This is a genomic window from Sphingobacterium sp. GQ94, assembly GCF_059758715.1.
Window position 1 is genome coordinate 1 of the sequence record NZ_JCAXEC010000016.1, and the last position, 57,671, is coordinate 57,671.

General features: G+C 35.2%; 50 protein-coding genes and 1 riboswitch (1 of these 51 running past the window's edge). Of the genes, 22 read left to right on the top strand and 28 right to left on the bottom strand.

From position 1 onward, the window contains the following. The first annotated feature begins 96 nt into the window (after nucleotides 1–96). The 3 genes from AC6CHH_RS13455 to AC6CHH_RS13465 all read left to right on the top strand — a co-directional run bounded on the left by AC6CHH_RS13455 (nucleotide 97) and on the right by AC6CHH_RS13465 (nucleotide 2,589). Nucleotides 97–927 carry an AraC family transcriptional regulator gene (locus AC6CHH_RS13455; protein WP_498283713.1) on the top strand — a complete coding sequence of 277 codons (831 nt, stop codon included), beginning with the start codon at nucleotides 97–99 and terminating at the stop codon, nucleotides 925–927. 94 nt (nucleotides 928–1,021) lie between these two features. Next, nucleotides 1,022–1,909 carry a 4,5-DOPA-extradiol-dioxygenase gene (ygiD, locus tag AC6CHH_RS13460; protein WP_498283715.1) on the top strand — a complete coding sequence of 296 codons (888 nt, stop codon included), beginning with the start codon at nucleotides 1,022–1,024 and terminating at the stop codon, nucleotides 1,907–1,909. A 242-nt stretch (nucleotides 1,910–2,151) separates the two neighbouring features. Further along, a complete protein-coding gene (locus tag AC6CHH_RS13465; protein WP_498283717.1) occupies nucleotides 2,152–2,589 on the top strand; it encodes a nuclear transport factor 2 family protein in 438 nt (145 codons plus the stop codon). 68 nt (nucleotides 2,590–2,657) lie between these two features. Here the strand turns inward: AC6CHH_RS13465 and AC6CHH_RS13470 are convergent, their stop codons facing one another. From AC6CHH_RS13470 to AC6CHH_RS13495, 6 genes are read right to left on the bottom strand one after another with little or no spacing between them, the layout of a single operon-like run. After that, nucleotides 2,658–3,911 carry a hypothetical protein gene (locus tag AC6CHH_RS13470; RefSeq protein WP_498283719.1) on the bottom strand — a complete coding sequence of 418 codons (1,254 nt, stop codon included), beginning with the start codon at nucleotides 3,909–3,911 and terminating at the stop codon, nucleotides 2,658–2,660. After that, complete coding sequence (locus AC6CHH_RS13475) at nucleotides 3,908–4,519, bottom strand: RNA polymerase sigma factor (protein ID WP_498283721.1); 612 nt, start codon at nucleotides 4,517–4,519, stop codon at nucleotides 3,908–3,910. The genes AC6CHH_RS13470 and AC6CHH_RS13475 overlap by 4 nt, the downstream gene beginning before the upstream one ends. A 59-nt stretch (nucleotides 4,520–4,578) precedes the next feature. Next, a complete protein-coding gene (locus AC6CHH_RS13480; RefSeq protein WP_498283723.1) occupies nucleotides 4,579–5,541 on the bottom strand; it encodes a DUF5777 family beta-barrel protein in 963 nt (320 codons plus the stop codon). A gap of 7 nt (nucleotides 5,542–5,548) precedes the next feature. Further along, entirely contained in the window at nucleotides 5,549–6,094 is a 546-nt protein-coding gene (locus tag AC6CHH_RS13485; protein ID WP_498283725.1) for a YceI family protein, read from the bottom strand. Nucleotides 6,095–6,111: 17 nt separating this feature from the next. Continuing rightward, nucleotides 6,112–6,486 (bottom strand): hypothetical protein, encoded by a 375-nt coding sequence (locus tag AC6CHH_RS13490; RefSeq protein WP_498283727.1) that lies wholly within the window; start codon nucleotides 6,484–6,486, stop codon nucleotides 6,112–6,114. A gap of 2 nt (nucleotides 6,487–6,488) precedes the next feature. Further along, complete coding sequence (locus tag AC6CHH_RS13495) at nucleotides 6,489–6,986, bottom strand: CHRD domain-containing protein (RefSeq protein ID WP_498283729.1); 498 nt, start codon at nucleotides 6,984–6,986, stop codon at nucleotides 6,489–6,491. A 154-nt stretch (nucleotides 6,987–7,140) separates the two neighbouring features. Between AC6CHH_RS13495 and AC6CHH_RS13500 the strand changes: the two genes are divergently transcribed. After that, nucleotides 7,141–8,100: a glycoside hydrolase family 43 protein gene (locus AC6CHH_RS13500; RefSeq protein ID WP_498283731.1), complete on the top strand. Its 960-nt coding sequence runs from the start codon at nucleotides 7,141–7,143 to the stop codon at nucleotides 8,098–8,100. Nucleotides 8,101–8,216: 116 nt separating this feature from the next. Here AC6CHH_RS13500 and AC6CHH_RS13505 read toward each other — a convergent pair whose 3' ends face one another. The 5 genes from AC6CHH_RS13505 to AC6CHH_RS13525 all read right to left on the bottom strand — a co-directional run bounded on the left by AC6CHH_RS13505 (nucleotide 8,217) and on the right by AC6CHH_RS13525 (nucleotide 15,242). After that, nucleotides 8,217–9,260 (bottom strand): 2Fe-2S iron-sulfur cluster-binding protein, encoded by a 1,044-nt coding sequence (locus AC6CHH_RS13505; protein WP_498283733.1) that lies wholly within the window; start codon nucleotides 9,258–9,260, stop codon nucleotides 8,217–8,219. A gap of 244 nt (nucleotides 9,261–9,504) precedes the next feature. Further along, nucleotides 9,505–12,546, bottom strand: coding sequence for a translation initiation factor IF-2 (infB, locus tag AC6CHH_RS13510; protein ID WP_498283735.1), 3,042 nt, complete (start codon nucleotides 12,544–12,546; stop codon nucleotides 9,505–9,507). A gap of 99 nt (nucleotides 12,547–12,645) precedes the next feature. After that, nucleotides 12,646–13,884, bottom strand: coding sequence for a transcription termination factor NusA (nusA, locus tag AC6CHH_RS13515; protein WP_498283737.1), 1,239 nt, complete (start codon nucleotides 13,882–13,884; stop codon nucleotides 12,646–12,648). Between the two features lie 2 nt (nucleotides 13,885–13,886). Next, nucleotides 13,887–14,351: a ribosome assembly cofactor RimP gene (gene rimP, locus AC6CHH_RS13520; RefSeq protein WP_498283739.1), complete on the bottom strand. Its 465-nt coding sequence runs from the start codon at nucleotides 14,349–14,351 to the stop codon at nucleotides 13,887–13,889. 117 nt (nucleotides 14,352–14,468) lie between these two features. Beyond that, nucleotides 14,469–15,242 carry an XRE family transcriptional regulator gene (locus AC6CHH_RS13525; protein ID WP_498283741.1) on the bottom strand — a complete coding sequence of 258 codons (774 nt, stop codon included), beginning with the start codon at nucleotides 15,240–15,242 and terminating at the stop codon, nucleotides 14,469–14,471. A 107-nt stretch (nucleotides 15,243–15,349) separates the two neighbouring features. Between AC6CHH_RS13525 and AC6CHH_RS13530 the strand changes: the two genes are divergently transcribed. After that, nucleotides 15,350–15,670, top strand: a complete 321-nt coding sequence (locus AC6CHH_RS13530; RefSeq protein WP_498283743.1) for a GIY-YIG nuclease family protein — start codon at nucleotides 15,350–15,352, stop codon at nucleotides 15,668–15,670. 62 nt (nucleotides 15,671–15,732) lie between these two features. Here AC6CHH_RS13530 and AC6CHH_RS13535 read toward each other — a convergent pair whose 3' ends face one another. Together AC6CHH_RS13535 and AC6CHH_RS13540 are read right to left on the bottom strand one after the other, a co-directional pair. Continuing rightward, the gene (locus AC6CHH_RS13535) at nucleotides 15,733–18,855 is read right to left on the bottom strand and encodes a peptidase MA family metallohydrolase (protein WP_498283745.1); all 3,123 of its coding nucleotides are present in this window, start codon (nucleotides 18,853–18,855) and stop codon (nucleotides 15,733–15,735) included. A 195-nt stretch (nucleotides 18,856–19,050) separates the two neighbouring features. Next, nucleotides 19,051–21,354: a penicillin-binding protein 1A gene (locus AC6CHH_RS13540; protein WP_498283747.1), complete on the bottom strand. Its 2,304-nt coding sequence runs from the start codon at nucleotides 21,352–21,354 to the stop codon at nucleotides 19,051–19,053. 254 nt (nucleotides 21,355–21,608) lie between these two features. On the opposite strand from AC6CHH_RS13540, the gene rpoN reads away from it, so the two are divergent. Next, on the top strand, nucleotides 21,609–23,072 hold the full coding sequence (gene rpoN / locus AC6CHH_RS13545; RefSeq protein ID WP_498283749.1) for an RNA polymerase factor sigma-54: 1,464 nt from the start codon (nucleotides 21,609–21,611) through the stop codon (nucleotides 23,070–23,072). Nucleotides 23,073–23,105: 33 nt separating this feature from the next. Then, a riboswitch (SAM-I-IV-variant riboswitch) is annotated at nucleotides 23,106–23,201 on the top strand. Between the two features lie 60 nt (nucleotides 23,202–23,261). Beyond that, a complete protein-coding gene (locus AC6CHH_RS13550) occupies nucleotides 23,262–23,522 on the top strand; it encodes a 5-oxoprolinase (protein ID WP_498283751.1) in 261 nt (86 codons plus the stop codon). A gap of 3 nt (nucleotides 23,523–23,525) precedes the next feature. Here the strand turns inward: AC6CHH_RS13550 and AC6CHH_RS13555 are convergent, their stop codons facing one another. Beyond that, on the bottom strand, nucleotides 23,526–24,638 hold the full coding sequence (locus AC6CHH_RS13555; RefSeq protein WP_498283753.1) for a DUF2891 domain-containing protein: 1,113 nt from the start codon (nucleotides 24,636–24,638) through the stop codon (nucleotides 23,526–23,528). An 84-nt stretch (nucleotides 24,639–24,722) separates the two neighbouring features. Here AC6CHH_RS13555 and AC6CHH_RS13560 point away from each other — a divergent pair, with 84 nt between their 5' ends. From AC6CHH_RS13560 to AC6CHH_RS13585, 6 genes are all read left to right on the top strand, one after another. After that, nucleotides 24,723–25,400, top strand: coding sequence for a DUF937 domain-containing protein (locus AC6CHH_RS13560; protein ID WP_498283755.1), 678 nt, complete (start codon nucleotides 24,723–24,725; stop codon nucleotides 25,398–25,400). A 218-nt stretch (nucleotides 25,401–25,618) separates the two neighbouring features. Beyond that, nucleotides 25,619–26,653 (top strand): threonine aldolase family protein, encoded by a 1,035-nt coding sequence (locus AC6CHH_RS13565; protein WP_498283757.1) that lies wholly within the window; start codon nucleotides 25,619–25,621, stop codon nucleotides 26,651–26,653. Between the two features lie 59 nt (nucleotides 26,654–26,712). After that, complete coding sequence (gene idi / locus AC6CHH_RS13570) at nucleotides 26,713–27,231, top strand: isopentenyl-diphosphate Delta-isomerase (protein WP_498283759.1); 519 nt, start codon at nucleotides 26,713–26,715, stop codon at nucleotides 27,229–27,231. Nucleotides 27,232–27,422: 191 nt separating this feature from the next. After that, nucleotides 27,423–27,965, top strand: a complete 543-nt coding sequence (locus tag AC6CHH_RS13575) for an AAA family ATPase (RefSeq protein ID WP_498283761.1) — start codon at nucleotides 27,423–27,425, stop codon at nucleotides 27,963–27,965. Between the two features lie 193 nt (nucleotides 27,966–28,158). Continuing rightward, nucleotides 28,159–29,502, top strand: a complete 1,344-nt coding sequence (locus AC6CHH_RS13580; protein ID WP_498283763.1) for a DUF3472 domain-containing protein — start codon at nucleotides 28,159–28,161, stop codon at nucleotides 29,500–29,502. 120 nt (nucleotides 29,503–29,622) lie between these two features. Beyond that, nucleotides 29,623–30,012 carry a (deoxy)nucleoside triphosphate pyrophosphohydrolase gene (locus AC6CHH_RS13585; RefSeq protein WP_498283765.1) on the top strand — a complete coding sequence of 130 codons (390 nt, stop codon included), beginning with the start codon at nucleotides 29,623–29,625 and terminating at the stop codon, nucleotides 30,010–30,012. A gap of 31 nt (nucleotides 30,013–30,043) precedes the next feature. Here the strand turns inward: AC6CHH_RS13585 and AC6CHH_RS13590 are convergent, their stop codons facing one another. From AC6CHH_RS13590 to AC6CHH_RS13605, 4 genes are all read right to left on the bottom strand, one after another. Beyond that, the gene (locus AC6CHH_RS13590) at nucleotides 30,044–31,057 is read right to left on the bottom strand and encodes a nucleoside hydrolase (protein WP_498283767.1); all 1,014 of its coding nucleotides are present in this window, start codon (nucleotides 31,055–31,057) and stop codon (nucleotides 30,044–30,046) included. Nucleotides 31,058–31,195: 138 nt separating this feature from the next. Continuing rightward, entirely contained in the window at nucleotides 31,196–32,428 is a 1,233-nt protein-coding gene (locus tag AC6CHH_RS13595) for a Glu/Leu/Phe/Val dehydrogenase dimerization domain-containing protein (RefSeq protein ID WP_498283769.1), read from the bottom strand. Nucleotides 32,429–32,454: 26 nt separating this feature from the next. Further along, the gene (gene hppD / locus AC6CHH_RS13600) at nucleotides 32,455–33,582 is read right to left on the bottom strand and encodes a 4-hydroxyphenylpyruvate dioxygenase (protein WP_498283771.1); all 1,128 of its coding nucleotides are present in this window, start codon (nucleotides 33,580–33,582) and stop codon (nucleotides 32,455–32,457) included. A 13-nt stretch (nucleotides 33,583–33,595) separates the two neighbouring features. After that, nucleotides 33,596–34,759: a homogentisate 1,2-dioxygenase gene (locus tag AC6CHH_RS13605; protein WP_498283773.1), complete on the bottom strand. Its 1,164-nt coding sequence runs from the start codon at nucleotides 34,757–34,759 to the stop codon at nucleotides 33,596–33,598. Between the two features lie 463 nt (nucleotides 34,760–35,222). On the opposite strand from AC6CHH_RS13605, the gene AC6CHH_RS13610 reads away from it, so the two are divergent. The 3 genes from AC6CHH_RS13610 (at nucleotide 35,223) to AC6CHH_RS13620 (ending at nucleotide 39,031) form a co-directional block, all read left to right on the top strand. Next, nucleotides 35,223–36,200, top strand: a complete 978-nt coding sequence (locus AC6CHH_RS13610; RefSeq protein ID WP_498283775.1) for a fumarylacetoacetate hydrolase family protein — start codon at nucleotides 35,223–35,225, stop codon at nucleotides 36,198–36,200. A gap of 11 nt (nucleotides 36,201–36,211) precedes the next feature. Beyond that, nucleotides 36,212–37,108: a flavin reductase family protein gene (locus AC6CHH_RS13615; protein ID WP_498283777.1), complete on the top strand. Its 897-nt coding sequence runs from the start codon at nucleotides 36,212–36,214 to the stop codon at nucleotides 37,106–37,108. Nucleotides 37,109–37,258: 150 nt separating this feature from the next. Continuing rightward, on the top strand, nucleotides 37,259–39,031 hold the full coding sequence (locus AC6CHH_RS13620) for an AMP-dependent synthetase/ligase (RefSeq protein ID WP_498283779.1): 1,773 nt from the start codon (nucleotides 37,259–37,261) through the stop codon (nucleotides 39,029–39,031). 437 nt (nucleotides 39,032–39,468) lie between these two features. Here AC6CHH_RS13620 and AC6CHH_RS13625 read toward each other — a convergent pair whose 3' ends face one another. The 7 genes from AC6CHH_RS13625 to pdxH all read right to left on the bottom strand — a co-directional run bounded on the left by AC6CHH_RS13625 (nucleotide 39,469) and on the right by pdxH (nucleotide 45,250). After that, a complete protein-coding gene (locus AC6CHH_RS13625; RefSeq protein ID WP_498283781.1) occupies nucleotides 39,469–39,918 on the bottom strand; it encodes a hypothetical protein in 450 nt (149 codons plus the stop codon). Nucleotides 39,919–39,924: 6 nt separating this feature from the next. Next, nucleotides 39,925–40,353 (bottom strand): hypothetical protein, encoded by a 429-nt coding sequence (locus tag AC6CHH_RS13630; protein ID WP_498283783.1) that lies wholly within the window; start codon nucleotides 40,351–40,353, stop codon nucleotides 39,925–39,927. Nucleotides 40,354–40,385: 32 nt separating this feature from the next. Next, nucleotides 40,386–41,021, bottom strand: coding sequence for a S24 family peptidase (locus tag AC6CHH_RS13635; RefSeq protein ID WP_498283785.1), 636 nt, complete (start codon nucleotides 41,019–41,021; stop codon nucleotides 40,386–40,388). A 369-nt stretch (nucleotides 41,022–41,390) separates the two neighbouring features. After that, entirely contained in the window at nucleotides 41,391–42,662 is a 1,272-nt protein-coding gene (locus tag AC6CHH_RS13640) for a phage integrase SAM-like domain-containing protein (RefSeq protein WP_498283787.1), read from the bottom strand. A 241-nt stretch (nucleotides 42,663–42,903) separates the two neighbouring features. Beyond that, nucleotides 42,904–44,097, bottom strand: a complete 1,194-nt coding sequence (locus tag AC6CHH_RS13645; RefSeq protein ID WP_498283789.1) for an NADH-quinone oxidoreductase subunit D — start codon at nucleotides 44,095–44,097, stop codon at nucleotides 42,904–42,906. 4 nt (nucleotides 44,098–44,101) lie between these two features. Continuing rightward, nucleotides 44,102–44,593 (bottom strand): NADH-quinone oxidoreductase subunit C, encoded by a 492-nt coding sequence (locus AC6CHH_RS13650; RefSeq protein ID WP_498283791.1) that lies wholly within the window; start codon nucleotides 44,591–44,593, stop codon nucleotides 44,102–44,104. Nucleotides 44,594–44,596: 3 nt separating this feature from the next. Next, nucleotides 44,597–45,250, bottom strand: coding sequence for a pyridoxamine 5'-phosphate oxidase (pdxH, locus tag AC6CHH_RS13655; protein WP_498283793.1), 654 nt, complete (start codon nucleotides 45,248–45,250; stop codon nucleotides 44,597–44,599). Nucleotides 45,251–45,384: 134 nt separating this feature from the next. Between pdxH and AC6CHH_RS13660 the strand changes: the two genes are divergently transcribed. The 5 genes from AC6CHH_RS13660 to AC6CHH_RS13680 all read left to right on the top strand — a co-directional run bounded on the left by AC6CHH_RS13660 (nucleotide 45,385) and on the right by AC6CHH_RS13680 (nucleotide 50,532). Next, on the top strand, nucleotides 45,385–45,951 hold the full coding sequence (locus AC6CHH_RS13660; protein WP_498283795.1) for a YqgE/AlgH family protein: 567 nt from the start codon (nucleotides 45,385–45,387) through the stop codon (nucleotides 45,949–45,951). Between the two features lie 49 nt (nucleotides 45,952–46,000). Then, nucleotides 46,001–47,263: a PQQ-dependent sugar dehydrogenase gene (locus AC6CHH_RS13665; RefSeq protein ID WP_498283797.1), complete on the top strand. Its 1,263-nt coding sequence runs from the start codon at nucleotides 46,001–46,003 to the stop codon at nucleotides 47,261–47,263. Nucleotides 47,264–47,676: 413 nt separating this feature from the next. Next, nucleotides 47,677–48,333 carry a 5'-nucleotidase C-terminal domain-containing protein gene (locus AC6CHH_RS13670; RefSeq protein ID WP_498283799.1) on the top strand — a complete coding sequence of 219 codons (657 nt, stop codon included), beginning with the start codon at nucleotides 47,677–47,679 and terminating at the stop codon, nucleotides 48,331–48,333. Next, on the top strand, nucleotides 48,308–49,264 hold the full coding sequence (locus AC6CHH_RS13675) for a metallophosphoesterase (protein WP_498283801.1): 957 nt from the start codon (nucleotides 48,308–48,310) through the stop codon (nucleotides 49,262–49,264). The genes AC6CHH_RS13670 and AC6CHH_RS13675 overlap by 26 nt, the downstream gene beginning before the upstream one ends. Before the next feature lie 50 nt (nucleotides 49,265–49,314). Next, complete coding sequence (locus AC6CHH_RS13680) at nucleotides 49,315–50,532, top strand: MFS transporter (protein ID WP_498283803.1); 1,218 nt, start codon at nucleotides 49,315–49,317, stop codon at nucleotides 50,530–50,532. Here AC6CHH_RS13680 and recR read toward each other — a convergent pair. Next, entirely contained in the window at nucleotides 50,529–51,143 is a 615-nt protein-coding gene (gene recR, locus AC6CHH_RS13685; protein WP_498283805.1) for a recombination mediator RecR, read from the bottom strand. The genes AC6CHH_RS13680 and recR overlap by 4 nt on opposite strands. A 385-nt stretch (nucleotides 51,144–51,528) precedes the next feature. Between recR and AC6CHH_RS13690 the strand changes: the two genes are divergently transcribed. Then, nucleotides 51,529–52,233, top strand: a complete 705-nt coding sequence (locus tag AC6CHH_RS13690; protein ID WP_498283807.1) for an LOG family protein — start codon at nucleotides 51,529–51,531, stop codon at nucleotides 52,231–52,233. A gap of 85 nt (nucleotides 52,234–52,318) precedes the next feature. On the opposite strand, the gene AC6CHH_RS13695 is transcribed toward AC6CHH_RS13690, so the two are convergent. Together AC6CHH_RS13695 and AC6CHH_RS13700 are read right to left on the bottom strand one after the other, a co-directional pair. Continuing rightward, nucleotides 52,319–55,447, bottom strand: coding sequence for a TonB-dependent receptor (locus AC6CHH_RS13695; RefSeq protein WP_498283809.1), 3,129 nt, complete (start codon nucleotides 55,445–55,447; stop codon nucleotides 52,319–52,321). Nucleotides 55,448–55,784: 337 nt separating this feature from the next. Next, nucleotides 55,785–57,671 carry the 3' portion of an endonuclease MutS2 gene (locus AC6CHH_RS13700; RefSeq protein WP_498283811.1) on the bottom strand. Its footprint extends 492 nt past the window's final position, so only the last 1,887 of its 2,379 coding nucleotides appear in the window; its start codon lies off the right edge, out of view; it ends in the stop codon at nucleotides 55,785–55,787.

The window sequence follows — 57,671 nt, forward strand, 5'->3', positions numbered from 1 at the left end:
CTAATTTGATAAAATCATGATTCATAAAACCTTCTCTAGAATTACTAGGTTTTTCAATAAAAAATCAGAAATTTAGAACAGTAAGATGGAAAAATCATGGAAAACCTATTTGAAATCATTAAAATAAGCCAAGATGATGTGCTCGCTATTCAATCCCAGATCAACAAACCTCATAACCACAGTTATGAAGAACTAATCATTGGAGTCTTAGGAAAAATTGAACATTTTATAGATTTCAAATCAAATGTATACAGGGCACCATTTGCATGTTTTATCAGCAAAGGAAAGATTCATAAAGTTGTTCCCAGCGTCATTGAGGGCAAATGTGAATTATGGGTTATGAGGTTTAAAAGCGAATTTATTCCGGAGACTACATTCAATTTGTATGGATCCTTTCATAATAAAGCGAATCTTACGTTCAAAAACAGTAGATGCTTCAATCGTCTAGATCAAATTTCAAAAATGATTTATGAAGAAATGCAGCAGAAAAAGCCAGAGCTCTCTATCGTTCGGGAATTACTTAACGCGTTGTTCACCATGATTGAGGCGGAAAGAAAAACGCAACAACCAGATAGCCAACAACTATTCAGAAATCAAGACATCACGTTTAAAAATTTTTTAACCATTTTAGAAGACAACTATCATCGACCAGTTGGGGTGAGTTATTATGCAGAAAAATTATTTATGAGTGCTAGGAATCTCAACAGTATTACGCAAAGCATCTTACAGCAATCGGTGTCTGAAATTATTGAAACCAGGAAATTGATTGAAGCAAAAAACCTACTGATTACAACGAATAAAACTATATCTGAAATTGGATTCGAACTTGGGTATTCAGATAAAGCCTATTTTACAAGCGTTTTTAAAAAAAAAGCCGGGCAAACGCCGTCTGAATTTAGAGATGAAATGATTAATATAATTAGCTAGTTTTCCGAATTTTCATACCTTTTTACCAAATTATCATATCAGAGATTAAAAATTCTTCCTGACCTTTGTATTGTAAAAGAAAGGATATAAAAAAATGGCTAATAAAAACCAACGTTTAACAATCAGTTCTAAGTCAGAACAAATAGATGTATCTGGAAAATTGAGATCATTAAACAAATTTATTGATAGTTTGAATTCAACCTCCAGGATGCCTGTTTTATTTCTAGGTCACGGTAGTCCAATGAATGCAATACAGGACAATGAATTTGTCCAAGGCTTTAAGGCTATCAGCAAGGAAATAGAAAAACCTACGGCGATATTAGTAATATCAGCCCATTGGGAGACTAAAGGTACCTATGTAACAGCCATGGATAACCCAAGCACCATACACGATTTCGGGGGATTCCCTCAAGCATTATTTGATGTTCAATACCCAGCGCCGGGGTCACCTGTCTTAGCGGAAGCTGTTCAACAAATAATTAACAGTACAGAGGTCCATTTGGATGACAAATGGGGGCTGGATCATGGTTCGTGGTCCGTTGTGAAACATTTATACCCTAATGCGGATGTTCCTGTAATACAAATGAGTATTGATTATACACAATCTCCTGCCCAGCATTATGCTTTAGCAAAAGAGTTAGCAAGTCTGAGGAACAAAGGAGTTCTTATTATTGGTTCAGGCAATAACGTCCATAATTTAGGAATGGTATCATGGCAACATTTAGATGTTGTAGGTTATGCTTTTGATTGGGCGCAAATCGCCAATGAAAAAATGAAAACCTATATCAATGAATCAAATCATAAACCTTTAATTGAATATGAAAAACAAGGTAAAGAGTTCGCACTTGCAATTCCAACTCCTGAACATTATTTACCTATGATTTATGCTCTAGCTTTGCAGGAAAAAAATGAAAATTTGACAATATTTAATGATGCAGCTGTGGCTGGTGCCCTAACAATGACTTCTTTTAAAATTGGTTAAAAGAGTCTGTCATCTTCTTATTCCAAAATCGGAGGAGATATTAAACCCTCAATTTTTGTTGATTAATTCGAAATAATAATTATTCACCGAAACGGGTGAATCTAAAACGAGATTTTACCGATTATTTCTCAACATTTACCGAATTATTTTCATGCTACACCTAATCTATCTAGTCGCCGATTATGTTTTGATATACTTTTGAAGCATACAATTAAATAATCATACACTAAATAATTATAATCATGAAAACTTTAATCACATTAATCGCAACAGCAGTATTTACATTAATCGGCTCATTCGCATTTAGTTTAGAAAAATCAGACCCTGTAAAATTTTTAAAAGTCGAGACCATTGTAGATCATTACATTAACGCGACTACCCAAGGGGAAACTGAATTGTTGAATCATTTATTTTCAGAAGATTTTAAACAATCAAGTCCTAATAATGCGAACAGTAAATCTGTAAATAAACGACAATTAATTAACCATCTAAAATCTCTAAAGAATATAAAGACTCTGTGTGAAACTGAATATTCTTTCGTAGAAAAAAATGAAGATTGTAGTATAGTCAAAGTAGTTTCAACATATGAAAAATTTCAAAGAATCGATTATGTTACCCTTTGTAACTCGGAAAATGGTTGGAAAATTAGCAATGTAACCGTAGCCTATCCGGAAAAATAGTATCATAAAAATAGTCTGAAAAACAAGGGAGATCTAAAAAATGGGGGAAGGCTTCAACAAGTTTGCCTCTATTTTTTTTTAAAATTTTTAGGCTTTAAAGTAAAATTAACGTTTAAGGCCACACCGACTGATTGTAATTTAATCTTGGCATAACCTATATCAGTAACCGGCATTTTAAGGAATGGCTCTACACTTATACCAATTTTGGAATTTAATTTCCTTGTGTAACTTACCTTTAGGTTAACGATACTCAATAGATGTTTATTTTCATTTCTAATATCGATTGTCTTTGAATTAGTACTTGTTTGATCATCAAATTGAAATTGATATTTTTCTCTCATCATAATATAAGAGGACAATCCGGTACCAACGCTCAACTCATTCTTTCCCTTCTTTACTAAAGAATATTCAATATTCAAGGGAATATCCAAAACTCTACAATCAGCATAGACAGCCTGGGGATTAAGGATATTAGTGCCTTCAACTGGGTAATTATTACCATATCCCACCTTGAAAGATCTTAAATTATCCTTGCTCGAATATGTATTTGAATTAAAATCTGCCCCATAGGTCTTTTTAGTATATATTGCTCCAGTACTAATTTTTAATCTTCTTGTTAAATCAACCGAAATCAAAAAACCTAAATCACGACCAAATTCACCATTTTTAAAACTTCCAACTCCATTTAACGATGGTGCAGCATGAACACTCAATACGACATTCTTTCTTGATTGGTTACTTTCTGGCCTTTCGGAGTTAAATGATAGATTAGAAAGCATCAAACGTTCATCATAAATTAAATCAATCATTTCCTGTTTAGGTACTTGAATTGATTTTAACTTATTTAGCCTTCTATTGGTCAGAATTTTCGATAATAATCTAGAATCTAGGGTAATTTTGCTAGATTTTTCTAAACTCCTTAAATCTCTATTCTCGGTAAACAAATGTGTAAATGTTCTTTTAATATCCCCAGTTATAACTTCGTTTTTTAAATCTTCTGTTTGCTTAGGTTTTTCTGTATTTTGGTTCGGCCAGGGACCTAAAGAGTCAATTTTACCATTTTCCGTATTTAACCTGAGTTGCACACTTTCTAACTTTGTTTCATCAATTTTCACTTTCCAAAATAAAAAGCATACTAATAAAATTACTGCAGCACCTAATACTGCTCTCATTAAAATTACTTTCCTTTTTTCTTTCCTCCATGCTATTATTTTTTGCTCCAAAGACTCCCAATCGTGCCTATTATAGTAAAAAACTTTTTTATCAGAACTTAGTTTTTCCCGAAACAATTCATCTAATTTTTTAGTTTTTTTGCCCATCACATCCAGAAATTTCTGTGAAATAAATTATCAATGTCAAATTGGTTAATCGGTAATATATTCATATTTCCCATTCCAGAGTTTTTATTTTCCGAGTGCCGAATGCTCAACATATGTTTTAGTTTCTGTCTAGCTTTATGCAAATTCGATCTAGAACATCCCTCGGATATACCTAACATCTTCGCAATTTCCTCATGCGAATAAGAGTCAATGGCAAACAAATTAAATACGATCCTATAAGAGGGAGATAAATTTTGAACCATAGACAATAAATCATCATAATCCAACTTTTGTTCAATGTCAGCATCGACTTCAACCTCCGTCGCTTTATCCAATTCCATCAAGTGATTGTTTTTAACATTTGATCGATAATAATCAATGGATGCATTGTACATTATTTTACTAAGCCATGTTTTAAAAGATCTGTATTCGTCGTATTCTTCAATATGCGTTAGCACCTTGTAAAAGCCTTCATTTAGGACTTCAGCCGCTTCATATCGATTACTCACAAATCTCAAACATATACTCATAGCAAAGCTATAGAACTCTTGGTAAAGCAGTTGCTGGGAATTTCTATTTTGTTTTTTACAACCCTGAATTAGTTGCTTCAATCTTTCCTCGATCATTTAGAAATCAATACTGAATCATATAATTCTTCTATAACATATAGTTAGTCATTTTTGTTAGCACCTAATGAAAATGTACGAGTGATACTGAATCCCCACCTAAAACCCCCTTTTAACCAACTAGTACTTGTATTTGGTAAAAATTGATTTTCCAGTATTGCTGTAGCATTTGTAAAACCTACATTAAAAACATGTCCTCCCGTTTCTATTTCAACCCCGACACCTAATGGATTGTAGAATTTAAATTCCTTAATTGTTTCAAAATAATTTTTGCTATCCTTACTCCTAAAAGGATAGAAATAATCTATAACCAATGCCATCCTCTTAGTCACTTTCAGTCTTCCGCCTATCCCCAGAGCAAAAATATTATTCATATCCATAAATGATACATAATTTCGTCTTACATACGTTGGTAGTAAGGCCAATGAGAATCGGTCACTAAATTTTCGGGTTATGATTATTTGCCCCAAATAAGATAGGCGATCTCCAAATTGTTTAAAATTTGCATCCGAAGTTCCTACCTGAGATTTTTTCATCGCTGATAATACACTATTTCCATACAAAGTAACCGATACCGGAATGAAATCATCAGTAGTTTGATGAAATAATCTATATTTCATATTCAAATTAATCAATTGTTTATGATCTGTATTGACTCCATTAGCCGCCCCCTTTGTTCTACCCAATCCGACGCTTAATTTATCGGATATTCCATAATCAAATGCAATAAGTATGTCAGTTGAATTATCCAGCCCAAAAAAATTACTAACTCCCCCATTTTCCCCTGCCATATCGCCGAATCGATGACCAACTATAAGTAACAAGTCATGCTTATGTATGGTTTCATTGGTTTGGGCGTTTATAATCTGACTAGATTTAAAAGTCGAGATCACGGGTAAGTGTTCTTTTTCTGAAACAGAATCTTGAAACAATTTACTTAAATTATCTTGCGCAATTAGGGGGCCTAACTGGATTAAAACAAGGAACACAAAAATAATAGCTTTCATAATAATCTTATTTATTCATGATCACATATTCAACAAATACACTTACCTGAACTACCTCGGCGATATTTCGAAACACTACACTTGGTATTTTTATTTGATGGTCCGCAATTCTTACATTGAAAATTGATCGACCTACAATGGTCCCACCTACTTTTTCAAAAGTGCCTTTGACAGTATATTCTTTACTTACATCATGTATTTTCAGGACTCCTTTAATAATCACAGTTTGAATTCCATCTTTAGCAAAGTCGAATCCATTTTCCAAGGTGCCTTTAAACTCTGCATAGGGGTATTTGTCACTTTCCAAATAGTTTTCATTAAAATGCTCTTGCATTAATGCTTTTTTAAAAAGAAACGAACGTATCCCCACTTTAAAATAAACATCTCCCGTATGTATATTCAAAGCCGACTTTCCTTGATTACTTTTAGCTTTAATATTTTCTAAGGGAGCCTCAGAAAAAAAAGTAAATTCGGATTTTTTTGATATAAAAACTTGCGCAACCAAAGTATGGCTCAATGTCATTATAAAAAAGTAAATCAGTATACCTTTCATTTTCGTTAATTTAGCTGTTAACCTTTGGGGCCACAATTCTGCACCCATATGTTTAAAGAATCCCGCATGGATTTTGATAAAGGAGCATTTCCTAATGGCATATCAGCTTGATCTTGAATAACACGAAAATAAAATACATCTCCTATATAGGGTTTTAATCCTTCATAAGTGGTAAAATTTCCTGGACCAGAACTGTTACCTCCCTTATGACAACTCTCGGTGCAATATTTTGAAATGACGCTCTTAACATAATTAGTATAGGTTACGTTTTTATCAGGAAATTTCGGTTCACAATTGTTTTGCGTATCATCAGGTTCAAATTCAGGAGCCATTTTAGTACACCCCATATAGACTATAAGGCCTAATAGAAGCATCAGTATAACCACTTTCATATTTAATAACCATTACCAGGAGTATTATCGCCTGAAGAACCTGACTTAGTTAAAGTAGCAATCACTTCACCCCCAGGGTAATTTACCGTATGAATTTGAGAGTAAATTTTCCCAGCAGCTAAATCTACTGCCTGTTCAGCTGTTAATGTAGCCTTAGCTGAAAATGTTCCGTCCACCATAGCAGAAAAACCTTCAATAGGAATGATAACTGGTCCATTATTATGAAAGTGCATTCCCACAGGTACACTGCCTAATCCTTCCCAGGTAAGCTTGAAGGTCAATTCCCGAGTGGTTGTATTATAGCTTGCAGTTGTTTTACCCGTAGCTGATGTGGTAACTTGTGCATTTGATTTAACAAAATTACCTGAATAGTTTACCATATTCGATGGTTCAGGGTCAGAATCATCTTTTCCGCAAGAAAAGATCGATACGCAGACAAACATAATAGCCAAAAGCATAATAAAACGGTTACCTTTTAGCAATTCTCTTTTTGTTTTCATAACATTTAATTTAAATGGGTCTATACTACAAATACGGAGTGAAAACGAAAAACGTTGCCTCTGCTTAAAAAAAAAATTAAAAATAAACCAAGATTAAATGATAGGATTAACCGAGAAAAATACTTAATTTCAAGGTTGATAAAACCCTTTAGCAATGAAAAAAATACATTATTACTTATCGGCATTAGCCTTATTTTCTTCACATTATGCACTTGCTCAACAAAACCCCGTATTCCCTGGTTGGTATGCTGATCCAGAAGGAATAGTTTATAACAATGAATATTGGATATTTCCAACTTACTCCGCTCCTTATGAGGAACAAATTTTCTTTGATGCCTTTTCATCAAAGGACCTTGTGACCTGGAAAAAACACGAAAAAATATTAGATAATAAAGAGGTTAAGTGGGCCAATAAGGCTATGTGGGCCCCAAGCGTTATCCAAAAAGATGGTAAATATTATTTTTTCTTTGGGGCAAATGACGTACATGAAGGCGAAATTGGTGGCATCGGTGTTGCAGTGGCGGATAAACCTGAAGGGCCATACAAAGACCATCTAGGCAAGCCATTGATTAATAAAATTGTAAATGGCGCCCAACCAATTGATCAATTTGTGTTTAAAGATAAAGACGGACAATATTATATGTTTTATGGGGGATGGAAGCATTGCAATGTGGTTCGACTAAGTGATGATTTTAAAAGCTTGGTTCCGTTTGAAGATGGTTCAATCTATAAGGAAGTCACTCCAGAGAACTATGTTGAAGGACCCTTTATGTTTATTCGCAATAATAAGTATTATTTTATGTGGTCAGAAGGCGGATGGGGAGGACCAAATTATAAAGTTGCTTACGCTATTTCTGATTCCCCTTTTGGACCATTCGAACGCATTGGTACTATCCTTGAACAGGATCCAAAAATAGCTACAGGCGCTGGTCATCATTCAGTGATAAAGGTTCCTAATAAAGATAAATATTTTATAGTCTATCATCGTAGACCCCTTGGAAAAACAGGTGCTAATGAAAGAGAGACTTCTGTAGATGAAATGAATTTTGACGAAAATGGATTTATTAAACCTGTTAAGATGACTTTTGAGGGGGTTAACCATCCATTAAAATAAATAATCGTTCAATATAAATCGTTAATACATTTGAATTTTAGCGATTTATATTGAATTAAATTTGCCCAGTTCTAGGCTATTATTTTTAATCGAGGATTTTTTGATACAGAATAGTATTAATAAACTTCGATTGTGGTATTATCTTCTATTGGATGAGAAGTACATATGAGGCATTGTCCTTTTTCCACCTCTGAATCCGTCAAAATCTCATTATAATCCATACGAACCGAACCACTGGTTACCTGAGAAATACATGTACTGCACATTCCCGACTTACAAGAATAGGGTAATTTAATTTTATTTTCCAATCCCACCTCCAGCACGGTTTTATTGTAAGGAATTCTTAATGGGTACTCTATACCTTGGAATTTAAGTAGAACATCATAAGTACTGGTATCAACAGGAACCTCCTCTTTCTCATCATCATCCTCTTCTTCTTCTGGAAAATGGAAGGTTTCTTTTTTAATTGAATCATCAGGAATTCCCATTCCTAATAAAGTAAATCGACATAAATCCATGTAAAACAATGGTCCACAGGTATAAAATATCCCATCATTTAAGTTTTTCACATGATTGTTGACCAATTCGATGATATATTCCCTGTTTAACCTAGCCTTTAACAAGTTTTTTCGATCAGACCATATGAATTCAATATATAAACGGTCGGGGTATTTTCTTTGCCACTCTAATAAATCCTCATAGAATATCGTTTGTTCTTTTGAACTATTGCTGTACACTAAGACTACCTTACTTTTAGTCTCTGCGCTTAATACCGTTTTTAATATTGAATATAGTGGGGTAATGCCCACACCAGCACCAAATAAAAAGATTGTTTTTGTGCTATCAAAAGAAGGTTCGTAGCAAAATATACCTTGCGGTTCAAGCACCTGAATTTCATCCCCTACCTGAGTTTTATGATGAAGAAGTCTTGAAATCTCTCCATTATCAACACGTTTCACCGTAATTTCATAAGGTTCTGCTAAGACCGGTGAACTAGAAAATGAGTAAGATCTTCTGACTTCTCTTTCGCCAAAAAGAAAAGTAAGAGTTAAAAATTGTCCTGCCTTATAAATTGGAAATTTTTTTGAAAGATCCTCAAATCGTATAGAAATATTTTGGTTAGGTTGGTGAATTATTTCTGAAATTTTGAATGTGAACATAGTGTTAAAGATAGTATGATTTGATTATATTTTCAAATAGATAACCTCTATTGGCAATAACAAACTTATGTTGTTCTATAAATTACCAGGGAATCAAAACAACTACTTTCAGGTTATTGTGAAAAAAAAGAAAAAAAAACGACCAAGTAAAATCATGGATTTTCTTGGTCGTTTCTTAATCTGGATTAACTAGTAGACTCTTTCATCTCCCTTCCAGATTATAGTTTATTTATTTTTTATAAAATTATAATTTACGTTTTACTTCTACTTGTTCAAATGCTTCCACAATGTCACCGACCTGAATATCATTGAATCGATCGATGTTTAATCCACATTCATAACCCATTGACACTTCTTTAACATCATCTTTAAATCGTTTTAATGAAGCTAATTTTCCGGTTAGAATAACAACTCCGTCTCTAATTATACGGATATCATTGTTTCTATTTATTTTACCTTCACGAACCATACATCCAGCAATTGTACCAACTTTGGATATTTTGAAAACCTCACGAATTTCAACTTCCGCAACTATTTTCTCTTCCAATTTAGGTGCCAGCATACCTTCCATCGCAGACCTTATTTCTTCAATAGCATCATAGATGATTGAGTACAGACGAATATCTATCTGCTCATTTTCCGCCAATTTACGAGCATTCTGGGTTGGTCTAACTTGGAAACCAATGATGATTGCATCAGAAGCAGAAGCAAGTAATACATCGGATTCAGAGATAGCACCTACTGACTTATGGATAATGTTAACTTGGATTTCATCCGTAGAAAGTTTCAATAATGAATCAGATAACGCCTCGATAGATCCATCCACATCACCTTTGACAATAATGTTTAGTTCTTTAAAGTTTCCGATAGCCAAACGACGACCAATTTCATCCAAAGTAATGTGTTTAGTAGCACGCATTCCTTGTTCACGTTGCAATTGTAGACGCTTATTGGCAACCAATCTAGCTTCTGATTCGCTTTCCATCACGTAGAGCTTATCACCAGCAGTTGGCGCACCTGACATACCTAAAATTTGAACAGGAACTGATGGTCCTGCCTCCTTCACGCGTTCCCCTCTTTCATTCGTTAAAGCTTTTACTTTACCTGAGTGTGAACCGGCTAAAATTGGATCACCAACACGTAATGTACCACTCTGAACCAGAACAGTTGTAACGATACCTCTCCCTTTATCTAGAGCTGCTTCAATTACTGAACCAACCGCACGTTTACCTGGATCGGCTTTTAGTTCAAGCATTTCTGCTTCTAGCAACACCTTTTCTAATAATAATTCAACATTTTCACCTGTCTTGGCAGAAATTTCTTGGGCTTGGTATTTACCGCCCCAATCTTCGACCAAAATATTCATGGCTGACAATTGTTCGCGAATACGATCTGGATTAGCTCCTGGTTTATCGACCTTAGTAAAGGCAAATATAATAGGTACATTCGCAGCCATAGCATGATTAATTGCTTCTTTTGTTTGAGGCATCACAGCGTCATCAGCAGCGATAACGATGATAGCTATATCCGTTACTTGTGCACCACGGGCACGCATAGCGGTAAAGGCTTCGTGACCTGGTGTATCTAAGAACGTTAATTTACGCCCATCTTCTAATTTCACGGCATACGCTCCAATATGCTGAGTGATCCCCCCAGCTTCTCCTTTAGTTACATTTGCTTTACGAATAAAATCTAATAAGGACGTTTTACCATGATCGACGTGTCCCATTACAGTAACAATTGGTGCTCGAGATATTAATCTGGATTCGTTGTCCTCTTCTTCAAGTTCTGCAATTTCTTCATCTTCTGGTTTGATAAATTCAATTTTATAACCAAATTCATCCGCGACAATAGCAAGAGTTTCAGCATCTAAACGTTGATTAATTGACACAAACATGCCCAAACTCATACAAGTAGCAATTACCTGAGTGACAGGAACATCCATTAAATTTGCCAATTCATTTGCTGTAACAAATTCCGTTACGCGTAATATTTTGGACATCATTTCTTGCTCCATAGCTGCATCTTCAGCAGTTTGTGCTACATCATCACGTTTCTGACGACGTAATTTAGCGCGTTGAGCAAATTTACCAGACTTACCAGCTCCACTCAAACGGGCTAAAGTAGCCTTAATTTGATCTTGGATTTCCTTTTCTGTTGGCTCTTCTTTAGGAGCATCTGGTTTTCTGTGTCTATCGTTACGCCCTTTACCGTGCGCATTATTCGAATGAGGATGTGCCCCCCTATTCGGCGTATTTGGACGATTATTATTTCCCGGGTGAGCAGGACGATTGCCAGTATCCGGTCTATTTGGAGTATTGGCATTGCCAGCATTACCCGCATCTGCCGTACCCGTTGGATTATTTGGCTTATTCGTACGCTTACGTTTGCGTTTATTATCGTGTTGATTTGCATTCCCTGCATTCGATGATGAGGATGCAACAGGTTTATGAGGTTTTGCTACAGGCAACTGTATTTTTCCTACTACCTTTGGACCACTTAGGGTTGCTGAACGAGCACGGATTACAGAATCCTGAGGTTCAGGTTTCACAACCGGTGTTTCAGGCTGTTTTACTGGTTCTGGTTTTTTTTCAACCACTGGCTGTTGTTTTTCTTCTTTTACAGGAGTTTCAACCTTTACTGGGTTTACCTTGTCAACTGGAGCAGGTATTACTGGAGCCTTTGGAGCTTCAGTTTTCTTGACTTCAACTGGTTTTTTAGTTTCCACCTTCACAGGCTCAACTGGTTTAACTTCAGCAATTGGTTGTTTTACAGGTTCTACAATTTCTTTTTTTGCCTCAGGTTTAGCTTGTTCTTGAACAACTTCCTTTTTTGGCTCTTCTTTTGGAGCGGCTGGTTTACCTTTTTTGAAACTATCCAAATCGATTTTTCCAACTACTTTTAGAGCAGAATGCGATTCTTGCTCTTTTTTTAATTCTTCTACAACAGGTTCTTTCTCTATTGAAGTATTCTTAATTAAAATCTCTTTTACTTCTAAAGGACTCTCTTGTTCATCGGTAGATTCAGGATTGGTTTGAGTATTGCTCGTAGCCGGGCCCTCATCACGGCGAATCTTGCCAATAACAATTTGTTTAGCTTCATCCTTCACAATTTTATCACCCTGAAATTCTTTCAAAAGAACACCATACATCTCTGGACTAAGCTTTGTACTTGGTTTAGAATCCACATCGAATCCTTTCTTCACCAAATGATCTACAGCTGTACCAATACCAATGTTGAGCTCTTTTGCCGCTTTAAGCAAGTTTATACTTTTACCTTCTGTCATCTACTATCTATAAAATGAGTTTCTTTTACAAAAATATGTTTTTTTACATGGATTTAACAAATTTTTACAAATTGTTAACCCTGGAATCCGAATTAATCATTATTCGAATTCAGCTTGTAATACGCGAACGATTTCTCGTATTGTATCTTCTTCTAAATCGGTTCGTCGAACTAATTCCTCTTCAGTTAAGGACAATACTGATTTTGCTGTATCTAAACCAACGCGTTTGAATTCGTCGATAATCCAGCTTTCAATTTCGTCTGCAAATTCCTCGATGTCTACATCCTCCTCTTCTTCGGCATTTTCACGGTAAACATCAATTTCATAGCCTGTCAATTTTCCTGCTAATTTAATATTGTGTCCGCCACGACCAATTGCTAAGGAAACTTGATCCGGTTTTAAATAAACCGCAGCTGTCTTATTTTCCTCATCAAGCTTGATAGAGGTAATACGTGCAGGACTTAAGGCACGAGTAATGTATAAAGAATGATTTGTTGTAAAGTTAATCACATCAATATTTTCATTACGCAATTCACGAACAATACCATGAATACGCGAGCCTTTCATACCGACACAGGCCCCAACTGGATCAATACGATCATCATAAGATTCCACAGCAACTTTTGCCCGTTCTCCTGGTTCACGAACTATTTTCTTAATCGTGATTAAGCCGTCAAAAATTTCAGGAACTTCAAGTTCGAACAAACGTTGTAAAAATTCTGGCGCAGTACGAGAAATAATAATCTTTGGATTATTATTCATCATATCAACCTTATGAACTACAGCACGAATATTATCTCCTTTTTTGAAATAATCCGCTGGAATTTGTTCAGTTTTTGGAAGAATAAGTTCGTTTCCGTCCTCATCTAATACCAAAATCTCTTTTTTCCAAATCTGATAGACTTCGCCTATAACTAGTTCCCCTTCACGGTCTTTATATTTTTTAAAGACTTCGTCCTTTTCAAGTTCTAAGATTTTAGACACTAAAGTTTGACGAGCCGCTAATATAGCTCGACGACCGAAACTCTCTAAAGTAATTTGTTCAATGTAATCGTCTCCTACCTCTAAATCGGGATCATATGTATGAGCCTCCTTTAATTCAATTTCTAGATCATCATCCTCAGAAAATCCATCTTCCATCACAACTCGCGTGCGCCAAATCTCCAAATCTCCATTATCTGGGTTAACAATTACGTCTACATTCTCATCCGTTCCGAAACGTTTACGAATCATGCTACGGAATACTTCTTCTAAAACTGTGATGACCGTTGGACGATCTATGTTCTTGAAATCTTTAAACTCCTGAAAAGAGTCAATCAAGTTAATATTAGTACTCATTTTTATTTAAATGAAATTAACACCTTTGTTTCCTTTATTTGATCGAGAGGGATATCCAATTGTTGCAAAACGACCTTTTTCCCTTTTTCTTTTATTTTTTCTTCAATACTTATAGTAGTAGCGTTTGAGGTCAACAATTTTCCTTCGCGTTTATTTCCGTCATTCAATTTGACGTGAACATCCCTACCTATATTCTTTTGATATTGTCTTTCTAAAAAAAGTGGAGAATCAACTCCTGGTGAGGATACCTCTAATCTATACGCTTGTTCAATAGCATTCTCCTCCTCTAAATGAAAACCTACATGGCGACTAACTTGAACACAATCCTCAATTGCAATTCCATGATCTCCATCTAATAAAATCTCAAGAACACCATTTTTTAAAAACTTCACGCTAACAATGAATAAATCACTTCTGTCAGCTATTTTCTCCTCTATCAATTCGATTACTCGATTCTCAATCTGCATAATTTTAATTAATGAATTAAAAAAGGGGGCATGCGATGCCCCCTTCCTTTCAGATATTACAAAGATACAAAATCCTTTATTAAAATCAAAACAACAATTTAGTATTGCTAAAATGGATTACCCTTTCTCAACAACAGAATTAATCGTTTTTTGCATTTGCGCCATCATAGATGATAAACCTTCCAAAGTTGGTTCTATACCAGCTTGGGGAAGTTCAGTACTTAGAAATGCCTTGGCCTCCCAAACTTCCAAAATTTCTGATGATTCAACCCAATATGGGTCATAAGTTTTATTATCAGACATTAATTTTAACCCCTTTCCTTCATTGTATTTATGAGCAACGCGCTTATAAACGATCCCCTCGTTTAAGGAAATTATAATGTAAGTATGTCCTGATTTTATATTATGCCAATTTTCAACATATTCTGATATGATAAAAGAACCAGAAGGAAGCGGCAACATTGAATCTCCTTTAATCTCGAAAGCTCTATAGGTTCCCTGGTTAAATAAAGGTAAAGATATTTTAGGAAGGTCTTTTACAAACTCAGGATCCCCATACCCATTTAAATAACCTGCACTTGCCTTCACAGGAACGAACTCTATATTCTCGTTGTTTTCAGAATCAACTGTTATAGTCAGCACTCTTAAATTAGACGAATTGCCTTTAGGAGTTGGCTTCCATTTTTCGTCAATTTCATCATTGGCCAATTCATCCATAGAGAGCTCATAGAACTCAGCTATTTTTTTTAGTAGAGAATACTTTGGTTCAGCTCGATTCTCTTCATACGCACCAACTGAAGCACGCTTTATTTCAAGGAGATCAGCAAATTTTTGTTGAGTTAATCTCTTTTTTTTTCGGAGAAACTTAAGATTTGATGCAATATTTGACATGAATTTTTAAAATTTATTTTTTTAAAACTAATTTTATTAGTAACATTGTGCCAATAAAGTTAGTATAATATTTTAATATAACCAAATATTTTAGTTTACATCAGCGTATGAGCACTTATTACACCTATATTACAACGGACCCAAACAGAAGATTCCTAGAATCGGGAGTTACCGGAGATTTATCTGTATTGAAAAATGATTTAAACTTATCCATACAAAACGGGAGATCTCCCCAGACTTATTTAAATCGAATTGTTTTAATTGAGAGGTTCAATAATTTGATAGATGCACAAAAAAGACAAATGGAATTATCTAGTTATGGTCGAATTGTTCGGGAACGTATAATTCGTCAAAAAAATCCAAATTGGTTAAGTCTTAGTCCGAAGACAGCATTTGGTATTACAAAAAAGGTCGCTGTCTACGCCTAAGCAGTAAACAACGACCTCAACAACCTTACCTACACTAAATCTATTTGCATGTATGGATTAGACTACCAGCCTGGAGCAAAGTTTAATCCGAAGGTTCCAAATTTTTCCCGCGTGGGATTATTCAGTTGAATTGCATAATATGGTTCTAATATCATGGCACCAAATAAATTAATGCGCATAGACACCCCTGCACTAAAAACAGGCATCGTAACGTTCGGATCGTAAATTTCATAGGTTGCACCATTAATTGATTCAACAATCTTATCCTCTTCTTTCTTATCCCATTTTATTGTGCTGTTATTACTCCAAGCTAATCCCCCATCGATAAAAAAGTTCAAATCTGAGAATAAAAATCCTGATGGCAATAAAGCCAATTTCTCTGGTCCGGTAAAAGGAATACGGACTTCGAGGTTTCCTACCACCATTTTAGAGCCTGATAGATCGGAATAACCAATTTTACTATTAGGTCCGAAAGAATTATTTTCAAATCCTCTGACCATATAAGGATAACCTATATAAATATTATATAATTGATCACTTCCTTCTCCTATACGCATATAAGAATATAACCTGGCAGCGATGGTAATAGGTTTAACGCGATGATATTTTCTCAAATCAACGTTCACGGCCGTAAATTTATAGGTTCCAAAATATTGCTCAGCTCCTAGCCTATATCTAAACCCTTGCAATGGAGCGGCAATTCCAAAAACAGCATTATCTCCTACAAAACCGGCATTCACTTGCATCAAATTAAATGGATCCAGAGACACGCCTCCAAGGGCATTTCCAGCCTCATCATTTGGCACTCTTTCTCTAGTGCTATAGTAGTTGTAATAACTTTGAGTAAATCGGTCTACACGGTATGAATTATAAGAAATTGCTCCTCCAGTCTCGAAACGATGATGTCTATTAAATGGATAAGCTACAAATGCATCTGCCTGGGTTTGAAATGAACGAATCAGATATTGATCTATAACTGGTTCAAGTCCAGAACCTAAATCTCGCTCGGCAAAATCATAAAAACCAAATCGATATGGAATATGTGAAATTGATCCACCCCAATTCCATCGGCTTTTTTGATTAATATAGGCTACCTGGCCTCCAAAATCGTAAATTTCGCCGTTGATATTTAAGGCTGCAAAAATTTGATTATATCCTAGAATATCGGAAAACATTCCTTGTATACCTGAATTTATCCCAGCTCCATATCGAGAACCAACTGACATTCCAACACCGCTATTCGCTAAATAGTCAAGTTTAAATTTTGGCTTATATGGAATGTCTTTAATTTTAGAATCTGAAATTCTTCCATAAGCGTTAAAATTTCGCAAATTAGTGTTTACAACATTAACTCCTCTGCTCTGTGCTGGTGGGAGCATTGCAGCTTCGAAATCAACAACCCCTGGATCAACCGGCACATTTTCAAAATCTGTACTCTTAGCCTTATATACAGTGTAGGCATTATCCTTATAATACGAATAAACGATATCATCATTTGCCGAGACACTAAGTGCAGGAGAATATTCTGTAATGCCACTTATGCCTGTAAAATAATCTGTCATCCTTTCTACTTGCCCGGTTTCCAGAATATATTTATACATGTTTCGGAAACCATCGTTATTAGAAAGGAAAAAGATCTCTTTACCGCTAGAAGAAAATTGAGGGTTTAAATTATTTGCACCCTCAAAAACAGTTATATTTTTTAATTCTTTAGAATCTATATCGATAATTGCTAGGCTCATCGGGATATCAACTGACTTTGAGGCAGATTCTAAAGTGATACGATCTGTACTAAAAACAATTGATTTACCGTCTCTTGAAAAACTAGGCTGAAAATCTGAATATTTATCATTCGTTAATTGAACAAGTTCTTTCGTCTGAAGATTGTAAGTATAAATATCGCTTCTTCCGTTTTTTAATCCAGAAAAGGCAACCTGATCCGTAATTGGGGACCAGGTAATATTTGTGAACTCCTTAATCTCGCCCATTTCCTGAACAGATAAAGATTTTCCTGTCTCAACATCAACAATCATTAATTTATTCTTCCCTTCACTAAAGATGGAAAAGGCAAACTTCTTACTATCTGAAGAAAATGTACCTGCTGATTCAATAAAGCTAAATTCATCAATATCACCGTTCGTTAATCTGCTTCCTAACTTACGGATTACACTACCAGTCTGTGCGTCTGCCAAAAATAAATCGATGCTAAACAAGTCTAGTTCTGAAAGAAAGGCGATATACTTACCATCAGGAGAAATAGCTGGCGAAACATTCATCCTTCCTGCATTCTTCTGAGAAAGCAACAACTTACCAATCGGATTTGAGGTCGTATCCTTTCCCATACTACGGTATGAATTTTCCATACTATTCTTCCATAAAGTAGACATAGTTTGTGCATCGTAACCAAACACACGTTTTACAGCGTCCTCATATCCATATTTAGCCGTTTCAATAAACAAAGGCATTATAACCGTATCTCCATAGGTTGCACCAATATACGACCAAAACGCTTGACCGTATCGGTATGGGAAATATTTATTGGACTGCTCAGTCATCTGTCTTAACGTAGGTAGATCGTTTCTAGCATATGCATCTCGCATCCACATGGAAGTAAAGGCATCTTTTTTACCAATAGAAAAATACTCAGCCATTCCCTCAACCATCCACAATGGAATATTACCTATGCTTTCTAAACGAGTAGAATCTCCTCCTTCTAGCAAAACTCTATATTGAAAAGCATGGACCATTTCATGCCCTAACACATGCCTGGTTTGTTGATTAATTTGCATAACTGGCATAACCACCCTTTGCTTAAATGCTTCGGTCACCCCCCCTGTTCCTACGCCAATTTCTCCAGAGATTGCAGTAGTCTGTTGAAATTCAGGATGATTGTTATAAAGAATGATAGGGTTCTTTCGTAAAAAAGTATCCTGAAAAACTTGCTGATGTAACTCATACCAAACTTCTGTTTCTTTTGCAAACCAATTCATCATTGAATCATTCTGCAAGTAATAATAAATATTAAAGTGCGGAGTATCATACACTTTGAAGTCTAGTTTTTTATACCTCATTTTATTTTGACCAAAATACTGAGCTTGCCCCTTATTAGGCAATAATGACAAGCTTAAGATCAAAATGAAGTTAACACAAAGAATCTTTCTTAGTAAGGTGTTTTTAAATTTCATAATTTATAAATAATTAGTGAAACACCAACTTCACACTAGGTGATAAATTGGTTTCAATTTTTCGTGTAATTTCTTCTCATGATCAAGAAAGTAAAGACATTACATCTACTTCACTGCTGATCTCGCTGTTATTTTACGAGATTTTCAAGTTTACTTCTTATACTTTTAAAATTAACTAATTCAAATAAATTAATTCTAATTAATCAGTTCTGTTTCTTCATTTTGTTGACTCGGTTCTGCGATTTCAGGAAGAACAAGGTTAGGTATATCCAATTGATCAACAGGATTTATTGAATCCACAGAGTCTGTTCTAGCCCGAATACGAGGGCCTGGGCAATTAAATTCTTTGGTAATTTCTACTTTTGACTCCGGAAATTTTCCCAAAGTAACACCTAACTCAGGATGCTTATACAGTTCTTCCATAAACATCGCATAGATTGGCAAGGCCGTTTTAGAACCTTCGCCGGTAGCCGAGGTTTTAAAATGAATACTTTGCTCATCGCAACCTACCCATACACCTGTTACTAAATCCTTTGTAATTCCCATATACCATCCATCAACATAGTCAGAAGATGTCCCAGTTTTTCCTCCAATTTGATTTTCTTGCTCAAACAAATCCCATTCCCACAAAGCTTGAGAAGTCCCTCCCGACTCTTCAATAGTTCCTCTTAACATATACCCCATTAACCAAGCATTTTCTGGTGAAATCGCTTGTTTGGTTTCAGTTTTAAACTCTTTTAATACTTTCCCATCTTTATTCTCTATCCTAGAAACTAGCACTGGAGAGGTCCGCTTGCCTTCATTCATAAAAGTGCTATATCCACGAACCATCTCTAAAACTGAAACATCATTTGAGCCTAAACCAACAGAAGGTACAGATTCAAGTTTACTGTCAATTCCACATTTCTGTGCCATCTGAACTACTTTATCCCATCCTACATCCTGCGTAATTTGCGCCGTTACAGAATTTAAAGAACGAGCCATCGCGTGTCTTAGCGACAATTCACTATAAGAAAATTTCCAATCTGCATTTTTGGGTTCCCAAACTTCTTGCTCACCTTTATTATTAACAAATTCTATTTTAATTGGTTTGTCCTCGTATTTAACACATGGACTCATACCTGACTCCAAAGCAGCTGCATAGGCAAACGGTTTGAAAGTAGAACCAGCCTGTCTTTTAGCTTGATTGACATGATCAAACTTAAAATAATTATGGTTAATTCCACCAACCCATACTTTAATCTGCCCGTTGTAGGGATTCATAGCCATCATTCCTGTATTTAACATACTGATATAATGTTGTAAAGAATCCATCGTGGAGTATTCCACCTCTTGCATACCATCCCATGTAAATACAGACATTGTTTTTTTCTTCCGAAGTTCTTCAAAAACTGCGGTTTCATCATTGAATTTTTTCATTAATGAACTAAAGATTGGCAATTGCCTGGCATGATCTTCCAAAAAATTTGGAATTACATTACCTTCATTATCTCTCCAGGGTAATTCACCTTCCCAAGAACGTTCAAGTCTGCCTTGAAGATCTTTCATTTTTAGGGCAACCTTTTCTTCTGCAATTTTTTGCATTCTAGAATCTATCGTTGTATAGATCTTAAGTCCACTAGTGTAAATATCTATTTGATTCTCCTCAGACCACTCTTCCAACCATTTCTCAACAGCGGTACGTAAGTATGAATCATTTGAACTTCTAATATCTTGATTGTTTAAATTCAAGGCCAAAGGCTTCTTGCTCCAGCTTAACATTTCTGCTCTTTCAATATAGCCCTCCTTTTGCATTTGACTTAGTACTACGTTACGTCTTTGCAAAGAATTTTTAGGATTTCGAATTGGACTAAAAAGAGTCGTTCCTTTGAGCATCCCTATAAGCACTGCAGCCTCACTAATATTTAAATCATCAGGCGATTTATCAAAATAACGTCTGGATGCTGATTTTATGCCGTACGCGTTATTACTAAAGGAAACCGTATTAAGATACATAGTTAATATCTCCTGTTTAGTGTATTTATTCTCTAACTTGAAAGCAGTCATCCATTCCTTGTATTTGGTAACCACCAATCCCAAACCCGGAATCCTGCCAAGGAATCCTTGAGAGTCTTTGTAGCGTGTACGGTAAAGGTTTTTAGCTAATTGCTGGGTAATTGTGCTGCCTCCCCTTTCACTCCCACCAATGGTCGAAATAATTCCTGAAAATAAACCAATAACGTCAACTCCTTGATGCTTAAAAAAGCGGACATCTTCGGTCGCAATTAATGCATTAATGAGATTTGGAGAAATACTATCATAAGAAACAGGATCTCGATCTTCCTTAAAATACTTTCCAATCAATACCGAATCAGCTGTATAAAGTTCGGATGAAATATTAAGTTCTGGCAACAAAATCTCTCCCCTAGTTGGTGAGGAACCAAATAGACCCAGAAAATTAATTTGGACCGCACAAGTGAATAAAACAATGAAATATATAACTATCAGTGATATACGCAAAAATTTGTTTCGGACACGTTTAAACATGCAGTAAATATGAAGAAAACTTTGGTAAAAACTATATCGAATCAAGCAAAAATCATACTGGAATTAAAAATTAACGAATTTTAACAATTGTCACTTATCGTTCTTTTTACCATTGGCTATCAAGCATCCGCCCTATCAAAAACTGTACCCAAATCGACTATTATATCCCAAAAACTTATTTTAATTAAATAATAATCGTTATTTTTACCTAACTTATTATAGGGAATATGTTAAAACAAACACTACAACAGAAATTATTACAAAAACTTTCACCTCAACAAATACAGTTCATAAAACTGCTACAGGTTCCAACTGTATCCTTAGATACTCGTATTAAAGAGGAGCTTGAAGAAAACCCTGCCCTTGAAGACGGAAGTTTAACCAACATGAATGATCCTGTTGAAGAATACCCAGACAAAGATCCGGACGAGGACTTCGGATCAGAGGATACTAGTTTCGATGAAGAGTTTAGTGTAGATGAATATATTCAAGAAGACGATTTCCGTGATTACGGGGGGAGTTACGATCACGATGATGAAGACAATAAAAAAGAAATTCCAATTGCAATTCAAGACTCCTTTTTTGAGAATCTCCAGAATCAATTAGATTTACTGGCCTTGAGCGATAAAGACTTTCTTATTGGACAGCAAATTATTGGATCCCTGGATGATGATGGCTATTTGCGACGTCCAATTCCTTCACTAATTGACGATCTCGCTTTTTCTCAAAATGCGATTGTTGATGAAAAAGAAGTCGTAGATATGTTAAAAGTCATTCAAGAGTTTGACCCTGCAGGAATTGGAGCCAGAAATCTGCAAGAATGTTTGACTATCCAATTAAAAAAGAAAGATCAAGAGAATTTGATTATTCAGAAGGCGATGGTAGTTGTCGTAAATTATTTGGACGAGTTCACGAAAAAACATTATGACAAGATCGAAAAACAGCTTGGAGTCTCCTCTGAGGAGCTAAAGGAAATTGTCAATGAAATTTTAAAGTTAAACCCAAAACCAGGGGATTCAGGAGCAACTGCAGGAAAACAATTACATATCATTCCTGATTTCCATATCAGCAATAATGACAGCGTTCTTCATCTAACTTTAAATGGGCGGAATGCACCCGAATTAAGAGTTTCTAGATCTTATCAAGAAATGTTCGAGCATTATGAAAAAACGGAAAAAAACGACAAAAAAATGCGTGAGGCCGTTCAATTTGTCAAACAAAAACTTGATTCAGCAAAATGGTTTATTGACGCAATCAAACAACGCCAGCAAACACTTTTAAAAACCATGAATGCAATAATGGAGTATCAATACGATTATTTCCTTACCGGAGATGACAGAATGTTAAGACCTATGATACTTAAAGATATTGCAGACAAAATCGAGATGGACATTTCCACCGTATCTAGGGTTGCTAATTCAAAATATGTACAAACAGAATTTGGGACTTTTTTGCTAAAGTCTTTTTTCTCTGAAGCAATTCAAACCGAATCAGGAGAAGAGGTATCTAATAAAGAGGTAAAGAAAATATTAGAAGAATGCATTAACAATGAAGATAAAAGGAAACCCCTAGCAGATGAAAAACTGACTGATATTCTAAAAGAAAAGGGCTACTCCATCGCAAGAAGAACCGTAGCAAAATATAGGGAAGCTATGAATATTCCGGTAGCGAGGTTGCGAAAAGAATTGTAAAATTTGGATTTTTAATTTTAATCTACTAGTTTTGTAGAGTATTCAGAATTGCTTAAGAGCAATACCAACCGAGTGACGTCACCGCGGTGGTAAATCAATACGGGTCTCATACCAAAATAAAACGTTTTTATACGGTTAAATCACCCCAATCTGAGTGCAATAATGATTAAACACTTAAACATTCATTGTATGTCAAACAAAAATCATCTACAACAACATTTACTTGAGAAATTCCTTAAGTATTCCAATAATGAGCTCGTTATCTTAAACAATGAACTCGTTAATTCAAATTGGGGTTCAAATAAATCAATATTTCGGACAGCATTGATTAGTACACTCTCTAAACGCGGTGTAGATCTTTCGGCAATTTTATCAACCGAAGATGGATTCACCCAGATTCATCAGGTTCCTGTAAAGCTTGAGGAAAATAAGCTCATTCCTTTATGTTAATACTTAACGATAATTTGCCTCATTAACAGACAAAGCATATAGCGAGAAGGTGCCTAACCAGTGAGTTCCCATGTAATCATCTTGTTGATTCAGGTTCCCTATAGAATATTTAAAATGTGCATTAGCAATGTTTTTTAAATGGTCTAAAGCAGGGTCAATTGAGGATATACCCCAAAGACAAGCAGATCGACTATAATTTAAACCATCTAGGTGAACCAATTTACCATCTGCCCTATCTTTCACTATCGCCGGATCCAATGTAAAATTTTCATCAAAAAGATTCGGCATAAATCCTTTTAACCAAACCATATAATCAGACTTGTTCATAATCCTACTCATCAATAAGGCCTCCTCTAAGCAAGGGGATAAAAAATCATATCCGCTTGGTTCATAAGCCAAATTGCAATTACTATCCGCTTCAAAAAACCGCAGGGAATTTTCGTGAATAGCGTCAATGAATGATTGGTCAGCTACCTGGTTTGCATAATCCAATGAGAGTGTCAGACTAAATGCAGTATTATCATGCTGACCAGACCTAATGGGGTAAACCAGTTTAGGAAGGTATTCTTTATAACGTTCTACGAGTAGATTAACCAATGGCTGCAATGTTGCCTCCCATCGTTTTGCATCTTGGTCTTCCCATACATGAAGCTCTTGTTGCAATTTAAATAACCAAGCCCAGCCATAGGTTCTCTCAAAGCCTAAGTTGTTCTTATCTTCAAAAAAAGCCTGTTCAATAGCAACATTTTCGCTTGTGATATGCTCATTTAATATCGCTCTAACTTTTCCGTCTATGTCAAGCTCAGGAAATTGTTTCATGAGTTTTATGATTGACCAGTAACCGTGAACAGAAGAATGCCAATCAAAACAGCCATAAAACAATGGTCTAAGATCTTTTGGTCTCTTTAAGTCATCACTACTCCCTAAAACCTGGCCTAATTTATTTGGGTATTCTATTTCCAAACAGTGCGTTGGAAGTGCAAAAATTTGTTTAGCCAATGTTGAAGTCAATACAATGTTCTCTTTAACAAAGTTTTCTTGTTTTATTTTTTTTTGACCACAGGAAATGAAAAGTAGGACAAAAAACATACATGAAGAATAACTAATTTTAATCATCCGAATAAATTTGGCAATGTATTTGAACTAATATGGATATTAGAATTAGTAAAAATAGTATTTAAAACATAAATAAACCAAATCATGAATTTCACCGATTTAATTTCAGGTAGCGTTGGCTCACAGGCTGCCGATGGCATATCACAAAAACTAGGAGTAGATAAAAATCAAACTCAATGGGTTATGTCTGCCGCCATCCCCTTGATGATGTCTGCAATCAATTACAATGCTCAAAATAAACCTGAAAAAGCCGAGGGGCTACAACAGGCATTATCTAGTCAACACTCAGGTGGAATATTCGATAATTTGGGAGCCTTGTTTAACAATGGCCCAACAGAAGATGATGATAAAATAGTGAACCATATTTTTGGTAAAAATACAGAATCAGTAAAGGAAACACTATCTCAAAAATCAGGTATTGACATTGGCAAAATTGGTGGTATTCTTGCATTAATTGCACCGCTGGTTATGGGCTATTTAGGTAAACAAAACAAAGATTCACAAGCTTCTTCTGGTGGAATTGGAGATTTACTAGGCAATATTCTTGGTGGAGGTTCCAATCAAAGTAGTACTTCAGGAGGTATTGGTGATTTGATAGGCAGCGTTTTAGGTGGATCAAAATCTACTGATGCCTCACAAACAGGCCAACCAAATATTTTAAGTGGTTTGGGTGATTTAGCGGGTGAGTTTTTTAATCAAAAAAATGACAGTAATACCAAAGGAGGTATTTTAGACAACTTAGCTGGGATGTTCAACAAATAAAAGATCGTTTAATCCCTGGGTTTCAAAAGACCAAAAAATGTGATCAAAAGTAAATTGATCACATTTTTTTCTACAATGACTGCACCAATATATTAAGTAAGATTTGATTAATGATCATCTCTACCTAGAACGGCATTCCATAAATTTCGATGATTACCTTAGGCAAGCCTTTGTGGCTTAGACTTGGGACAGTTTGATGCTAAATATTATCTTTACACATGCAAACAAAAACATCTTTTAAAAACGATTATAGTGAAGGTGCAGCCTCAAGAGTTTTAGAATTACTTCTAAACAGCAATGACCAACAAGAACCCGGATATGGTGAGGACACCCTGAGTATAAAAGCAAAAAATTTAATCAGGAATTCCATCGGTAACCAAGAAGCTGAGATTTATTTTGTTTCAGGTGGTACCATGGCGAATGTACTTATCATTAGTCATTTGTTAAAACCCTACGAGTCTGTTATCGCCGCTGATTCAAGTCATATTCAAGTGCATGAAACGGGTGCAATTGAGCATTGTGGGCACAAAATAAACCTGGTCAAAAACAACAGTGGCAAAATCGATGTTCAGGGAATAAGCAAAATTATTGAGCTCCATTCAGATCAACATATGGTTAAGCCTGCAATGGTTTATATTTCACAAACAACTGAATTAGGGAGTATTTATAGTAAAAAAGAATTAACTGACATATCGACCTATTGTAAAAAAAATGGACTTTTATTATTCATAGATGGCGCCAGATTAGGAGTTTCACTGACTGCAAAAAGCAATGATTTAACATTAATAAATATCGCGAATCTCTGTGATGTATTTTATATTGGTGCCACTAAAAATGGGGGGTTACTTGGAGAAGCTATTGTATTCCCGACACCTCAATATGCAAATGGCTTTCCCTATTACCTAAAACAGAAGGGGGCTTTAATGGCAAAAGGACGTATTTTAGGGGCTCAATTTTGCGCTCTGTTTGAAGATCAGTTATATTTTGACTTAGCAAATAATGCCAATCTAAAAGCAAGTCAGATCGCCGTTGCTATTTCTAAGCTAGGATATAAATTTTTGACTCCTGTCGTTAGTAATCAAATTTTTGCCATATTGCCGATCACTTTAATAAACAAACTTTTAAACCACTTTGAGTTTTATATTTGGGAAAAATTAAACCATGATATGGCTGTGGTTAGACTTGTTACTTCATGGGCAACAAACGATCATGATACCGAGCGATTCATAACACTTTTAAATGAAACTAATTGACTACTATTGTATTCAACCTATTAATTTGTTAATTTAGATGTTAGCCAAAATATATTACGATGAAAACGGAAGAATTTTTGATCTTGGTTGACCAAGAGGATAACCCTATCGGGCAGATGGAAAAGCATTTGGCTCATCAGTTAAATAAAAAACATCGTGCTTTTTCAGTATTTCTTTTAGACAAGGATGGAAATATGATTTTACAAAAAAGAGCTGAGAACAAGTACCATAGCGCTGGGCTTTGGACCAATGCTTGTTGTGGACATCCTAGACCAGGTGAGGAAACAAAGGAAGCCGCGATCCGCCGATCTATTGAAGAACTTGGCATTCAAATTGAAATTCAAGAGATTTTTAGTTTAAGCTACGAGGAATATCTTAAAAATGGTATTTGGGAAAACGAATTTGACCATGTTTTTTTAGGAACTCACATTGAAGGAGCATTAAAACCTAATCCACTGGAAATTAGTGAGCTAAAAACGATGTCACTATCTGAAATTGAACAAGATATCAAAAATAATCCCGAGGCATACACCTATTGGTTTAAGTTAATTATCCCAAGAATAAAAACCTATCTTTAACGCTCGGATAAAGCTTGATCGATTTTCTGCAGATTCCTACACCAATAAAGCTTATTGTTTCCACCATTGAAACACGCTAGTCCCCAAAAGCTCATTTATTAATAACCACCCAATTCCTAGTCTATTTATGTCCTGAACTTTCAAAGAATACTATATCGTCTCAAAAAACCATCTTTAAAATTTAAATCGGAATGAATAACTTCATTATATTGACCGGAGGACCTGGGGTCGGAAAAACATCTCTACTTAATTTCTTAAATAAAGTTGGATTTAAAACCGTTCCTGAAGATGCGCGTGAAATCATCAAAGAGCAAATCGCTATGGATGGACAAGGTTTACCATGGATGGATAAAATGGTATTTTCAAATCTCATGATAGAAAGATCTTTAAGCAGCTATAAAAGTGCCGTACACTTAAATTCAAACCACACTTGTTTTTTCGATAGAGGAATTCTTGATGCAGTAGCTTATGCGGAGATGGAAAATATCGTTTACCCTACTTATTGGGAAGCCTACGCAATGAAATATAGATACAATCCATTGGTATTTTTGTTACCTCCTTGGAAGGATATTTATGTGAATGATTCACAAAGGAAACAATCCTGGGAAAAATCAGTGGAGACCTATAATTGGATAAAAACTACCTATAAAAAATTCAATTATCAAATTATAGAAATACCATTAGAGAGTATAGAAAAAAGAACTTCTTTTATTCTAGAAGTTTTAAGCCAATAATTAATTATGAGATATCGCTATCCAATTAACCGCAATGATGCTGAACTAGTAGCTACAACTACAAAAAGAGCTATGAAATGGAAGAAATGCTTATAAAAAAAAGCCATATTTTTTAGGCAATCGTTTGATTGACTGGAAAATTTTGCCATTTTAAATCCAATGCATATCTTCATTGAACCAATAAAAATATATTATGTTCAAACTACATATTGCAAAGATTTTATTTCTTTTAGGTATCTCCCTTTCCATGTTACCAACGGCGTGCTCCAAGCAGCTTAATCTACCTGATAATTCTCTTAAAATAGTTGACATTAATGACAGCATTTACCTGATACCTTTTTCTGGAAATTCTTTTATTACTAGTGTACAAGTAGACCAAACTGCAGAAATTACACGAAATAATGGTCTTAAACATTGGACGAATAACAAAACTATAATTAGTACATACTTCAAGGTCTCTAAAGCTGGAAAATTAAAAATAGCCCTTCGGGCTAAAGGATTCTCCCAAAATCACTCTAAAATTAAACTTACCATAGATAAGCAAAGCAAAGAACTCATAGTAAAGGGCGATCTTATCAATGATTATCAAGTAGGAGTTTTCGATGTAAATTCAGGATATGTTAAGGTTGATATTCAAGGCATTGAAAAATCAGGAGACTATTTTGCGGATGTATCTGATTTAGTCATATCAGGTGCCCCAGCAAATGAAGGTTTATTATACAGCAATGATGAATCTTTTTATTATTGGGCGCGTAGAGGACCGTCTTGTCATATGGCTTTTACGATTCCCACCAATGAAGACATAAACTATTATTATTCAGAACTTCAAATTCCTGAAGGCGAAGACAATATTGGATCTTATTTTATGGCGAATGGTTTTGCGGAAGGGTATTTTGGAATACAGGTGAATTCTAAGACAGAAAGAAGAATATTGTTTTCAGTTTGGAGCCCATTTAAAACAGACGACCCTTCTTCTATACCAGATGATCAAAAAATCAAATTGAATAAAAAAGGAGTCAATGTGAACACAGGAGAATTTGGAAATGAGGGATCTGGTGGACAAAGCTTCCTTCGTTTCAACTGGAAAGCAGGAAATAAATATAAATTTTTATTGAAAGGTGAACCTGACAACAAGGGCAACACAGATTACACAGCGTGGTTTTTTGCCCCTGAAGAAAATAAATGGATGCTAATTGCCAGTTTTAAAAGGCCCCAAACAAATACCTATCTAAAACATTTCCATAGCTTTTTAGAAAATTTTAACCCCAATAATGGTCACTTAGGACGGAAGGCTAATTATTTAAACCAATGGGTAAGAAGTAATTCAAATAAATGGTATAAAATTCAAAAAGGCAAGTTTACTGTAGATGCTACTTATTCAAATAAGCAACGTAACGATGCTATTGGGGGGACAAATGATCTAGGCTTTTTCTTAAGAAATGGAGGTTTTTTTAATGAGGAGGTTACTCCAGGAAGCGAATTCAATTTCGAAAACAAATCCAATGAACCAGAAATTGATTTTTCAAAGCTTCCTTAACAGACCATTGGATAATTCAGCAACGATAGCCTTATTCTGATGAAGCCCTCAAAAATTATTAGCTAGCCAACAAGTGGTTAATTGTTTTTGTTGCCAATAATAAACCTTTATATTTACGGGATGATACATGTTTGCTGTGCCCTTATTGAAAAGAACAATCAAATTCTCATTTGTCAAAGATCACCAAACATGAATTTGCCCTTGAAATGGGAATTTCCTGGTGGAAAACTGGAAGAAGGAGAAACATTACAAGAATGTTTGATTCGAGAGGTCAAGGAGGAAATTAATTTTGACGTTGAAATTATTGAAGAATTAAGCAAAGTGGAATATCATTATCCCGATTTTTCGTTGACATTATATCCTTATGTATGTACTCATAAAAGTGGTAAACTTTTAGTTTTAGAACACGAACAAGTTCTTTGGGTGGAAAAAACAGATTTGTTTCGCTTTGACTGGGCCAATGCAGATTTAGCAATCGTTGAAGAATACATTCGAACCAGAAGGGGATAATTAAATGGATTGCAAACAATAATACGATATTCTACCTGTTGGACTTGTGCTTAGGTACTCTACGTATTAATTCTAAAAATCTATTCAAAATTTTCTGTTGCTGATTTTTATCAGCTGACAGTATAAAATGCTTCCCTTTGCTCTTCGTGAAGGAAGTTTTACCTTGATGATCAAGATGGATCGTTCCTTTTCTAGAAAGGGTAAAGTAATTCTTTGAATTGCCTTCTACAGCATATAATACTGATGTTAAATCCCACGTAGGTCGATCATATGGCATTTTATGATAGGATTTGTATGCAATTACCATAGGATGCGGAGCAAGGGAAGTAAAATCATTTTGAATGCTATTTCCTGGATATTCTATTGATTGTCCTAATTCAAAAGGACTAACGACAATTTTCGTAGGCCATTTTTCAAATAATATTTTCGCTGAATTTACATCCTTTGCAATATTATATTCCACAAATCGCTTACTTGTATCTGAATTCAAGTTACCGGCCATTATGCTTAAAAATTTAACTTTTTTTGCCACCAGAGCTTCCCCACTTAATTTGCTGTATTGATCGGGTTTGCTATTTAATAATCGGGCTAAATTAGTCGAAAAACCGACAGAAACGATTGTCACCGACTCATCTTTTTGCTGGCTTAGAATCTTTCTATACATCTCAACAGAATTGATTGTGTTTTCATCTTTCACCTTGGATTGAAAGGGACGCACACCTTGATGAACAAAATTGAGAGTGAGCTCAGCGTAATTCTTAGCATCACCTTCAGAATTGGCACCATTTTTTACGGTACCTAATGGAATATCAGAATAGCCGTACCAAGTGTTTAACATGTTAAGGAAAGGTATACTATTCTTATTGTTTTTGTTATTACTGATAGCGAGCAACTGAATTAAACCTTCGTCTTGATATTTGTACAACATATCTAACGCCAATGCATCATCAATATCGTTACCCATATCTGTTTCAAAAATAATAGGAATCTTCTTTTCTATCCCTTCTTGAGCAAAGCCGATTATCGGTAAAATTAAATTCAGCATTAGGATATATTTCCCAAGATTTTGGACAGAAAAATGCATACAATTTGGTTTAGGTGTTAAAAGGTTGATTATTCAACATCCAAAATAACAAAAATAAATCATTTATTTATGTTCTTCAAGTCATTCAGTTTTATAAACTTAAACCAACTGTCTTAATGCGAGTTCGTATGCCCTAAAAGAAATGTTAGTTTTATTTTGTTCCGAGATATCACATATATTTTTTAAGTTCTTATAAATAACTTCAGATACATCATTAAAAATAGCGCGATCATTAATTTCGATATTTGGATTCATCAGATAAGCAAAAACCCTGGCCATACCACAATTAGCAATAAAATCAGGGATTACTGCTACATTTTGATCCGCGTATTCCATGACTGGACCATAAAATATTTCTTTGTCCGAGAAAGGAACATTTGCTCCTGATGAAATGACTTCCAATCCATGATCGATCATTTCCATAATCTGATCTTTGGTTAATAACCTTGAGCCAGCAGCAGGAATAAAAATTTCAGCCCCGGTACTCCAAACATCTTGGTTAATTTGATCAAAAGGGATTATCTTTTCATGGTATAAGCTATTTGCTTTTCTATTCATAAACAAAGCTTTGATTTCACTTAATGAGAAACCATTTGGTTGTATTAACCCACCTTTCCGGTCTATGATTCCAACAATGTTCACGCCTAGTTTACTCAAATAAAAAGCAGCTGATGCAGCTACATTGCCCCATCCTTGAATAATGGCTCGTTTTCCCTCAATAAATGATGAAGTAAGATGGTAATAGTGTTTAACTGCCTCACTAACCCCAAAACCCGTTATCATATCAGCAACCCTAAGTTGTTTTTTTAAATCTGGGCTGTAGTTTATGTCGTCTAAAACTTTCGATACACCAACACGCAACTGTCCAATTTGGTGGATACGGCTATTCTCTCGAATATCATAGTGTCCGTTCAGCACACCTTCTTGTGGATGCCACAAACCATATTTCTCAGTGATCGGAATAACCTCATTAATTTCATCAACATTAAGGTCCCCTCCAGTTCCGTAATAGTTTTTTAACAATGGGGTAACCACCTTAAACCAACGCTCCAGAACTTCCTGTTTCCTTGGATCAAACGGATCAAAGTTTATACCTGATTTCGCTCCTCCTATTCCAGGACCTGAAACGGTAAATTTAATCTCCATTGTTTTAGCTAAAGACACCACGTCATTTCGGTCCAGTCCTTTTTGCATCCTTATACCTCCTCCAGCAGCGCCCCCACGTAAAGAATTGATAACTAGCCAACCCTGAGCATCCGTTTTTGAATCCCTCCATTCAAAAACGATTTCAGGAGTTTTATTTTCAAAAGCTGCCAATAATTCTTTCAACATATTTTGTGACTTTTAATTATGATCAACTACAAATTTCCACGAATGGCCTGCTCCCTTTCAATCGCCTCAAACAGAGCTTTAAAATTTCCTGCACCGAAGCTTTGAGCACCTTTACGTTGAATAATCTCAAAAAATAAAGTTGGTCTATCTTGAACAGGTTTAGTGAAAATCTGTAATAGGTAACCTTCTTCGTCTCGGTCAACTAGGATTCCCAGCTGCTGCAGTACGCTAATTTCTTCATCAATCTCTCCCACACGATCTCCCAGCATTCGGTAATAAGAATCTGGTGGTGCACTTAAAAAATCTATACCATTTTTTTTCAATAGCTTAACTGTTCTTACGATGTCATTGGAAGCCATTGCCACATGTTGAACACCCTCTCCTTCATAAAAATCGAGATACTCTTCGATTTGTGATTTCTTTTTCCCTTGAGCAGGCTCATTAATCGGGAATTTCACATAGCCATTTCCATTGCTCATAACTTTGCTCATTAAAGCAGAATATTCTGTATTGATTTGTTTATCATCAAATGATAGAATATTTACAAATCCCATTATCTGTTCATACCATTTAACAATTTCATTCATTCGATTCCAACCAACATTTCCGACACAATGGTCTACATACAATAGACCTGACTCCTCCGGATTGTAATCACTTTTGCAAACTTTATACCCTGGTAAAAAGACTCCTGTATAATTTTTTCGCTCCACAAACACATGAACGGTTTCCCCATAAGTATAAATTCCAGCAGTTTTTACCTGCCCATATTGATCTTCACTAATTCTTACTTCTTGGTAAGGTTTCGCGCCACGCTTGATGGTCTGTTGAAAGGACTTTTCAGCATCATCAACCCAAAGTGCCAGTATTTTTATTCCATCACCATGCTTTAATACATGATTTGAAATTTCGTGATTTGAACGAAGTGCTGAAGTCAATACAATACGGATTTTATTCTGTCTCAACACATAGGATGCTCGGTCATGTATCCCTGTTTCAGGGCCAGCATACGCTTCGAATTGAAATCCAAAAGCTGTCTTATAAAAATGAGCAGCCTGCTTAGCATTACCTACATAAAATTCAATATAATCTGTCCCATTGATCGGTAAAAAATCTTGTGCTTTAGCAATTTTTTGTGCAAATGTTGGTGTCATAATTTTTTAAGATTTATTGATTAGCTAACCAAGATTTAAAATAATCAGGGTCCTCAATTTCCAATGCCTCCTGAGTAAGCATTAAGGGTTGAAAAGGATCAATCATAATAGCCAATTCATCCGTTTTTTGCGCTCCAATGCCCTCTTCTACTGTTCCAGGGTGCGGTCCATGTGGAATACCTCCAGGATGCAGGGTAATTTGGCCCTTTTCAACAGACTTACGACTCATAAAATCACCATCCACGTAATAAAGAAGTTCATCTGAATCCACATTACTATGGTTATAAGGCACTGCAATTGCCTGTGGATGATAATCATATAATCTTGGACAGAAACTACACAATACAAATGAATTTGTTTGAAAAGTTTGATGAACAGGTGGAGGCTGATGAAGCTTCCCAGTTATAGGCATAAAATCATGTATAGATAAGATCCAAGGGTAGTGATAACCATCCCAACCAACAAAATCAAATGGATGGTTTCCGTAGATATATGGATAAATCAAACCTTGTTTTTTAATTTTAATCTCAAATTCGCCCTGTTGATCAATACATTGTAGATTTCCAGGTCTTCCAATATCACGTTCACAAAAAGGGGAATGCTCCATTAATTGTCCAAATTCATTTCTATGCCGATCAGGTGTTTTAATTGGGTCGAAAGATTCTACAATAAAGAGCCTATTGTCTTGGGTGTCAAAATGAATTTGATAAATTATTCCTCGAGGTATAATAACATAATCTCCATATTTAAAATTTAGTTCGCCATATCCGGTTTTTAAAACTCCCGAACCTTGGTGAATAAAGATTATTTCATCGGCTTGACTATTTTTATAAAAATAATCAAGCATTGATTCTCTTGGAGCGGCTAAAGAAATATGTAGATTTTGATTTACCAAAACTGGAGTTCTACTTTTTAAATAATCATCCTTTGGTTTAATCTTAAATCCTTTAAGACTGGTATGCTTCAAATGCTTTTCTCTTGCAATTTTTGGGCTTACATCATAAGGTTCTTTAATTGCTTTAACCACAGTGGGTGGATAACAATGATACACGAGTGAATACATATTTGAAAAGCCATGAGTTGATACTAATTCTTCAGAATATAACTCACCATTAGGTTTTCTAAAGATAGTATGGCGTTTTGGAGGAATTTCCCCCATTCGATGATAAATTGGCATAAAAAAAGTTTATGAGTGGATATAAAAAGCGACATCTAAGGGTTTAGACACACTTCTAAATACAGAAAAAAGAGAAGGTAGTTAATATTGGGCAAATACCAAATCAGCAATCAGCGCCTTTGTTAAAGACATCATACCTCTAGAAAGGTTGATTGTTTGATTGGAATAAATATTCATAATTGGTGTTTGTTAATAATTCAAACATAAAATTTATAAATCATATATTTACTCAAATGTTAGAAAATAAATCTGATTTAATGATCTTTAATTCCAGAACAACAGCTTATCAAATACGCAAAATGAACTAGTTTGTTTAATGTGGACAACATGCACAAAAAATCATTCATACGACCATTGAGCTTGATTTTTTCTTAAAAAAGTAAATGACTTATAAATCATTTACTTCATTACTATTTGTTCCCTTTCAACGAAATTTAAGGGAATCTAATTTTGAATCTAGTATATGAAGATTGTAACATACTTACATCGTAACAAAGAACAGCTTGGATTCTTTGTTAACGATAAAGTCTACTCAAGTAGCTTTATTTCCAACGAATTTCCCGATACCTTACAGGAAATACTGGAATTAGATAAAGCGAAAAAAAAACAATTGCAAAATATTTTAAGAGAATTCGAAATAAAAGCAATTCATTTAAATAGTGGTTTGGATATAAATAATCTAGATTTATGTTCACCGTTACCTCATCCGAATTCTTTTCGAGATGCATATGCTTTCCGTAAACATGTAGAAACTTCAAGAATGAACCGCGGCTTACAAATGATTCCTGAATTTGATGAATTTCCCGTATTTTATTTCTCCAATCATCGTTCGATTGTTGGACCAGGCCCCGTTTTGTGCATGAAAAGTCATTTCAATAAACTTGATTTTGAATTAGAAGTAGCTGTCATCATCGATAAAAAAGGTAAAAATATAAAGGCTGATCAAGCTGACGAATATATCGGAGGGTTTGCAATTCTAAATGATTTTAGTACCAGGGAAGAACAAATGAAAGAAATGAAACTCAACCTAGGTCCTGCAAAAGGGAAAGACTTTGCAAGTGCAATAGGTCCTTATTACGTGAGCAAGGATGAATTGTTACCCTATTTAATCAAAACTTCAGATGGTCATATTGGAAATGCTTATAATTTAGAAATGAAATGTTCGGTGAATGGAAGTCTCGTTTCGGTAGGCAATTTATCCGATATGCATTGGACCTTTGCTGAAATCATTGAAAGAGCCTCCTATGGCGTCAACTTATATCCTGGAGATATTATTGGATCTGGGACTGTTGGAACCGGATGCTTTTTAGAATTAAACGGAACTGCAAAGCGGAAAAACCCGAAATCTAAGGAACAATGGTTAGAACCTGGTGATATAATTGAAATGGAAGTTACTGGATTAGGAACTCTAACCAACCAAGTTTTATTGGAAAACAATTAATAAAAAAAACAATGCAGTTTAACCAAACAAAGACTTTTGATCAACTAAATCATGGAAATATTTTTGACACATTGATCAAGTATGCAATAGCTCCTCGTCCTATTTGTTTTGCAAGTACAATTAATAAAAATGGAGTTGTAAACCTAAGTCCATTTAGTTATTTTAATTTTGTCTCTCATACACCTGCTATTTGTGTATTCTCCCCTTTAACTAGGGTAAGAGATGGAAGTAAGAAACATACCTTGGAAAATATTAGAGAGGTACCTGAGGTAGTCATCAATATTGTTAATTATAATATTGTCCAACAACAATCTTTAGCAAGCACTGAGTTTCCCAAAGGAGTAAATGAATTTGAGAAAACAGGCTTGACACCTATTCCTTCTGAAAAGATCAAACCCCCTCGCGTTAAAGAATCGCCAATTCAATTGGAATGTAAAGTGATTGACATTATTGAATTTGGAAAATCAGGAGGAGCTGGAAATCTGGTTATATCGGAGATACTATGTATGCATGTTCAAAGTCATTTATTAGATAATAATAATCAGATCAATCAAGCCGAACTAGACTTGGTTGCGCGGTTGGGGGATGATTGGTATTGCAGGGTCACTGAAGACAATCTATTTCAAGTACCTAAACCAATACGAAAAATTGGTATTGGCGTTGATCAGCTTCCAGCTGCTATCCGTACTTCAAGCATTTTGAGTGGAAACCATTTAGGTATGTTAGCCAATATTGAATTAATACCTAAAAAATCGGATTATATTTTGCAAGACAGTCACGTGTCAAATACATTAGCAATGTGGAAAAATGAAAAAACACAACTCAAAAATGAATTGCACCGGTATGCTGGAAAATTGTTGGATGAGGGTGATTTAGATCGAGCTTGGCAAGTTTTGCTTCAAGACTAAAAATAAAATCTTAAAATATATGAGAAAAGCAACAACTAATTTTAAGTTGACTGCAAGTTTATTATTTTCGTGATGTTATAAACTTCTTAATGTTCATTTTGTTAGACTTAAAGAATCCTGTGTATAGGAATCAAGAATTAGTAATAAATTATGGAGCAGAACCTAAGAATCTTCGATCTAGCCTTTAGGCAAATAGATCTTTATCCAGAACTCGCTATATTCTGTGAAAAAATTGATGAACATTGGACGCCAATTTTAACCAAAACTTTTTTAGAACAAGTAAACACTGTTTCAAAAGGATTAATAGAACTTGGCGTTAAACCAAATGAAAAAGTTGGACTTATAGCAGAAAGCAGTGTTGAATGGCATATTATCGATTTTGCTATTCAACAAATTGGAGCAGTCGTTGTAGCCATATACCCCAACATTACTGATACTGATTATCAATTCATTTTTAATGATTCTGAGATAAAATTATGTATTGTTCATAATAAAAATTTATATAATCGGCTAGTTAATCTAAAAGATTATATTTATACTTTGCAATTCATTTTCTGCATAGCAAATGCAGAAGGGGTTCGAAATTGGGATGAAATTAAGGCCATTGGTACCCACATCTCTCAGGATAAGGTTGATCAACGAAGAGATCAAATTCGACCAAACGACCTTGCAACTTTAATCTATACTTCAGGTACCACAGGTAAACCCAAAGGAGTAATGCTTACGCATCATAATATCATATCGAATGTTGAGGCCGCAAGGGAAATTACTCCCTGTAAAGCGTATGACCGCGGACTTACTTTTTTACCCCCTTGTCATGCATATGAAAGAATGGTTATCTATACATATATATCATTGGGAATAACAACTTATATTGCAGAATCATTAGAAAAAATTGGTCAAAACATAGTAGAAGTGAAGCCACATATCATGACGGCAGTACCTCGAATCCTTGAAAAGGTTTATGAAAAAATCATGAAAAAAGGGCTGGAACTCTCTGGGCTTAAACGTAAAATATTTGAATGGTCCGTGAAAATTGCTGAAAATTATGACCCAAATGACAATCGAAGGTCACTTACCTATAATTTAAAACTTGCCTTAGCAAAAAAATTGGTTCTCGATAAATGGTACGAAGCCTTAGGTGGTCATCTTCAAACTGTAGCTTCGGGTAGTGCATCGTTGCACAGTAAGCTAACACGCGTTTTCTTAGCTGCTGGTATTCCGTTATACGAAGGCTATGGCATGACAGAAGCGTCTCCTTTGATCAGTGTAAATCATTACCAAAAAGGAATACAGATTGGAACTGTTGGTCTTGCTGTCAAGAACATGGAAATAAAGCTAGCAGAAGACGGAGAAATTTTGGTCAGGGGTCCTAATGTAATGGTAGGGTATTATAAAAACAAGGAGGAAACCGATAGAACAATCATCGATGGCTGGTTACATACAGGAGATATTGGAGAATGGGTCGATAATCATTTTTTAAAAATAATAGATCGTAAGAAGGAAATGTTTAAGATTTCTGGAGGAAAATATGTCACACCGCAACCTATCGAGAAGAAATTACTAGAATCTAATTTTATTGAACAAGCCATGGTCATTGGTGATGGACAAAAGTTTCCATCTGCTTATATTGTTCCCAATTTCGCGCAAATACAGAATTGGATCAATTTTGAGGCCCCGGAACTTAAAAACCTAAAAAAAGAAGATTTAATTAAAAATAGTAAGGTAATTCAAAAGATTACGAAAGAGGTTCAATTGGCCAATCAGCATTTTGGCAATTGGGAACAAATAAAAAAACCTATTATTTTAAGCGCTGAATTTACGATTGAGGGGGGTGAACTAACGCCTACACTTAAAATGAAAAGAAAGGTTATTTTAGAGAAATATAAAAATGAATTTCAGGACCTCTATAACAATGATTAGTTTTAGTAAAAAAGGGGAACAAGGATCAACATCAACCCGTTTCAATTATAATACAGATATAGATGAATACATATTTTTTATTCTTAAAATGTAAACATTGAGGCAGATAATTTGAATGAGAATGAAAATTCAAGTCAAAATATTTCTTTTCGTGAAGCATTCGTGTTTTCACTGATGCCTTTGTACATTATTCAGATTTAGCGCCTAACCAATAGTGGGTGTTTGCCACGATAATTTCCTTAGAACTCTACCGTTAAAAATAAGGCATAAAAAAGGGAACAATCTGGCAATTGTCCCCTTAATATTAACCAATTATAACTTAAATTGTTTGTAATCTATTTATAATCAACATTTTGTAAGGGCTGTTTTTAACTTCCCTAAAGTATTCATAAATACACTACCAATAATCCTTTGAGTATTCAATTATAATTATTGGATTATCTCTTGTTCAATCTAAAGACAAATCCTAAATTAAAACCACTAAAATTATTAAATGATGCTTGGGCTTTTACACCTTTAGTAATATTCAAAGCAATCCACCCCCCTAGTAATGCTTTATTTTCAAATTCTCCAGGTTGATATTCATATTCCCTTTTTATTCCAACATTAGCACCTACTGAAAAATTAGAGAATCTATATCCTGGTTTTAAATAAGCACCATAGGTTTCACCGCTTTTTTCAAAAGAGAAAGTACCCCCTGCTCCTAATATTATACCTTGTGTATAGTTATTGTTATACTTTAAAATACTTAATTCATATTCTGCTGAAACTGGTGTTCCTTCTGAAATACCAATATGTAATCCTATACCATGATCATAGTAGGTTTGACCTATTGAAGGTATCGCTAAACCTACGAAAAGAATTATTGATAATATTAATTTTTTCATATAATTTTATTTAACTATTGCCATTCCTGTTGCTTCATAACCATCGTTTAAAAACGTAATAGGATCAACAATTTTTCTAATCTTTAAATTTATTATTGCATTTCCTCCTAATTTCTTAGCTTCATCATAAAGCTTTTTCACAGCATCCCTTGGATCCATTAATACCTGATTATCTCTAAGGTTTTTAGCCGATGCGTATACATAGGTTCCATCCTTTCCACCGGATTGGACATAGGAACTTACAGAGCCAACAGGAGTATAGTCAAAACTAACCGAGTTAGCTTCTGTTATAAAGAACCCAGCTCTTATAAATTCTGTAAAATCTACTCCAACAGAAATAACCTTTGCCTCTCTAACTGTAATAGGAATTTGAGTCACACATGATGTTATTAAAATCCCACCGAATAACATCATTATAAAATTTAGTTTGTTCATAACAATAATTGGAATTGGTTTGCTTGAGTATATTAATTTTTTATTACCATCTCACGCTGATAAACGCGCTTGATTTCTTTTAGATAAATTGGTTTGACAGGATTGAAATCCTCATTCTGTGATCTAAGGTAAATAAAATCTCCTTCGATCTTTTCAAATTCTTTTAATATGATTCCTTCTACAGTTTGAAACACATATACCCTACCCTTTACTAAGTGAGATAACTTTTCAATAGTTGTACCTACAAAGTATTCCCCAGGAACATATTCTGATAGCATGCTTATCCCTTCAATCTCAAAAGCAAAACATTCTTGGCCAATAAAAGGAAAGTATACCTTCTCAATATGTTGTTCTAATAATACGCTATCGCCATATCCTTCTAGAAATCCACCTTGAGCTTTAATTGGAACTATCCACATGTTAGGAGTACCATCACCTAAAAACCTTGCTGGCTTAACATTTGACTTACTTAGGTCATCACCCCAAATTTCCTCTTCACTTACTCCAAAAGCATTTACAATTCTATTTACACTTTCCCTAGTTAAGTTCTTACTATTAAAAAGGCTATAGTAGGCAGTTGTACTAATCCCTAGCATTTCCTTTGCTTTTCCAACTGTTAAGCGTTCATCTTTTGGTTTTTTCTTATCTGCACTAATCTTTTCTTCCAACCACTTTTGAAATTTTTCTCCTTGATAATCAGATGATTGGATATACCATTTAAATATAGTATATTTTCTTAATTAACAAAAAAGCCCTACACCGGGAGATGCAGGACTTCTAACTAACCAATTATAAACCTAAATTATGAAAAGACATTTTATACATACGTCTATTTCCGTATTTGTCACCTGCCGTTGGGATTCTAATATTCCGAGCTGTCAACTGAGTTAACCCAATAGTATGCGGTTGTCTTTCCAACTGTCTTTTAAATTAAGGAGCAGTAGCGACACCACTCCTTATGGTTGTAAATTTAGCTTAACACAAAAATGAACACAAATTTGTAATCTTAATTCAACAAGACGAATATACTAAATTTTTTATATATTCAATGGAAATAATTTAATTTTACTAAAAATATTATCTCTTTTTAAAGGTTTAACTTTATCCTGATACAGGTGGTTTATTACCTTCCTTTGGACCTTATCAATGAATATCCAACTTGGCTTAATATATGGCCGTGTAGAGCTTAATACTCCATCTATATGGTTCAATGACAGCGACACATGATTAGGATCCACCAATAGATCATTTATAGCAATGTTTGAAAAGCGATGCCTTGCATGGTATGTTCCGAGCGATTCAATTCCCAATTGATCACCGATTACTACAAGCTTTGTTTTTACAGCATGGTAAAAGTTTTCGTAACTGGTGTAATTCTTTCTTCTTAAAAAGTGTTGGATCCTCTCGATGTACTCTCTCGCTTCATCAGGTATATATACACTTATAAATGCTTCATCTACCCTCCTGTCCTGAGTTTTGGAGCGATTGTATTCCATTCTCTCTGATTCTGGTGTTATGGAAAGTATATTATCCCAGATATCCTTTAGGTTTATTCCAAGCATCATAAATATTAACATGAAACAATCCTGACCTATATGTTTGTTTGTTTTATTAATCTTTGGATCAATATCTCTTATTTTCCGGATCATTTCAATACTTAAGCTTTTATCCTTAGGCTTGCTTCTCTTTAATCGAATGCGTCCAGCGAATGGATCGTGTGGTATTTTTATGTCTCCAATAGCATCGTTGTTATATTTTCGCTTCATTTCCTTGAACATCTTCTTAAATAATTGCATATAGATGTTTACCGTTGATTTTAACAGCTCCTTATCCTTGGAATGGAGAAGATACATTTCAAACCTGGTTACAAAGTAATCTGTAATATCTAATGGGGTTAATACATTCTGATTATGGAATTTCCTTATCGATGAAACTATGGCTTTGTAGGTAACTACTGAACTTCGGCTCTTTAATCTTACTACTTCTTCAATATAAGAATCAACGAAGGAAAAAAAATCATACACTTCATTTCTCTTCATCAGGTAATCTCTAAGGTTTTCGCATGTCATCAACTGAAGACGTACTCCTAGCTCACTGATTATCTTGCGATATCCTCTAAGCTCCTCCGATAAGTAGTGGGTGATGTAATGTTCCTTTAATTCTTTGGTATCTTTCTCGATGCTTTCCGGACCTACATAGTTCGATGTAGAAATGAATAAAACCTTATCATGATATAACCGATAAGCTACCCTCCAAGTACCATCTGATCGTTTGCTATCAAAAGCAATGATCGGTTTAATTGTTGCCATAATTATTTCCCTAAAATATCCCTAAAGTTTTGCGCTTTTATGCACCTATCAAATCGAGTGCATTTGTTGAAAAAAGATTACAAAATTTGGTTTATTCAGGAAAAAATGCGTTTTACTTCTGTCTGGCAACATTTTCAAACGCATTTTCATTAACCAATTATAAACTTAAATTATGAGATGACAAAGATAAAAATATAAAGTGTTAATACCAATAATTTTTGCGTTTTTTTGCATGATTTATTTATCTGTCGACTTCACCAAGCACAATATCAATTGAACCTAAAATGGCTATTAGGTCTGCAATTAACACTCCTTTACCTAATTCAGGTAATACTGAGAGATTATTAAAGCTTGGTCCTCTTGCTTTAACCCTTCTTGGAATATCCGTTTTTTCTTCCGTTACAAAATAAAACCCTAATTCGCCTTTTGGATTTTCAGCACGTACATAATAATCTTGCGCTTTTAGATTTACTTTTTTTGGTACTAACGCACGCGGATCAAAATCTGGAGTCCTTTTAAAGTCCAACATCAATCTTTCCAGACATTGTTCGATTATTTTAATAGACTCTTTTACCTCGTCAACCCTAACCTTGTAACGATCCCAACAATCACCAATTGACCCCATCTCTCCTTTACCTATTGGAATTTCGAAATCAAGTTCAGGATATACGGAATAACCATCAACTCTTCTCAAATCCCATTTAATACCCGAGGCGCGCAACATGGGGCCACTACAACCAAAATTGATCGCCACATCTGCAGGCAACGTTCCTATATTTGCTGTACGTTGTATGAAAATTTGGTTGTTAGACAACAGGTCATCCAATTCTACTAGTTTAGGCTTGAAGTAATGTACAAATTCCAAACACCGCTCTTCAAAATTGACTGGAATATCATAAAATAATCCCCCAATCCAAATATAATTATATAGCATCCTAGAACCAGAGACCCATTCCAACATGTTCATAATGTGCTCTCTATCCCTGAAGCACCACATAAATGGAGTAAAAGCACCTATATCAATCCCATAGGTTCCAATAGCAATCAAATGTGAGGCAATCCTATTTAATTCACAAACCAATACGCGGATGTATTCGACTCTTTTGGGAATCTTATCCTCCAAGCCTAACATTCTCTCAACACCCATTACAAAAGCATGGCTATTATTCATTGATGCCAAGTAATCCAAACGATCAGTAAAAGGGATCGTTTTAGTATAATTCATGGACTCGGCATGTTTATCAAAACACCTATGCAGGTAACCTAGATGCGGAATTATATCTTTCACAATCTCTCCATCTGTAATCAATTCCAACCTAAGAACTCCATGGGTCGATGGGTGTTGAGGTCCCATATTGATCACCATTTCTTGAGAAGATACTGCACTAATTCGGTCTTGGTAATTTAGTAAACCTTGATTATATCGTTGATTCATGGGTTTATTTTATAGGAATATTATGATACGTTTCAGGATCTTGATAATCTTTTCTTAATGGGTAACCCTGCCAATCATCAGGCATTAGAATTCTTCGTAAATCTGGATGATTAACAAAGAATATTCCCATTAAATCAAAAATTTCCCGTTCATGCCAGTCTGCTGTTCTCCAAATATCAGCCAACGAAGGTATTTCCGGCAGGGTCTGCAAATCCCTACCAGCAAGGAGTTTTACCTTAAGGGTCAATTGCTTCTGATATGGAATAGAACTTAAATGGTAAACAACCTCAAAATAATCTGCTGGAAAATAATCAACGGCTGTAATATTGGATAAAAAATCATAATATAGCCCGTCCGTATCACGCAAATATTTACAAACCCGAACCAGATACTCTGGATTGATATAGATTGCACTTTGAAGTCCAATCTCTTGTAATTCAACAATTGCTTGTTGATCTATATTTTCTTCTATTTGTTCTTTTATTTTTGCAATCATAAGTTAAGGGGCAATTCTTTTAATTAACCAATCTTCTTTTTCAAATTCATACACAATCCTATCGTGTAACCTACTGCTTCTACCTTGCCAAAATTCGAACCGGTAAGGTTTTAATAAAAAACCACCCCAAAAATCCGGTCTTGGAATTTGAGGTTGATTCTGATATTTTGCTTCAACTGCTAACACTTTTTTTTCAAGTGCAGTTCTATTTTCTATGTCTTGACTTTGGGGCGATGCAATCGCTCCAATTTGACTATTTCTAGGTCTTGAAGCGAAATATTCATCGGAATCCTCACTCGAGAGTTGCTCCACAGAAGCCTCAATCCTGACTTGTCTTTGAAGTTCTGGCCAAAAGAAAAGTACACTTACAAACGGATTGGATAAAATTTCCTGTCCTTTCTTACTTTGATAATTCGTAAAAAAACTTAAACCGTCTGTTTTAATATCCTTAAGCAGAACAACACGTGAAGATGGATGCCCCTGGTTAGAAACAGAGGATAAAATCATAGCTGTAGGCTCAAGAACCTCACTCGTTAGTGCCTCTTGAAACCATTTAGAAAATTGATCAATAGGATTCTCCAAAACCTCTGATTTGCTCAACTTGCTTCTTTGGTAATCTTCCCGGATGGCTGCAATTTCTTTTCGTTCAATAGACATGCTTGAGAGTTATTTCCTACAAACTTAACCAAATATCCATTTTATATAGAAAAGGTTTTTAAAATTATTACTATTTTACAGTGTAATTAATAACATAAATACATATTTTTGGTTTACTTCAGCTCTTAGTTAATATGTTTAATGAATTTAAACCTCATCGTGGAAGCTTATTATTGTCCGAACCTTTTATTTTGGATCAAAACTTTTCACGCTCTGTAATCTTGCTTTGTGAGCATGATGAAAATGAAGGCACGATTGGTTTAATTCTGAACCACCGCTCCTTGTTAATGTTATCAGACATCGTTTCTGATGTGACCAATACTGGGATTCCTGTATATTTTGGCGGTCCTGTGGAAGGCGATGCATTATTTTTTGTTCACAAAGCTTTTGATAAATTACAGAGTGGAACACACTTGGTTGATGATTTATATTGGGGAGGAGATTTTATTCGACTTAAACAGCTGTTAAATGACAAATCAATTTCTAACGAAGATGTTAAGATTTTCTTAGGTTATTCGGGGTGGAGCCAGAGTCAACTTAATTCAGAAATAACACAAAACACTTGGGCTGTACATAACTCTTTCAACATTGATCTAGCTTTTATCAACGATGGTGAAGACTTATGGAAGGAAGCTTTAATTAGCATGGGACCAAAATATGCGCATGTTGCAAACTTCCCTAAACGACCAGAATTTAATTAAGGTATAATTAAAATTAAATATTTAAATCTAACTCTAAACATATATTTTCATGAAAAAAAGATTTTCAAATGTTTTTTGTTTTGCGGCTGTTACTGCGTTTATTTCATGTACTGGAGTAAATTCTAATGGTCAAAACACAAAAGATTCAACTACAAACGCACAGGACACCACTAAGTATCCAGCTGTGGAAACGAACAAGGCAAACGCTGAATACAGCCCTGCATTTGAGGGACAAACCCGAATCGCCGGAGTAAAAACAAGCACTCCATTTGAAGGAAAAGTAATCCTAGAGGGGTTGAAGTCACCATGGGGTATTGCTTGTTTACCTGATGGTCGTCTCTTAGTCACAGAAAGAGAAGGCACTCTACGGATCGTAGATCCTGTCAAAGCAAGTATTAGCGACGCCGTAACAGGAATTCCTAAGGTAGATTCGGAAGGTCAAGGTGGGCTTTTGGGAATTACACTTGATCCGGATTTTCAAAACAATAGAATGATTTATTGGGTATTCTCAGAACCTGTTTCCGGTGGTAACCATACTGCGGTCGCCAAAGGTAAATTATCGCAGGATGAGAAATCTATTGAAAATGCACAAGTGATTTATCAAGCATTACCTACTTATGATGGAAAATTACATTATGGAGGGCGTATCATTTTTGATAAGCAAGGAAATTTATTTGTATCCACTGGTGAACGTTCTGATTTAGAAACTCGCCCACAAGCTCAGGATTTAAAATCTGCTCTTGGAAAAATCCTACACATTACCAAAGAAGGTAAAGCAGTTGCTGGAAATCCATTCGAAAATCAATCAGATGCTCGTGCCGAAATTTACAGCTATGGGCATAGAAACGTACAAGGTCTCGCAATTAATCCCGTAACTGGTGACCTTTGGAACACAGAATTTGGCCCTAGAGGGGGAGATGAACTTAATTTAGTTAAACCCGGGAATAATTATGGTTGGCCTATTATAACCTACGGAATAGAATATAAGGGTGACCCTGTAGGCAATCCTCCAATCCAACAAAAAGAAGGTTTAGAGCAACCGGTATATTATTGGGATCCTGTTTTATCTCCTAGTGGCATGACTTTTTACACTGGTTCAAATATTCCTGAATGGGAGAATAATTTGTTCATTGCAGGCTTAAGTAGTACCCACATTGCTAGAATTGTCATAAAAGACAACAAAGTTGTTGGTGAGGAAAGATTGCTTGTAAAAGAAGGTCAACGATTTAGAGATGTTGTACAAGGAAAAGATGGAGCCCTTTATACTGTAACTGACGCAGGTAAACTCTATAAGATCGACAAAACTCAATAAACTTTTCGCATTAAAAATGCGAATATTAAGGTATAATGATTAGTACAAATCTAATTATTATACCTTTTTTATTAAAGGTAGATTATCAGAAGGTGATAGGTTTATGTTTTAGAAGTGCTTCCTAAATGCACAAGTTGTATGTAATAATAATTCCATTAAATTGAATTTGATCAAGGTCTTGCGAAATATTCTGGATGTCTAGAGCAGGATTGACTTTTTTACCCATCTTGTTATGAAAAAATAATATCATCCGTTCATTATAATGTTATTCTATCTTGATACCTTTGTGAATAATTCATTTCAAAATGAGAACATTGTTTTCGAGGTTTTCGATTCCCCTCTTTTTAATCTTACCTCTATTAATTAGCTCGTGTAACACAACCTTTCTGCATGTTCAGAAAAGTGAAAACCAGATGCTTTTGATTGATTCCAATCTAGTTGAAGATCCTGAAATCGCCAGTTACATTCTTCCTTTTAAAGAACAGCTAAATGCATCAATGAATGAGGTAATTGGATACGCTCCAAAAACAATGTTGCATAATCGCAATTTACCAGAAACCGTACTTAGCAATTTTTTTGCAGATGCCTTATTAGCTGTCGGTCGTAAAATTGATGCACAAGTTTCCTTTTCAATGGCCACAAAAGATGGTATTCGTTCGAGTATTAACAAAGGCGAAATCACTGTCGGCTCTATCTTTGCCTTAATGCCCTTCGATAATTTAATTACCATTTTGGAACTTAAAGGATCAGATGTGATGAAATTGGCCCATTTTATTGCCCAAAGCGACGGACAACCCGTAGGAAATATTCAGATGCTAATTGACGACAAAAAATTGGTTGAGTTTAAAATTAACAATCAAACAATAAATCCAGAAAAAACATACAAAATGGTTACTTATGATTTTATTGCAAATGGCGGTGATCATGTAAAGGGATTAGAAAAACCAATCAATACAACTACTTCTAATGAAAAAGTACGAGAAGCATTGATTGATTATATCCAAAGTTTAACAAAAGCAGGCAAAAAAATAGAATCAAAACTAGATGGACGAATTAAAATCATTCAATAGGAGAAATTTCTTGAAAGGTCTGATGGTTATGGGCGCTACTAGCACATTGTCTGGTACGCCATTGATAGGCATTAGCAAAGCTAGAGAAATAAAAATTACAATTTTACACACCAATGATGTTCATAGTCAAATTGATCCATTTCCAATGGATGGTGGTGCGTTTCAAGGTCTGGGGGGTGTTGCAAGGAGAAGTACTCTTTTGACAAAAATTAGAGAGACTGAGAAAAATGTTTTATTGTTTGATGCCGGCGATATTTTCCAAGGAACTCCATATTTCAACGTTTTTGATGGAGAAATAGAACTGGAATTGATGTCAAAATTAGGTTACGATGCAGGAACTTTTGGAAATCATGAATTTGATAATGGATTAAACGGTCTGCTAAAACATTTCGATAAGGCTAATTTTCCTTTTGTTTCTTCTAATTATGACTTTTCAGACACCATCATGGCGGGTAAAACAAAAGAATATCTCCTATTCAATCGTGATCATATCAAAATTGGCGTCTTTGGTCTTGGTCTTAATTTATCTGGTATGGTAGATCCTAAAAATTACAAAGATGTAAAAATTTCAGATCCGATCGAAACGGCAAATAGAATGACAAATAAGCTCAAAAAAGAACTCAAATGTGACTTGATTATTTGTCTTTCTCATCTTGGTTATCGCTATGAAAATGAGCAAGTTTCTGATTTAATATTGGCAAAAAAATCCAAGGATATTGATTTGATTATAGGAGGACACACTCATACTTTTTTAAAAGAAGCCACTCGGGTTACAAATTTAGATGGTAAAACAACCCTCGTGAACCAGACCGGAAAGTCTGGGATTAATTTAGGCCGAATTGACTTTTATTTAGACAAAAGCAACGGGCACACAAGGACAATTAGTCATACTTATTTGATAGATAAATTTATAGATAATATGAACGTATAAATCAAATTATATATTTAGATTAACCTCCAATTTGGATCAAATAAGAAACATTGAGATCATTATTTAAATTTTATATTAATTCCTACCGAGGGTTATCTCCGGCGGCATGGTTACTTGCTTTAGTCATGCTAATCAATCGAACTGGTGCAATGGTTATCCCATTTTTGGGAATGTACATGGCCTCTGAGCTCGAATTCAGTAAAACACAGATAGGCTTAGTATTAGGATGTTACGGCTTAGGTTCGGTATGCGGATCTTGGTTTGGCGGTTGGTTAACTGATAAATTTGGCAATTTCAAAGTTCAAGCCTGGAGCTTAATATCAGTTATTCCATTATTCATCATTTTGCCTGAATTCAAAAGCTTTGAAGGATTAGGCATTATGATTTTCGTTCTAACCTTAGTTTCGGATACTTTTAGACCAGCAAACTCAGTTTCAGTGGCTCGATATGCAAAACCTGAGAATATAACCAAGGCCTATTCTTTAAACAGAATGGCCATTAATCTTGGTTTTTCTATTGGCCCAGCCATGGGGGGATTCCTCGCTCAATTTTCTTACGACTGGATTTTCTATGGTAATGCAATTGCGGCAGCATCTGCATCAATGGTGTTCATCTACTTCTTCAAAAACAGAAAACCCAGGACTGATAACATACAAATAAATTCTAAACCGCAAGAATTAAGTCAAATTCCCAGAAGGAATGCATACAAGGATGGATTGTTTATTATTTTCAACATATTATGCTGTTTATTCTCTATGGCTTTTTTTCAAATAATGGTAACATTGCCATTGTTTTACAAGGATGTCCATGGGCTTCAATCAGACCAAATTGGATTAATTCTAGGGTTCAGTGGGTTTGTCATCGTTCTATTCGAAATGGTATTGGTCCATTCGGTGGAACATAAATTATCAGTTAGGCAGATTTTATTTGGGGGAACCCTCCTTGTTGGCCTCTCCTACTGGATCTTAAACATTGATCTTGGGATTGCCTGGCTTTATCTTGCGATGTTTATCCTTTCAACAGGTGAAATGCTAACCTTGCCGTTTACGGCGACCGTGGCCATCAATAGATCAAGCAAAAGTACGCAGGGAGCTTATATGGGGTTCAATTCTTTAGCCTTTGCTGCAGCCAATATTTTCTCCCCATTTTTAGGGACCTACGCTGCAGAAAATTATGGATATAACGTATTATGGACGATTAATGGGATTGTGTTAATATTTACAAGTATTGGATTTTATTGGATCATTGGTAAAATGAAAAAAAACTAACCCACATTTCTTTCGTAGGGTACTCGGGTAACAATGGACCTACCTAAAGTAATTTCATCTACGTATTCCAGTTCTCCACCAAAAGAAATCCCTCTTGCAATGGTGCTTATCTGTATGTTAAATTCTTTAAGCTTACGGTAAAGGTAGAAAATTGTTGTATCCCCTTCCATGGTTGCACTTAGTGCTAAAATTATTTCAGTCACATGAGCATTCCTAACCCGATCTATTAATCCTTCAATTTTTAAATCAGATGGTCCAACCCCTTCCATCGGTGAAATCAAACCACCCAATACATGATAGAGACCATTAAATTGATCTGTATTTTCAATCGCCATGACATCTCTGGTATCCTCTACCACACAAACTACTCCTTTATCTCTTTTAACTGAGTTACAAATTTCACAAAGTTCATGATCTGAGATGTTAAAACAAGTACGGCAATACTTAATATCGCTTTTTAGTTTATCAAGTGCTTGGGTAAAACGATTCACATCAGCATCTGATTGTTTCAAAAGATGCAAAACTAAACGCAAAGCAGTCTTCTTCCCTACACCTGGTAGTTGACCAAATTCCTCTACGGCTTGCTCTAATAATTTTGATGAAAAATTCATTTTTCAAAAATACAAAAATAATAAACTAAAATTAATGACTAAATCTAAGAAATACCGATATATTTAGGACGTAATGGTTATCTATTCGCATTAAAAAGATTTCAAAATTCAGATAATCCTAGTTCCCTTTTGTCTTGTAAGACCTATAATGCAATATGTGCAGCTCGCAAAAGAATGACTCAATCTCGTTTATTTCTAATGTTTCAAATCCGTTCATATTAAAACAAAACACTTGTGGTAGCTTAAAGTGCATGACCATATCCTTGATGACTAAATCATCAGTACAAAAAACATCGGCAATTGGCCTTAAGTTTTAAGATAAAATCTTATATTACATTATTGAAACGCAGTAAAAATACACTGTAATGAGATTAAATTGAATCAAATGGTAAAAGAGGATCAAATCAGAAATTCATTTGCTAATAAAAATTGGCAAGAAATAAAAGTAAAAGATTCATGGCAAATCTTTAAAATCATGGCCGAATTTGTGGATGGTTTTGAAAAATTAGCCAAAATTGGACCTTGTGTTTCCATATTTGGATCAGCAAGAACTCCTGATGAACATAAATACTATCAAATGACGGTGGAAATTGCTCGACTTCTGGCGGATCGTGGGTATGGAGTTATTTCAGGCGGAGGCCCAGGTATAATGGAAGCAGCAAACAAGGGAGCGTATAATGCAGGAGGTAAATCGGTTGGACTTAATATCGAACTTCCTCATGAACAGTTCCACAATAAATACATTGATCGAGATAAACTTCTTGAATTCAATTATTTTTTTGTTCGTAAGGTCATGTTTATGAAATACTCACAAGGTTATATTGTAATGCCTGGTGGTTTTGGCACTATGGATGAGCTCTTTGAGGCGATCACCCTTATCCAGACAGGAAAAATTGCTCGATTCCCTATAGTATTAGTCGGGACGGCATATTGGTCTGGGTTAATTGACTGGATTAAATCCACGATGCTAGAAAACCATTACATCAGTTCAGAGGATCTAAACCTTTATCGATTAGTAGATACTGCTGAAGAAGCTGCAGAGCACATATTCCGCTTCTACGATAAATATTTATTGAAACCAAATTTCTAAAAATTAAATTGGATAAAATCTTAACATAGAAAAAGCCGGTAAATTTACCGGCTTTTTCTATGTATTAAATTCCTATAATAAGAGCTTAGTTAAATATATAACGAATTCCTATTTGCCCTTGCCATCTTGAAGCAAGGTCTGAAGTTGAATACGGTTTATTATCTGTTGGAGCTTTAAAGGTATAACCATCACTATTAAAACTTATAAGCGATAAAGCTTGATTACTCACATAATAATTTCTTCCCCAATCTTTATTCAAAAGATTTCCAACATTAAAAATATCAAATGTTAATTGAAGCCGATTTTTAGTTCCTTCAATCATCGTTCCAAGATCTTGAGTGATTCGAAGATCAAATTGATGTTGCCAAGGCATGAATGAACCATTTCTTTCAACATATTGACCTTTTCTTGACCTTAAATATTCGTCTGAATCAATGTACGCATTAAGTGCTTCCCATTGTTGAGCAGCGGTCGAGGTAACATCGCCAGCACCATTTTTAATATCTACTAACTTAATGTCACCGGCAGAACTTGGTACAAATAACAGATCATTTCCAAAAGCACCGTCTTTATTTAAATCGCCGTTATATAAATATGTAAAAGGTTGTCCTGAGTTACCTGCATAGAACAAATTGATTCCCGTCGAAAAAAGTGCATCTTCACCATAAGAAACAGTATACCCTACATTTCCAATAATACGGTGTTTAATATTAAAAATAGAGTTCGATAACCCTGGGTTATTAGGATTATTAACAATTTGAACATATTCCCAGTTGGAAAGTGCAGTACTACTTGCTCCATCATTCACAGATTTAGCTCCACCATTAGTGTAGGCAACCATAGCATTAAAACCATTCGTGAAAGATTTCTGTAATTGCGCTGTTAAGCTATAAGTATATCCTTCATTTGAATTGTCCATTAAAATTACGTTTGTGAAATCTCCAGAATTCACACGATCCCCGGCATAACTTGGTCGAGTATCTGCCCCGCCAGTTAATGCTGAGGGTATAGATGAGGTAGATTCTTTAATGTTAAGATCAGAATAAACGATGTTGTTTAATGTTTTTGAATAGATCCCTTCTAAAGTTCCTATAATTCCATAAGGTAATTTAAAGTCACCAGCCAAATTAAAGCGAGCAACCTGTGGAATTTTGAAATCTTCATTCACTAGGTTAACCTCTGCTCGTTTTGACCCTGTAGCCATATTCTTTTGGTTTTCAACATTTGGATCAAAACCATTTCCGTTATTGATTGCATCTTTTTTTGCATCCACTGTTCCAAATAACATACCGCTATTTGAAAACTGATTAGACAACCAAACAAATGGAACACGACCAGTGAAGATACCAGCCCCCCCACGGAGTATGATAGAACGATCTCCCATTACATCATAATTAAATCCTAAACGTGGAGCCCACAATAATTTACCACTTGGCGTACGGTCTGTTCTATAGCCAGGGAATGATGCTTCAACTTTTTCATTTCTCAATGGCTTATCACTAATAACAGGAACGTCAACACGGATTCCATAGGTTAGTTTTAAATTATCAACAACCTCAGATTCGCCTTGTGCATAAAAACCCAATTGAGCTGCACTAAACTCTGCAGATGGACGATCGTTTCCTTCAATCAATGAATAAGTCGCACGTACACGATCTGGTTTATTTGCCAAGTAATCTTCAACACTTCTAAAGTCCCAACGACCATTTAAATTATTGATAAACAAATTTCTAAAACTAAAAAACTCGTTGTGTGTACCAAAAGTGAAAGTATGTTTTCCCACATACCATTTAAAGTTATTGGTGAATTCGAAAATATTTTGATCTAATTCATTTGCAACTGAACTCCTTTGAGAACCAAATTCTGTCGAGTTTGATGATTTGCCATCAATATTTGTAATGTTGATTTGAGGGAATAAAGAACCCGCAATATCCCGACTATCTCTTATGGCTGAATACCCTACAATTAAATTATTTGAAAAACGGTTGTTGAAGTTGCTTCTTAATTCAGCAACTGTGACATGCTGTTTGTTCGAAAATTGATACGCATTATTACCAAATCTAAAGAAGGATGAGCTTCTGCTAATATTATCATCAAATGCATCAATGTAGTTGTATCTAACGGATAATGAATGCTTCTCATTGATATTCCAATCTAACTTCGTGAAGATTTTGTTGTTTTGAGTTTCTACATCAGTTGGACCATACGATCCAACATCGTAACCATATTCACTTAAGGTATGATCAGCAATAAGCTGTGCGGTCTCTAGACTTATGGCTGAGCCTGGTTCACCGGCATTATTAGCTAGTGGAGCAGATCTTCTTCCCATTTCACCATTGATAAAGAAAAATAATTTATCCTTAACAATAGGTCCTCCTACTCTAAAACCAAATTGATTATCTGAAAACTGACTTGATTTTTCACGGTTGAAAATGCTTTTGCCTATTGTATTTTCATTTCTAAAGAATGTATAAATAGATCCTTCGACTGTGTTTGTTCCTGAACGTGTTACCGCATTAACCCCACCACCTGTAAAGTTACCTTGGGTTACATCATAAGGTGCTAATACGACTTGGATTTGTTGAATTGCGTCAAGTGAAATTGGTTGAGTGCTTGCCTGCCCCCCTGGGGTACCAGAACCCGCTAAACCAAAAACATCGTTGTTTACAGCACCGTCAATAGTGATGTTGTTGTAGCGATTATTTGCCCCACCAAATGAGTTACTTCCGGTTGCCTGTGGGGTTAAACGAGTGAAATCCTGTAAACTTCGGCTTAAGGTTGGCATAGATTCCAATTGCTGTTTACCAATAATCGTTGATGCTCCAGTTTTGTCTTCTCCAGATCTTCTTCCAATTACTGTAATCTCATCAATTGAAGTCCCCTCTGACTCTCCAAAAATGGGATTTAAAACAAATGCTTGTCCTAGCTGTATATATACATCCTGATACACAATTGGATCTTGACCTACGTATGTTACTTCAATTCGATAAGGTCCTCCAACACGCATGTTAGCAAGGTTAAAGCGACCCGCATCATTTGCTGAACCCGAATAAACAGTTCCCGATGGTGTGTGGGTAGCTTTAATAGTAGCGCCTGAAGTTGCAGCTCCTGAGGATTGCGTTACAACTCCTGTCATACTACTAGTGGTTACTTGCGCTTGAATGGTTCCATAACTCGCAAGTACTAAAGCAAAGAAAAGTAGAGATTTCTTCATATAGTTTGTTATTATTTTCACGCAAAAGTATAAAGTCTAAATGACTTTAGACACTGTTAACATAAACTTAATATACTCACAACCACTAATTTGCATTATTCCATATTTTTTAACTAAGTAAAATAGCTAAACCAAGAAGTTTTTATAAAATTTAGCGCTATATGTTTGAAATTATATCAACGAATTCATAAAATCATTGATATTTTAACAAATTTTAACATTATCAAAATTGTGGAAAAGTTTTTTTATTTGGGACAGCAATTGTCATCAATTTAAATTCAAAATAGCAATTCCCAATCAGGTCAGCATCAGGCAGGTTATCAACCAAACCTTTCGGTTAATCGAGATAAGCGTAGGTGATCCCATCTCCACCTCGATCAGCGTGTTCATCCTCAAAACGGGTAATCTGACTATATTTTCTCAGATAATCCCTAATAAATCTTCTTAGAATGCCGTCTCCCTTTCCATGTATAATCTTCAATGATGGGTAACCAATCATGACAGCGCGGTCCAGAACCGTTTCAAGCTTTTGCAGAGCATCTTCAGTTCGTAAACCCCGAACATCCACCTCAGGATGAAAATCCGCGATACTCTCAGACGCAATTGATTTAAACCTTTTTGTCGCCTTATTTTTTTCTTTCCCTCTTAGTTTTTCTACCTTGTTCTTTTTCACTACAGTTCGAAGATCTCCTAAAGCAAGTATTAGATTATTTTTAGCAACTTCTATAACTTGGGCTTCATTTCCTGTATCAATGATCCGTACCCAGTCACCAATTTCCAAAGATTCCGATTGATTTACAGGTAGCTGTACTTTCTTTTGATCAATTTTCTCTTTTTCTCTTAAACCCTCCGTTGCATTCTGTAAACCTGCCCGAAGATCTTTGGTTTTTTGTTTATCAGCGTGGCTAGCTTTTATTTCAGATATTGTATTCTCAACTAATCTGTTGGCTTTTTTTATTATCTCCCGCGCCTCTTCTTTAGCTAGCTTTAGAAGTTCCTTCTTATTTTCCTCTAGATAAGCTTTCAATTCATTCACCTCTTTCTGCTGAGATAAAAGTTCCTTCTCTCTAAGATTAATAGCTGTTTTGGTGTCATAGACTTGCTTTTTCTCTCTTTCCAAACCTACCAATAAAGTATCTACTTTCTTTTGTTGCACTCCAATCTTCTGTTTAGCTAATTGAAGAACGTCTTTAGGGAGTCCTATATTTTGCGCGATCTCAAACGCATATGAACTACCTGGTTTTCCGACTTGCAAAATATATTGAGGCTTCATTGCCTGATTATCAAAAAGCATCGACGCATTTTGGATGCCGTCGGCATGAGTGGCAAACAATTTTAAATTGGAATAATGGGTTGTAATTACTCCTCGAATCATTTTTTTATTTAAAACCTCTAAGACGGCTTCTGCAATTGGACCACCAAATTGAGGATCAGTTCCTGTTCCAAACTCGTCAATTAAGACCAAGGTTCTGGCATTCGAAAATTGGGTAAAATATTTCATTTTAGCTAAATGCGCACTATATGTACTCAAATCACTATCAATTGATTGATCATCCCCAATATCAGCAAATATTTGCTTAAATATACCTAGTTTAGAATGAGAGTCACAGGGAATTAATAATCCTGATTGGAACATAAGCTGTAATAGTCCTACCGTTTTCATGCAAACAGATTTCCCACCGGCGTTTGGACCCGAGACCAATAAAACTCGATCTATTTCATCAATTCGAAGATTTAAAGGTACAACAGAATGATCTCGTTGCTGAGCTGCACTCAACAGCAATAAAGGATGTCTTGCATTAACCAAAAAAATTTCACCTTGCTTTGAAAGCTCTGGCATGTTTGCCTCAATATCAATAGCGAATAAAGCCTTTGATCGAACATAATCTAATTTGGTAAGCAAACCATGATACGAAAAAAGCAAAGGTACATGAGGTCTCAATTCCGTTGTTAAGTTAACGAGTATTCGAATAACCTCTCTGTTTCTTTCAAATTCCAGATCTCTTATCCTATTATTGAGTTGAAAAACTTCTTCAGGTTCAATAAATGCAGTCTGTCCGGTAGCTGACTCATCATGAATCAACCCTTTAACTTTGCGTTTATTCTCAGCCAAAATCGGTATACAGAGGCGTCCTTCACGGATTGTAAGATTACCATCAGCAGTCCAACCACTTTGTTGGGCCCTTTTAAAAACCTCATCAAGTTTTTTGCGAGCTTCTTGTTC

What these genes read in the sequence shown, in the direction of transcription:
- AC6CHH_RS13480 (WP_498283723.1), bottom strand. Translation starts at nt 5,541, where the DNA reads ATGAAAGCTATTATTTTTGTGTTCCTTGTTTTAATCCAGTTAGGCCCC.
- AC6CHH_RS13620 (WP_498283779.1), top strand. Translation starts at nt 37,259, where the DNA reads ATGGAGCAGAACCTAAGAATCTTCGATCTAGCCTTTAGGCAAATAGAT.
- AC6CHH_RS13630 (WP_498283783.1), bottom strand. Translation starts at nt 40,353, where the DNA reads ATGAACAAACTAAATTTTATAATGATGTTATTCGGTGGGATTTTAATA.
- AC6CHH_RS13500 (WP_498283731.1), top strand. Translation starts at nt 7,141, where the DNA reads ATGAAAAAAATACATTATTACTTATCGGCATTAGCCTTATTTTCTTCA.
- nusA (WP_498283737.1), bottom strand. Translation starts at nt 13,884, where the DNA reads ATGAGTACTAATATTAACTTGATTGACTCTTTTCAGGAGTTTAAAGAT.
- AC6CHH_RS13485 (WP_498283725.1), bottom strand. Translation starts at nt 6,094, where the DNA reads ATGAAAGGTATACTGATTTACTTTTTTATAATGACATTGAGCCATACT.
- AC6CHH_RS13595 (WP_498283769.1), bottom strand. Translation starts at nt 32,428, where the DNA reads ATGTTGAAAGAATTATTGGCAGCTTTTGAAAATAAAACTCCTGAAATC.
- AC6CHH_RS13660 (WP_498283795.1), top strand. Translation starts at nt 45,385, where the DNA reads ATGTTTAATGAATTTAAACCTCATCGTGGAAGCTTATTATTGTCCGAA.
- recR (WP_498283805.1), bottom strand. Translation starts at nt 51,143, where the DNA reads ATGAATTTTTCATCAAAATTATTAGAGCAAGCCGTAGAGGAATTTGGT.
- AC6CHH_RS13610 (WP_498283775.1), top strand. Translation starts at nt 35,223, where the DNA reads ATGAAGATTGTAACATACTTACATCGTAACAAAGAACAGCTTGGATTC.
- AC6CHH_RS13465 (WP_498283717.1), top strand. Translation starts at nt 2,152, where the DNA reads ATGAAAACTTTAATCACATTAATCGCAACAGCAGTATTTACATTAATC.
- AC6CHH_RS13575 (WP_498283761.1), top strand. Translation starts at nt 27,423, where the DNA reads ATGAATAACTTCATTATATTGACCGGAGGACCTGGGGTCGGAAAAACA.
- AC6CHH_RS13580 (WP_498283763.1), top strand. Translation starts at nt 28,159, where the DNA reads ATGTTCAAACTACATATTGCAAAGATTTTATTTCTTTTAGGTATCTCC.
- AC6CHH_RS13605 (WP_498283773.1), bottom strand. Translation starts at nt 34,759, where the DNA reads ATGCCAATTTATCATCGAATGGGGGAAATTCCTCCAAAACGCCATACT.
- idi (WP_498283759.1), top strand. Translation starts at nt 26,713, where the DNA reads ATGAAAACGGAAGAATTTTTGATCTTGGTTGACCAAGAGGATAACCCT.
- AC6CHH_RS13490 (WP_498283727.1), bottom strand. Translation starts at nt 6,486, where the DNA reads ATGAAAGTGGTTATACTGATGCTTCTATTAGGCCTTATAGTCTATATG.
- AC6CHH_RS13550 (WP_498283751.1), top strand. Translation starts at nt 23,262, where the DNA reads ATGTCAAACAAAAATCATCTACAACAACATTTACTTGAGAAATTCCTT.
- ygiD (WP_498283715.1), top strand. Translation starts at nt 1,022, where the DNA reads ATGGCTAATAAAAACCAACGTTTAACAATCAGTTCTAAGTCAGAACAA.
- AC6CHH_RS13690 (WP_498283807.1), top strand. Translation starts at nt 51,529, where the DNA reads ATGGTAAAAGAGGATCAAATCAGAAATTCATTTGCTAATAAAAATTGG.
- AC6CHH_RS13670 (WP_498283799.1), top strand. Translation starts at nt 47,677, where the DNA reads ATGCTTTTGATTGATTCCAATCTAGTTGAAGATCCTGAAATCGCCAGT.
- AC6CHH_RS13555 (WP_498283753.1), bottom strand. Translation starts at nt 24,638, where the DNA reads ATGATTAAAATTAGTTATTCTTCATGTATGTTTTTTGTCCTACTTTTC.
- AC6CHH_RS13560 (WP_498283755.1), top strand. Translation starts at nt 24,723, where the DNA reads ATGAATTTCACCGATTTAATTTCAGGTAGCGTTGGCTCACAGGCTGCC.
- AC6CHH_RS13665 (WP_498283797.1), top strand. Translation starts at nt 46,001, where the DNA reads ATGAAAAAAAGATTTTCAAATGTTTTTTGTTTTGCGGCTGTTACTGCG.
- rpoN (WP_498283749.1), top strand. Translation starts at nt 21,609, where the DNA reads ATGTTAAAACAAACACTACAACAGAAATTATTACAAAAACTTTCACCT.
- AC6CHH_RS13640 (WP_498283787.1), bottom strand. Translation starts at nt 42,662, where the DNA reads ATGGCAACAATTAAACCGATCATTGCTTTTGATAGCAAACGATCAGAT.
- AC6CHH_RS13505 (WP_498283733.1), bottom strand. Translation starts at nt 9,260, where the DNA reads ATGTTCACATTCAAAATTTCAGAAATAATTCACCAACCTAACCAAAAT.
- AC6CHH_RS13495 (WP_498283729.1), bottom strand. Translation starts at nt 6,986, where the DNA reads ATGAAAACAAAAAGAGAATTGCTAAAAGGTAACCGTTTTATTATGCTT.
- AC6CHH_RS13615 (WP_498283777.1), top strand. Translation starts at nt 36,212, where the DNA reads ATGCAGTTTAACCAAACAAAGACTTTTGATCAACTAAATCATGGAAAT.
- AC6CHH_RS13675 (WP_498283801.1), top strand. Translation starts at nt 48,308, where the DNA reads ATGGACGAATTAAAATCATTCAATAGGAGAAATTTCTTGAAAGGTCTG.
- AC6CHH_RS13695 (WP_498283809.1), bottom strand. Translation starts at nt 55,447, where the DNA reads ATGAAGAAATCTCTACTTTTCTTTGCTTTAGTACTTGCGAGTTATGGA.
- AC6CHH_RS13645 (WP_498283789.1), bottom strand. Translation starts at nt 44,097, where the DNA reads ATGAATCAACGATATAATCAAGGTTTACTAAATTACCAAGACCGAATT.
- AC6CHH_RS13565 (WP_498283757.1), top strand. Translation starts at nt 25,619, where the DNA reads ATGCAAACAAAAACATCTTTTAAAAACGATTATAGTGAAGGTGCAGCC.
- AC6CHH_RS13650 (WP_498283791.1), bottom strand. Translation starts at nt 44,593, where the DNA reads ATGATTGCAAAAATAAAAGAACAAATAGAAGAAAATATAGATCAACAA.
- AC6CHH_RS13530 (WP_498283743.1), top strand. Translation starts at nt 15,350, where the DNA reads ATGAGCACTTATTACACCTATATTACAACGGACCCAAACAGAAGATTC.
- hppD (WP_498283771.1), bottom strand. Translation starts at nt 33,582, where the DNA reads ATGACACCAACATTTGCACAAAAAATTGCTAAAGCACAAGATTTTTTA.
- rimP (WP_498283739.1), bottom strand. Translation starts at nt 14,351, where the DNA reads ATGCAGATTGAGAATCGAGTAATCGAATTGATAGAGGAGAAAATAGCT.
- AC6CHH_RS13525 (WP_498283741.1), bottom strand. Translation starts at nt 15,242, where the DNA reads ATGTCAAATATTGCATCAAATCTTAAGTTTCTCCGAAAAAAAAAGAGA.
- AC6CHH_RS13455 (WP_498283713.1), top strand. Translation starts at nt 97, where the DNA reads ATGGAAAACCTATTTGAAATCATTAAAATAAGCCAAGATGATGTGCTC.
- AC6CHH_RS13535 (WP_498283745.1), bottom strand. Translation starts at nt 18,855, where the DNA reads ATGAAATTTAAAAACACCTTACTAAGAAAGATTCTTTGTGTTAACTTC.
- AC6CHH_RS13585 (WP_498283765.1), top strand. Translation starts at nt 29,623, where the DNA reads ATGATACATGTTTGCTGTGCCCTTATTGAAAAGAACAATCAAATTCTC.
- pdxH (WP_498283793.1), bottom strand. Translation starts at nt 45,250, where the DNA reads ATGTCTATTGAACGAAAAGAAATTGCAGCCATCCGGGAAGATTACCAA.
- AC6CHH_RS13590 (WP_498283767.1), bottom strand. Translation starts at nt 31,057, where the DNA reads ATGCTGAATTTAATTTTACCGATAATCGGCTTTGCTCAAGAAGGGATA.
- AC6CHH_RS13625 (WP_498283781.1), bottom strand. Translation starts at nt 39,918, where the DNA reads ATGAAAAAATTAATATTATCAATAATTCTTTTCGTAGGTTTAGCGATA.
- infB (WP_498283735.1), bottom strand. Translation starts at nt 12,546, where the DNA reads ATGACAGAAGGTAAAAGTATAAACTTGCTTAAAGCGGCAAAAGAGCTC.